The following is a 57,671-nucleotide window of genomic DNA, read 5'->3' on the forward strand; positions in this document are numbered from 1 at the left end:
GGGGCTAACCGTCAAATCATGGTGAAGGAGCTAGGTAATTGGGAAGAGTGGCGTGATCGCGCTGAACAAATCCGTAACCATGTTCTTGAAAACTTAGATGCTTATCTCTATCAATTATCCGAAAAAGTGACTGAAAACGGAGGCCATGTTTATTTTGCTAAAACAGCAGAAGATGCCTCTCGTTATATTTGTGAAGTTGCCAAAAAGAAAAATGCGAAGAAGATTGTAAAATCTAAATCGATGGTCACCGAAGAAATTGGGATGAATAAAGCCTTACAAAATGAAGGCATTGAAATCATCGAAACTGACCTTGGTGAATATATTCTTCAATTAGATAATGATCCACCGTCTCATATCGTGGTTCCAGCGATCCACAAAGATCGTTATCAAATTCGCAAAGTCTTAAATGAAAAACTCAATTATGAAGGCAGTGAAACGCCAGAAGATATGACGCTTTTCATTAGACAACGTATAAGACAAGATTTCCTTTCTGCTGATATTGGTATCACTGGCTGTAACTTTGCCGTGGCTGAAACAGGTACTGTCTGTTTAGTCACCAATGAAGGTAATGCAAGAATGACCACAACACTACCTAAAACCCATATAGCGGTTATGGGTATGGAACGTGTGGCTCCTACCTTTGAAGAAGTTGATCCGTTGATAACCATGTTATGTCGTAGTGCCGTTGGCTCACGTTTAACCAGTTATAACACTTGGGTGACAGGTCCACGTGAAGCAGGCAATGTTGATGGCCCTGAAGAGTTCCATTTAGTAATTGTCGATAATGGTCGTTCTGAAATTTTAGGCTCACAATTTAAAGATATTTTACGTTGTATTCGTTGTGGTGCTTGCCTAAATACATGCCCTGCTTATCGTAATATTGGTGGTCATGCTTATGGATCAATTTATCCTGGTCCAATTGGTGCGGTAATTTCACCATTATTAGGGGGTTATAAAGATTTCCACGATCTCCCTTATGCATGTTCGCTATGTAACGCTTGTAATGTAGTTTGCCCAGTCAAAATTCCTTTAGCACAACTGATTTTAAAACATCGCCGTGTGATGGCAGAAACAGGCCTTACACCAAAAGCAGAACGTCGAGTGACAGGTATGTTTAACTACCTCAATTCACACCCTGCCCTTTGGAAAGTGGGTATGAATGTCGGTGCAAAAATGGCGGGATTAATGATCAAAAATGGTTCTACACCAATCAAAATTAGTGTTCTTAATGATTGGATGGAATCACGTGATCTCCCTAAACCAGATGGTTATAGCTTCCGTAGTTGGTTTAAACGCCATAAAGCAGAAGGAAAAAAATAATATGTTAAACGAACAAAATCGTAATGAATTTCTGCAAACTATTGCTGAAAAATTAGGACGTCCTATTGCGCATAAGCCACAGCCGCAGCCTACACCAGTGAATGATTTGGCGAAAACACGCTTAACTAATTTAACTCAAGATGAACTGTGCAAAGAGTTTACGGACTTTGCACAGACTCAAATGGTGAAATGTGTTGTTAGCAAACCGAATGAAGTTATTAATAGCCTAATTGAGCTATGTGAAAGTTATGATTGTAAAGGCTCGGTGGTAATAAGTGGTGATGAGCGTTTAGATGCACTTGGCATCACAAAAGCGGTTAGCGAAAAATACGAAACTTATATTTGGGATCCTACACTTGAGCGTGAAAATATTGTTCATGCTGAACGCTCTCAAATCGGAATTGTTTTTGCTGAAGCGGGATTAACGGAATCTGGTGGAATTGTTTTATTTTCGTCTCCAGAGAAAGGACGTGCCGTGAGTTTATTACCTGAAACCTCAATTGTGATCCTACGTAAAAGCGATATTTTGCCTCGTGTGGCTCAAATTGCTGAGCGTTTACATAAGATGGCTCAAGAAGGTGTGAGAATGCCGTCTTGTATCAATTTAATTGGTGGTGCAAGTTCCACTGCTGACATTGAATTGATTAAAGTATGGGGGGTTCATGGCCCTGTTCATGCAGCTTATCTTATTATTGAAGATTGCTAATTCAAGATAAAATAACGTTAAAACGATAACAAAATAGCTAACAGTCAGAGTCGATCATCGACGCCTAAATCAAACCCAAAAGATAAGTTAATGGCTTTTGGGTTTTTCTCTATTATTTACCAATTAATTATTTAATAAAACTTTTGCTCTCCATTGATTTAATTTTATTTCACATGCGAGTAAAACATCTCCTGCCCCAGAACCGCCCATTAATAATGCGGATTGTCGTTGACATTCAGCGCTTCTAAATTGAATAAAATGCTGCTGAGAACTGGCTAATGCATCAATGGCACTTTTCGCTGCAACAGAATCAGTATCTTCAAGATCACTCTTACTTTTGTCATAAATGACATTCATTTGCTGTTCTGTCAGTTTTAACTCATCCAATAAACAAGCTTGCACAGCGGTTCTTGGCTCGTTTGCGGTCACTTCATAACATTTCGCTAAAGGATCGTATTTACCTTGTGCTGAAGAAAAAAAGCTCACTGTAAGTAAACTACAAGAGATCAGAAATAAACTTATCTTCACGCGAATTCCTTATAGATATTTATAATAAAATTTATGTTTAACATAATGTATAAAATAACTAATATCATATCTATTAGTGCGAATAACTTCATTTTAGGACATATCGCATCTTACTTGATAAATTTAAATTTCAATCGATTAATAATAAGAAAATATTATTTAACACAATATCAATAGATTGAAATTCAGCCAATAATTTTAAAAATAGCCATTTACTACTTTAACTTTGCATTGAATTGATAAAATAACAAACTTTCTTATATCGAAAAAAGTCTGCCATTTTAGTTTTCACTATTTTTTTCTTAGCATAGCAATAGAAAACCCTCTTTTTTTGCAGTAATCTCATACTATTCTTATTGGCAATTTTTACCTAAAAACGACCAGTGGTACCACTAATATGTTCTACAAATTTACCCCTATTATTCTTCTTATAATTTCCAACGTTTTTATGACATTTGCTTGGTATGGACATCTAAAATATGGCAATAAACCCCTTATTGTTGTCATTATTTTAAGCTGGTTGATTGCATTTGTTGAATACTGCTTTGCTGTACCCGCAAATCGCATTGGTCATAATTATTACAGTGCAGCAGAATTAAAAACCATACAAGAAGTGATCACATTAACTATTTTCGCTATTTTTTCTGTCACTTACTTGGGAGAAAATTTTACATTAAATCATTTTATTGGTTTTCTTTTAATTGGTGCAGGTGCTTTATTTATTTTTAAAGGCCCTTTTTAGAAAAACCGATTAGTAGATATCATTAGCTCATTTTTACAGCATGTTATCTACGCTTATTTTGTTATCGCCTTATCAAAACTGATAAGGCTTTTTTTATTCGAAATCTCATTTTCTGATTACTTTTAATACTATTTATAGTGTGGTTTTTACGGAGGATTAAATAACATCATCACTTACCATTAAGTTATATAGTCTACTCAGATTTTTTTTCCAAAATAATAGTCTGTTTTGTAATAAAAATATTCTATATATAGAAACATTTCTCTTGAAAAATATTTTTCATTCGGCGCATAATGATTGCTCTAAGAGAAGCATCGTTTCTCTGTCTTTTTTTGCCTCTCTTAAACTACCGCACCCTTAAAACGTGCGTTTTGTCACTTTAACGTCAGATAAAATGGTATCTGGTATGAGCAAACATTCTAACGATTTTATTTATATGCAGGATAATCCCTGTATGCATTGTGGTGCTTGTTGCGCCTATTTTAGAGTTTCGTTCTATTGGGCTGAAATGGTAAGTGGTGGCGGTGTGGTTCCAGATGAATTAACAGAACCATTAACGCCTTTTCTCTCTTGCATGAAAGGAACAAATTCTAAAAAACCACGCTGTGACAAACTGATTGGTGAAGTTGGAGAGTGTGTAAGCTGTTCTATCTACGAACAACGTCCTTCTCCTTGTCGTGAGTTTCAACAATCTTGGGTAAATGGCATTCCTAATGAAGCTTGTGATCGTGCGAGAGCGGCTTATGGTTTACCGCCATTAACTCATATCACCTTACCTCACAGCGCGTAAGACATCAGAGGGGTTAAGCCCCTCCTGATTATTTAGTAATACCCAACACGCTTTTTTATAAAAAATAAAATAACAGTGCAAAAAATTGTTATTAAATAATACGTTAGTTTGACTTTATTTTTAAATAACCTAGTATATAAGGTAATGAGTTAATAACGTGTGTTTAGCGAGGTTTTTTATTTAAAAATAGCGATATATTTGGAGGGTATTATGATCAGTAGCTCTTTTTTTATCCTTTTCCTTTCTTTTATCTGTTCTACTGCTGTCGTTAGCATGTTACTCGGTGGCTTAGAGGAATGATTATGAATATTTCTGATGAAAATATTCTTCCCCAGAAATAATGCCCATACTTTACATAAAATCAGTATGGGCATTATTTTACTTGTCGTTTAAATTCTAGATTTATTTTTCCTGTTATTATTTTTATTCTATTTTTTATAAAAAACCAGATACCCAAACTTTCCTCGTTTATCTATTTAGTAAGTAAAATGCCCCGTTATTTTCCATGAAAATAAGACATCCTCTGCGACTTGTCCAAACCCAATATTATGCATAACTAGATAGCGTTGGTTATCCCCGCTTTTCTTATTTACTACAATTCCAATATGAGGCCGCCCATTATCTAAACGCCAGCTAACAATATCGCCTGGCACATAATCTTCGGCATTTTTTGTAATCGGTTTTACTTTTCCTTTTCGTGTGAAAAAGACCTCTAAATTGGGAACTCTACGGTGATCAATATTCGTATCGGGTTTATTCAATCCCCACATTCGTTTACTTGGGTAAGCAGAAAAATTTGCTTTAATATCTTCATGTAATAATTTTTGTAAATCGATATCAATCCCACGATAACTACGAATAATCACATCACTACAGACTCCTTTATAAGCAGGCACGTCCCCCATTGGGTAGTCTATTTTACGATAATCAGAGTCGTAAAATACGGCTCTTGGTAAGTTAGCCGCATACTCCACCAGCTTTTTATTTTGTTCTGAAGTTAGCGCTTGTGCACTTGAAAAGGGAGTAATGAGTAAGAGTAAAACAGTAATTCCCATTATTTTCACTGTATGTTCTCCATGAAAAAGTTAAATCCATTATTTAAGAAAGAAATAACATTATCTGTTTATACTGATAAAGCACAGCATAAAAATATCAGGGAAGTCTTAATTCGTTTTTAGAGCCGTTTTTAGAGTAGAGATAAAAAAACCGAGCCACCTTTAGGGTAAGCTCGGCTGATAAATAAGGGAAAAAAATAAGAAAGAGAAAAAGTAAGAGAATACAGTTTAGTTCAACACAATATGACTTTTACGGCGTAAACTTGCAAACAGCATGTAAACTGCCGTCACTAATAACACCACAAAGAAGAAATTCATAATGCCGTTATTGGCTTGCGCCATAAACATTCCCGCCCCTAAAGGCCCAATAGCGGAGCCAATGCTATAACTTAATAGCATCACTTGTGTAATAGCGACAATGTAACTCGCGTTCACATGATCGCATGCCAATGTAATAGCGATAGGATAAAGTGCAAAAGAAGACATTCCCAATAGCGCTAGTGCAATAATAAGCACCATATAATCGCTAGAAAGATAAGTCAGTCCCATGGCAAAAACGCCCACTAAACACATCATCGCTAATAACAGTGTCTTGCTGATCATCACAGACAATTTGCTAATAATAGGCTGGATCACCATTCCGCCTAAAATAATTGCTGCCATCAACACACCTATTTGGTCTGTTGTAAATTGCCCTTGATTTAAAGCCAATGGCATCATGCCATAAATACTACCCATCACAACGCCAGATACCATACAGCCCACTAAAGCGGCTTTATTTAATCGGCTCATCTGCTTGAGTGATAAACTTTTATGAGAGTGCCCTTGTGGTTGCCCTTGTTTAAAAAGTAGAGGCGGTAATACGGCAATGAGTAATAAAACTAATATCGCCATAAACGGGATAGCGCCTTGCGTACCAATTGCACCAATCGCCAATTGTCCTAATGTTGTGCCGCCATAAAGCGAGGTCATATAAAAACCTAAGCGTTTAGCTCGCTCTTTAGGATTATCGCCAATTAATAACCATGACTCGACAACAACAAATATACCTGCAACCGCCATACCACCAATAAAACGGAAAACCATCCATGCTGATAAATAAGGCATTAAAGGCAACACACCGACAGTCACTGCCAACAATAATAAAAATACAACGAAAGAAAGACTGTGCCCTATTCTTGCAATAATAGGTTCTATCATGACTGAACCTATTAATAATCCAATAAAATAAATACTTGCTAACCAACTGGCATAGAGCGTATCCATTCCAAAACTGCTCATAGACAGTGGAATTAAACTCATTAAATAGCCTGACGCGATAGCAAATACCGTTAACCCAGCCACAGGTACTAATGTACTGTCGCCTTTGCGTACCAAAGTAGTGTTCTGTTTCACTACCCTCGTCTCCACAGTCAAAACGGTTGATGATGCGCTGTTTTCTCGATGCCTGATAGAGGCGGTTCTTTTATCTAGGAAAGATAAAAGAAACAAAGGTGAAAACAGTGGATGGCGTTCCTAAATTCAGGAGACGCGAATATAGCGTTTAAATGATGATAAATAAAATTATAAAATCTAATGTCAGAAAACAATTTTATTTATATCAATCATGATTATCGTCTTTTTCCACCAAAAAGAAATAGCGCTAATCTAATATTTATTTTTATTAAATGATAAGTATTTTTTATTAAGAAGACTATGAGTAAATACGTGCTAAATAAAATAAAAATAATAAACATTCATTACTATCCTATCGTTACTCGATAGGATAGCTAAAAATGAAGAGATACTTTTGTTTATTCCACACTTTTCTCTAAAGCAATTTTAATGGCATCAGGAATTGAACCACCGTGACCTTTGCCCTCAAACAGATAAAACTCACACTGTTTTCCCGCTTCCGATAAATATTGACATAACTGACGTTGCGTTAACCAGCTACTACGCTTTTGATAATTTTTCTGTTGTTCTTCACTTAATTGGCTTAAATCTGGTTTTTCTTCTTTTTCCCCCAAGGTTATTGCAATAGAAATATCATTAGGAATAGCTTGCCATTGCTCTTGTTTCACCCATTCGCCTTTTCCCCACCATAATGATGGGCTTGCTGCGATATAACGTTGAAATGTTTCTGGATGATTGAATAAAACATAGAGGGTAAACACGCCACCAAAGGAGTGACCAAACAAAGATTGCTGAGTGATCGAAACGTGTTCTTTAGCGAGTTGCTCTAACGCATAAGGCCTTACTTGCGTTAAGAAGAACTGATAAAAATTTTCTGCATTTCCACCTCGGCTAAATGCTTCTCCTTTTACACTCGGCGTGTAGTCATGCGTTCTCTCTGTAATAAAATAAGCTCTATCCCCCACATACCCCACACTGATAATCGCAGGCAACGGTTTGTTTTTCTGCTTTATGGCTTCGTTTATCATCAACGGAAACTGGGCATTTCCATCAACACTATAAATTAGCGTTGTCTTAGTGGTGTTTTTAGGAATAGCAAGAAAGAGGCGATATTGTTTTCCTTCATATGCCACTTCTTTATTTGTAATTTGATAATAAGAGTGAGCCTGAGACTCAATTTCAGGAACTTCTTGGTTAGGTCTAGCTTGAGCCACCGCAGATAACATAAGCATTCCACATAACATTAGTATTCGCATAAATCAGATACTCTGTCGGTAATTTAAAAAGTGAGCCATTAAGATGAAAATAATAGAGAGGCATAAAAAAATAAACCCCATACTTAACGGGGTTTATTTAAATTTAGGCTCGATTAGAAGCTATATTTAATATTTGCCCAATAACGACGACCTTCATCGACAACCCAGTTGCCACCTTTATCATTTACAGCAGGACCTGTTTCATCTGTAATATTTAATACTGCAAAATTAAACATCGTGTTTTTATTAAAGTTGTAGGTCATTCCTAAATCAAAGGTTGTGTACCCACTACGATAACGTGCCCCAGTGTAACCATTACGTTGTGCCGCCCAAACTTGCTTACCAGTATAAGCGGTATTGGCATAAAAACTGGTTGCTTCGTCAAACTGCCAATCAACTCGTGCATTGGCGCTGTGTTTTGGTGTTAAATCTAATGGATAGCCTTTTAAGGATTCACCTGATGCTAATTTTTCATCATCACTTTTACGTTCTGAATCGATATAAGTGTAGTTTGCATTGACATGCCAACTTTCTGTAATTGGGAAACCAACCGCGGTTTCAATCCCTTTAATATTCGCTTTACCGACATTATCGTATTGATACAGTTTTAAACCCGTAATTGGGTCTATTTCGCCTGTATCGTAGTTAGTTAGCTTATCTTTAAAATCAGTATTAAAGAACGTCACACTTGCAGTAACACCATCTCCATTATCATAGCCAATACCAATTTCTTGGCTAACAGACGTTTCAGGTTTTAAATCACGATTACCGTACATAATCGCGCGACCTTTCTCTGTTGAAGTGCCATATTCTGGGCTAATTTCACGTAAGCTTGGTGCTTTAAAGGCTTTAGCTACACCACCTTTTAAGGTGAATTCATCCGTTAAATGATAAACGGCGTACGCTCTTGGGCTCCAGTGATTACCGTAATATTCGTGATCATCAAGACGCACACCGCCAGTTAATGCGAGGTTGTCTGTTACGCTATATTCATCTTCAAGGAATAACGCTTTTTGATCTGCGGTAATGGTGGATTGTTTAATACCAGAGCCAGTGGATGATTCATCTTTTAAACGTGAATATTGATATTGACCACCAAAAGTCATCACGTTATCAGGCAAGAATGCAGTAAATTTCGCATCAAAAACAGTATTGGTAATTTCAGGGCGGCGATCTTCATAATACTTCTCGCGCTCTTTTGTCACCTTATCAATCATTTCTGTTTTGGTGATGCGTTTAGTCTGTTCTTGATAAACACTTAATTCTGAATGCAGAATATCAAACTGATTTTTATAGGTTAATGCCCAGTGATTACGGTCATTATTGGTTTCCAGCATTTTATTTTCATCCGCTTTTCCACCACGGATAGTAAATTCACTCATGGATTTACCTGGTGTCGTTGTACGTTGTAACGTATTGCGACCCGCTTCTAATAAAATGGTTTGATTATCAGTCGGTGTGAAAGCCAATTTTGCCGTAATATTTTTATTGTCATTACGACCTTGGCCATAAGTGATTTTATCTTCAGCACGTAAATAGCTACTGCCATAAAGCTGTAAGCCTAATTTATCTTCAATTAAAGGTCCTGAAAGATAAAAATCACCATTAATGGAATCGCCTGCATCACGGTTATGTTGCAATGTACCGCCAAGTGCAACAGAGCCATGCCACTCTTTTGTTACTGGTTTCGTGATGATATTGATAACACCACCCATTGCATCTGAACCATACAGAGATGACATTGGTCCACGAATAACTTCTATACGTTCAATCGCCTCTGCTGGTGGAATAAAACCACCTTCATAACCACCACTCCCATTAGGACGTGACTCACGGCTATTTTGGCGACGACCATCAACAAGAATAAGGGTGTAGTCACCCGGTAAACCACGCATGGTGATTTCTTGTTTATTAGCATTACCATTAATGCTAACACCTTCAACACCTTTTACGGCGTCGGCTAAATCATGAACGGGTTTTTTAGCGAGTTGTTCTTTGCTGATCACGGTGATACTTGCTGGTGCATCTGTAATTTGTTGAGCAAACCCTGATGCTGATACTACAAGTTTTTCTTCTTTGTTTTCTTGTGCATACAGCGGATAAGAGGCAGATAAAATACAGGCTGTTAAAACACCCATTTTAAAGTTCATAGCAGTTCCCTGAATTAATAACGGTTATGGTAATGAGAATGATTAATATTATCTTAATCAAATATTCATGAGAATGATTTTCTTTTCATATTTAGTGTTTTTTTTTAATCTGCATCAAAGCAAATTAGTGCTATTCCGATTAAGTACAGAAATAGCGGATCTTGAGCACAAAAAAAGCAGATGGCATAACCATCTGCTTTGTATCGTTTTGTAGGGTATTTTTAGATTTAGAAAATTAACAAATTACACTCTTGCTATTACCAGAATACGGCGTAAAGCACACACAAAATGACCATAATGGCGTAAGAAGCAATATTGAATCCGCTTTGTGTTTTAAAGGTTTTATCTGTTAATGCAATCGCCCCTACACTGTCATCAGTTTTAGTCGAGGTTAAACTCACTAAACCAATCACAACAGTAGTAAACATAAAGGTGTACATCATTTGATCAAGGAATGGCATACCTAATGGCATTAATTTTAGAAATAATGCAAACGGTATAGATAAAACCACACCAATGATTGCGCCTTTTGCATTCGTTTTTTTCCAGAACAAACCTAACAGGAATACCGCTAAAATTCCTGGGCTGACTAAGCCTGTATATTCTTGAATATATTGGAATGCCTGATCGATACCACCTAATAATGGTGCAATAAAGCAAGCAATAATTAAAGCAACAACTGCACTAATACGACCCACGTTCACTAAACGGGTTTCAGAAGCTTTTGGCCCAATATACTCTTTATAGATATCCATCGTGAAAATAGTCGCGATAGAGTTAAGCATAGATGCCAAAGATGAAACTATTGCAGCGGCAAGTGCAGCAAAAACAACACCTTTTGCACCTACTGGTAAGAACTGAGTTAACCAAGGATAAGCTTTATCTGCTTGTGATAACGTTGGAATATGCTGTTGTGCCATTGTACCTAAACCTGCCATTAATTCAGGGTTAGTCGTAATAACAAATGCAGCAATACCCGGCACAACCACAAGAACAGGCACTATCAGTTTTAAGAATGCAGCAAACACTAACCCTTTTTGTGCTTCATTAATGGATTTAGCTGCTAAAGCACGCTGAATAATGTATTGGTTAAAGCCCCAATAATAAAGGTTAGCCACCCATAAGCCACCAATCAGCACCGCGATACCCGGCAAGTTCATAAACTGCGGATTATCTTTTTCTAAGATCATTTTAAAGTGATCAGGTGCGGCTTGTGTCATTTTGCTCAAACCTTCCATAATCCCGCCATCTCCACCGATATAGCTGACTGCTAATACAGTGGTAAATAAGCCACCAAGGATAAGGAAAAATACTTGTACCACGTCTGTCCACGCAACAGCAGAGAGTCCGCCATAGAGTGAATAGACAACAGCAAATAATGCTAAACCAATAATGGCATACATCATTGGTACACCAAGGATGGTTTCTAATGCCAATGAACCTAAATATAGTACCGATGTTAAGTTAACAAAGATAAATAATGCCAGCCAGAATACGGCAAGAATGGTTTTTAAGTTACGGCTTTTAAAACGATTCTCGACAAATTCTGGAATGGTATAAATACCTTTTTCGATAAAAACAGGTAAAAAGTATTTAGCAACAATAATTAATGTCAGTGCAGCCATCCATTCATAAGAAGCGATAGCAAGACCAATGGAAAAACCAGAACCAGACATACCAATGAATTGTTCTGCTGAAATATTAGCAGCAATAAGCGAAGAACCAATTGCCCACCAAGGAAGGGTTTTACCTGCTAAGAAATAGTCCTTTGTTCCTTTTTTCTCACCATCCTTTGAACGAGAAACCCATAATCCTAGACTAATAATGATGACGACATAGAGGGCAAAAATTGCATAGTCTATTGTGCTTAACCCAACACCTTCTGTATGCATAATATTTTCCTTTCAGACCCATAGAGAGAATAGGATTTTAATGTAAACGTTTTCACAATCTTTTTCCGTTACTCTGTTCACAAATTTATCGCTTATGTTACGTAAATGGATCATAAAACAGGAAAACGAACAATTAGCATAACGAGCAAAGCAAAATTTAAGCTTAAAATACGATGATAGTTTTATTTTATAAATTTCAGATATTAAAATAATCGTTGAAAAAACCCTACAAATGATAACGATTACACAAATTAATTAAGTATGACCTCTTAATGTAAAAACCATTAAGAGGATCGATTAAATTAAAAAGCAAATGAGGTAATTAAGAGAGGTGACTAAGATTAAAAACGGAATTACGTTGAACTAATGTTGGCGAAAAAATACGTTGTTTTTGTTCAAGCACTTCACCTTTAGAAAGCCTGATAGCGAGTGTTGCGGCTTGTTCTGCCATCATTTGTACGGGATAACGCACCGTGGTTAAACGAGGGTGAATATAGCGTGCAATTAATACGTCATCAAAGCCAATAACTGAGATTTTTTCAGGCACAGGGATTTCATTTTCATCAAGAACAGATAAAGCCCCAGCGGCCATAAAATCGTTGTAAGTCACTACGGCTGTAAAATCGATAGATTTCGTTAGTAGATGCATCATTGCTTTTTCACCGCCTTCACCTTCAGGCTCACCATACTCAATATAGCTTTCTGGCAATGAGATATTATTAGCTTCTAAAGCAGCTTTATAACCAGCAAGACGCTGAGTTGTATCTTCAATATGATGGGTAGATGAAATATATGCGATTTTAGTATGACCTTGGCGAATAAGATGCTCTGTTGCCATCCATGCCCCTTTATAATTATCTAAAGCGACACAACGTTCGGCAATTTCAGGAATAAAACGGTTAATCAATACCATGCTTTTAACTTCTTGAGCATAAGCCAGCAACTCTTCATCAGAGAGTGCTTTTGAATGGATCACCAGACCATCACAGCGACTATTAATCAATAACTCGATAGATTGTCGCTCATCTTGAGCATCATGATAACCATTACAGACCAAGATGTGTTTCCCTGATTGTCTTGCAACGTTATCAACCGCTTTAACGAGTGTACCAAAAAAGGGATCAGAAACGTCATGCACTAAAACACCCAAAGTTTGCGTACTTTGGCTAACCAAAGCCCTTGCTGCTGCATTAGGTCGATAGCCTAGCTTTTGCATCGCAGCATTAACGGTTTCAATAGATGTCTGACTTGCTTTCGGCGAGTTATTAATGACTCTAGATACAGTCGCGACAGAAACACCCGCTTCTTTCGCTACATCTTTGATAGTCGCCATATCCACCCCTTATGGATCACCTTTATTCATGGTTAAGAAATAACGAACCGTTAATCTACAAACAAAGAAAAAAGAGAGTAATAGAATTTAAGTGGCTTGATTATCAGCGAAGAAGGGAAATTTAAAAAGTAAAAAGATCAAATAAATAGTGAAAAGGAAAGCGTTTACACTTTCCTTTTGTTGTTACGAATAAAACTTATAGATTGTTTGGCTATTCCACGCGGTATTTGCAGGTAAAATACCTTGGTTTTCATGCCATTCTGGATGATTAGGGCCATCTGGGAAATATTGTGTTTCTAATGCCAACCCTGAGTAATTGCCGTAATGACGACTCTTTCCTCTTGTTCCTACCAGAAAGTTACCTGTATAGAACTGCACAGAAGGCATGGTTGTAAAAACATCCATTTTAAGTTCGCCTTCAGGAGCAATCACCGTCGCAACAGGGGTTTTATCATCAATCGCTTTCTTATCTAAAATAAACGCATGATCGTAACCATTTGCGGCTTTTTGGCACTCATCTGCCATAAAATCAAGGCCAACACGCTTTAATTTACGAAAATCAAACCCTGTCCCTATGACGCTTGCAAACTCACCTGTAGGAATATTGCCTTTACCATTTTTTAAATAATGAGTCGCACAGATTTTTAAATCATGCTCAAGTGCAGTGCGCGCAGTATGTTCACCCGCAAGATTGAAATAAGCATGATTAGTTAAACTTAATGGTGTCGTTTTATCACTCATCGCCTGATAATCGATACACACTTCATTATTATCTGTCAGTGTATAGGTCACGCTTACTTTTACAGTACCGGGAAAACCTTGGTCACCATCATTTGAAATTAGTGAAAAAGTGACAGATTGAGAAGATTGCGCGGTGATCCCCCAGCGAAGATGGCTAAAGTTTTGCTTACCACCATGTAAGGTATTTTTACCTTCATTCGCGCTAATTTTATATTCTTGCCCCTCTAATACAAACTTTGCCCCGGCAATGCGATTAGCAAAACGCCCAACCGTTGCACCTAAATATGCGGTTTGTTGTTTATGGGCATTCATATCCGCCGAGCCTAATAACACATCTCGACGATATCCATTAACTGGTACAATACAGGTTAACCAAGTCGCACCAATATCCATTAAAGAGATAGACATACCAAAACGATTTTTAAGCACTACTATTTGCGCAGGTTTTCCATCTGATGCGGGTTGTGCTGTCATTTGTTCAGGTTCAAGAAAACGAAGCTCATTAGTCGCCATTATTTTGCCTCCGAATAGCCCGCTCCTTGGCTTGCAGAGCAGACATAGATAGTTTCTTTTAATCCCGTTTTAGCTTCGTATTGCGCCTTAACAGAGTCAATGACTTTATCAACTAAATCTGGTGTCACTAATGCTACGACACAACCGCCAAATCCACCACCAGTCATTCTTACACCACCACGATCACCAATCACCGATTTAACAATTTCAACCAATGAATCAACCTCCTTGACTGTAATTTCAAAATCATCACGCATTGAGTGATGTGATTGCATCATCAGTTGACTTAATGTTGTTAAATCCCCTTCACGCAAGGCGTCAGCCGCTTCTAATGTACGGCTATTTTCAGTAATAACATGGCGTGCCCGACGATAAACCACGTCGCTCATTAATGCTTTTTTTGCAAGTAGATCCTCTAATGTGGCATCTCTTAATGCAGTCACATTTAAAATCTGAGCGGCTTCTTCACACTGTTGGCGACGAGTATTGTACTCACTATCAACTAACCCACGCTTTTTATTAGTATTGATAATCATCACAACCATATTTTCGGGCATTGTCACTGCCGACGTTTCTAATGAACGACAATCAATTAATAGTGCATGATTCTCTTCACCACAAGCCGAAATAAGCTGATCCATAATGCCGCAGTTACAACCAACAAATTGGTTTTCTGCTTTTTGACCATTTAATGCAATCTCTTTTTGGCTAATAGGTAATTGATAAAGTGTTTTAAGCGTTTGACCAATGGCGACTTCTAACGCAGCAGAAGAACTTAACCCTGCGCCTTGAGGGACATTTCCGGATATCGCAATATCCATACCATGAAAAGAATAGTTATCTTGTTGTAGAAAATGAATAACACCCCGAACGTAGTTAGCCCACATTTTATTAGGTAAAAACTCAATGGTATTATCGAGGCTAAATTCATCAACTTCATTTTGGTAATCAACAGCAATGACACGAATAATATTATCTTCTCGTTTTGCTGCGGCAACGACCATTTGATAGTTAATTGCACAAGGTAAAACAAACCCATCATTATAATCAGTGTGTTCGCCAATAAGATTTACCCTACCAGGCGCTTGAATAAAATGTGTAGGTGCGTAACCAAAAATAGATGAAAATGAACGAGTCACATTATTAATAAGTGCCTGCATAATAAATCCTTAGCTTAAAATTAAGTAATATATTCTAAATCATTTGAGTTGCAGGTAGGCGGCAAGCAAAGATATCCCGATGAGCATACTCATATATATGATTCGGGTAGCTGAGCGTAGCCAACACCTCTGCAACTTGAAGGATGAGGAGTATAAAAAACCCACCACATCATTATGTAAATAATAAGATGCTTGATTTAATTTATTTCGTGCGCAAAAAGCAGATTAATTAAAATACCTTGCTATATTGCATGGTCATTAACGTTGCTCTTTATAATGAATGTCACTTACTTGACGTAAATTATTCGCGGCTTGTTCTGGCGTTAGATCTCTTTGCGATTCTGCCAGCATTTCATATCCCACCATAAATTTACGCACAGTGGCTGAACGTAATAATGGCGGATAATAAAGCGCATGTAATTGCCAATGATCGATATTTCTATCATCTTTAAAAGAAGGCGCAAAATGCCATCCCATTGAATAAGGGAAAGAACAGTGGAATAAATTATCATAACGACTTGTTAATTTTTTCATTGCAATAGCAAGATCATCTCGCTGAGCACTATTTAATTCACTCATTCTTCGAATATGCGCTTTAGGTAATAACATCGTTTCATAAGGCCAAGAAGCCCAATAAGGTACTACCGCCAGCCAATGCTCAGTTTCAACTACGGTACGACTTGCATCTTTACATTCAGCATCGACATAATCGATTAATAGATTGCGCCCGTATTTTTCAAAATAAGCTTTTAATTGCGCATCTTTTCGCGCTAATTCATTAGGTAAAAAATCACTCGCCCAAATTTGCCCATGAGGATGAGGTTGAGAACATCCCATCGTTTCGCCTTTATTCTCAAATACTTGAACCCAAAGATATTCTTTGCTGAGTTCTTCTATTTGATTATCCCAAGTATCAACGATTTTACGTAAGCTACTGACGGATAATTCAGGAATAGTTTTTCCATGATCAGGTGAGAAACAGACAACTCGACTAATTCCTCTTACTGCTTGAGTTTGAAATAAAGGATTTGATGAAGGCTCAATATGATATTCGTCTTGCAACAACGCAGAATGGTCATTATTAAAGACATATGTTCCTGTGTAATCTGGATTTTTATCGCCAGAGACACGGGTGTTATTTGGACACAAATAACAGTGAGGATCATAAGAGGGAAGTGTCGCAATCTGAGGCTTTTCATCTTTGCCATTCCAAGGTCGTTTCGCTCTATGTGGTGAAACTAAAATCCACTGGCCAGTTAACGGATTATAACGACGATGAGGATGTTCAACAGGATCAAAAATCAGTTTCGACATAGCCTTCTCTCTTATTTATTCAAGATTATCTGAATACTTTACGTCTTATTTCAGATAACCATTTGGGTTTTGTAACTGCCAACGCCAAGCATCCGCAGCCATATCATCAATTGAACGAATGGCTTTCCAGTGTAAATCTTTCTCTGCTTTTGCAGGGCTTGACCAACATTCTGCAATATCACCAGGACGACGAGCTTGTAATTGATAAGGAATAGGTTTACCGCTAGCTTTACGAAATGCTTCAATCATTTCAATCACGCTAGTACCGTTACCTGTTCCCAAATTATAAATATGTAAGCCCGCTTTTTTACCTAATGCATTTAATGCTGCGATATGACCATCTGCCAGATCCATAACATGGATATAATCACGAACACCGGTACCGTCTTTTGTTGGGTAATCATCGCCAAAAACAGCCACTTGTTCACGACGACCAATTGCCACTTGAGCAATATAAGGGGTTAAGTTATTTGGAATACCTTTAGGATCTTCCCCCATCGTACCTGATGGATGCGCCCCTACTGGGTTAAAATAACGCAACAAACTAATAGACCAACTTTCATCAGCAATAAATAAGTCAGATAAAATGCGCTCAACCATATATTTACTGGTGCCATAAGGGTTAGTCGTGCCCCCTACTGGCGAATCTTCAGTGATAGGAACCGCTTGCGGATCACCATAAACAGTTGCAGATGAGCTAAAAATAATGCTTTTTACGCCCGCATCACGCATACAACGTACGAGCACCAATGTGCCATTAACATTGTTGTCATAATATTCAATTGGCTTCTGGACGGATTCACCAACCGCTTTTAATCCCGCGAAATGAATAACAGACTGAATAGAATGCTTAGCAAAAATTGATGCTAATAGCTGCTCATCACGAATATCACCGTTATAAAACAGAGGGCGTTTACCTGTTAGGGCTTCAACACGATTAAGTACTTCTTCATTCGCATTGCTAAGATTATCGTAAATAATCGGTGTCATGCCTGCTTCAATCATTTGTACGCAAGTATGACTACCGATATATCCCATACCACCTGTCACTAATATTTCCACATTCACCTCTTTTGATTCAAAGGAAAAGCGCAAGACGGTTTCTGTTCACTGACACAGAGTTTAGCAAGATCAACAAAATCATTTCGTGATCAAACCGACATTTAGTGTAAACGTTTACACTCTTTTTGTGCGCTTTAAATTTTTATACAACATCCTAATTTAGAATTGTATTACAGTAATTCAATAGAATAAGTAACACTATATCTCGCCTTAACACTAAAAATAACACACATTAAAAGTAAACGATTACATCTCATTTAATGCGCTAATTATATGATAAAACTGACATTCAATGGGTTTTATCATACCTTATTAACTTCCTCGCTAATATGTTTAAGCGTAGTAAGAACACTCTCAATAATTCTACGAAAAGTGAGCCTACACTACATCTACTTGAGTAAATGCTATAAACATCTTATTAAATAGATATTCTAATGATTAAATAGATATTCTAATGATTAAATAGATATTCTAATGATTAAATAGATATTCTAATGATTAAATAGATATTCTAATGATTAAATAGATACTCTAAATAATTCAAGGCACAGCTAGGCGACAAGTAAATGAGTCGCTAGGAGCATACATTAGTATGTGACTAGTGCGAATGAACGCAGTCAACAACGCTGTGGTTTGAAGTATGACGAGTATTGAAGTATGTGACTAATGCGAGTGAACCAAGTCAACAACGCTGTGGTTTGAAGTATGACGAGTATATAAGGAAAATATAATGAAACCGATTGTCGTGCTATATCAAGATCTTCCTGAAAAACTGTACAAAAAATTAGCTAATTTTGCTGATATCAAACAATTTAAAACGCTCTCTTTAGACTCTAATGATTTTCGTTCAGCACTTGCCAATGCCTCTGGATTACTAGGTGCTGGTGGCAACATCGATGAAAATTTTATTAACCAAGCACCTCATTTAAAAGCCGTTTCAACGGTTTCTGTTGGCTATGACAATGTTGACGTTAATGCACTCACTAAACGTAATATTAAACTAATGCATACTCCAACCGTATTAACAGACACCGTCGCAGATACCATGATGGGATTAGTACTTGCCGTAGCAAGACGCATTCCTGAACTTGCTGATAATATTAAACAAGGCTTATGGATTAAAGGTATCACACCTGATTGGTATGGTACTGATGTTCATCATAAAACCATGGGTATTATTGGAATGGGGCGAATAGGAAAAGCTTTAGCACAGCGCGCACACTTTGGTTTTAATATGAATATTCTTTATCACTCACGTACAGAATATACAGAAGTAAATGATAAATTTACTGCAAAGCATTGCACTTTAGAGACCTTATTACAGCAATCTGATTTCGTCTGTATCACGTTACCATTAACACCAGAAACGCATCATTTAATGGGACAGAAACAATTTTCGATGATGAAACCTGACGCTTATTTAATTAATGCAGGGCGCGGAGCTGTGGTGGACGAATTGGCACTAATCCATGCATTAGAACAAAAAGAGATCGCAGGTGCTGGACTTGATGTTTTTGAAAAAGAACCTCTATCTTCATCTTCACCTTTATTAACGATGAAGAATGTCGTTGCTGTTCCACATATAGGCTCTGCAACAAAAGAGACTCGCTATGCGATGGCTGAATGTGCAGTAGATAATCTGATTGCGGCGCTAAGTGATCACGTAAAAGAAAACTGCGTCAATTTCTAAAATAGTAAATAGCGTTTTTTTAGATACAAAAAAAGGTAATGAAAATCTATCATTACCTTTTTTATTAGATGTGCAAATCAGTTTAAGCAGGATCAACGTGAGCCATCACACTCAAGATCTGTTTATTTTGCAAAACCTTATTACGTGCATTAACAACAATCTCGTGACTTTCATTAACGGTGAGATCACCTTTAATTTCAAGATGTACATCTACGAGTAAATAATCACCTGAACGACGCGTCTTTAAATCATGAACGCCTTGCACGCCTGGTGTTGAAACCAGCATCTGTTTAATCTCTTCCAGCGTCTCTTTATCAGCCCCTCTGTCCATTAAATCCTGTAGAGCTTGATAAGTAAAACGCCATCCCATACGACCGACAAATAATCCGACAATTAATGCTGCTAATGGGTCAAAAAATTTAAATCCAGCCAAACTTCCGATAATACCAATTGCAACAACTAATGAAGAAGCTGCATCAGAACGCGCATGCCAAGCATTTGCGACTAACATATTTGAGTCCACTTTTTTTGCAACAGCAAGCATATAGCGAAATAATCCTTCTTTAGCAGCTAATGCAAGTAAAGCCACATATAAAGCAACACTATGAACTTCAGGAATAGTAGAGGGATCTAAAATTTTATGAATGGCTGAAAACACCATTCCTAAACCAACAATTAATAAAATCGTCCCAAGAATAAGTGATGCCGCATTTTCATAACGAAAATGCCCATAAGGATGATCAGCATCAGGTTGTTTCTGACTACCTTTATTGGCAATTAAAACAACAAAGTCAGCAATAAGATCAGAGAGTGAGTGAATGCCATCGGCAATTAAACCTTGAGAGTGTGAAAAAAAGCCCACTGTAATTTGCCAAATGGATAAAATGATATTGACAAAAACACTCACTAACGTGCTTTTCTTAGCTGCCTTAAATTTTTCAGACTGCTTATTATCAGCCCGATCCAACTCAATATCATCAATGTGATTATGTGTCATAATAATAATCTTATTTGGTTTTAAATAGCCTACTCTATTGCCATAAATAAATAGAGTTCCATAGGTTATTTCAGGTTCCATAACTCATTGGTGAGGATAAAGGACGACTCTGAATAACAATCCAGTTTAGGGACTAAGATTGCTGTCCAGACATCATATTGAGATGTCATTGTCTATTAATATGCCATATTTAAATCTTTCTGTCTCTTATTTTTATCAATAAAATCTTATAGATACAGAACAATAATATAATTGATAATCATTCTTTTATGCATTTTCTATTTTTAATGAGAAAAAGAGAAATTTATTTTTAACATGACATTATTAATTGCTTCCCTGTCAACGAGTTAAGGTATATAACTTATTTTCATTATATTGTTAATATTATTTCAGCCTGTTTTTAATTTTTAATGCTTAATAATGTAAAGTAGTAAATAATCATTCTCACTCTTATTTAAAACACAGATCACAGCTATTTTTTACTATTAGGCGATAATGGTAAATATTTTAAACTAACGCTAAGTGAGGTTTGTAATGTATAAGAAAATCCTAGTTCCCATTGATATTTTAGAAGATGAACTTTCTCAGGAACTAATCGCTCACATTGAACAAATAGCAAAGGTGGGTAAACCTGAGATCCACTTCCTCACCGTTATTCCTAATGCTGAACTTTTCTTTGGTATCGAGTTTGCTGCTATTCCTGAAAAATTCAAAGACTCGTCAGAACGTACTCGTCTTGCTTTTGTTGCACTACAAGACATGATTAAAGATGCAAAAATTCCTGATGAGCAAATTATATGTAATGTTGGTGTTGGTAACGCAAAAGATGAAATTTTAGAATATGCCCGCCACATTGATGCTGATTTAATTGCGATTGCGTCACATAGACCTAATGTTTCCTCTTATTTATTAGGCTCAACAGCATCATCAATTGTACGCCATGCCAAAATGTCAGTTTTAGTTATACGCTAATATTTAGCTTAAATAACAACAAAGCCCTTTGTCTCAACAACAAAGGGCTTTTTAGCAAATGATGGTTTATTTTAAATCAGGTTGACTGTTATTTTTTAACTGAATCTTGAGTAGTCTCAGCCGCTGACCAAATACGATATTTCACATCAACATCTTTTGGTGCATAAACAACGATAGGTAATTTGCTGTTATAGCGGATAAAGGCATCTGATCCTATATTTGCCTGTACAAAGGCATCTTTTTTCGTATTGTCAGCACATCCCATCATTGTTGACATTGGACCATTTAAATCGCCAACAACATAATAGCTATAACCCCAACCTTCTAAATTCTTTTCATCTAAATCCGCACCAAACCACTGATGGTTGCAATCTACTTTAAGTTCTTTACCAATAATTAATTCAACTTGGTAATTGCTTTCATTATCTTTTTTCTCTAATTCGATAACATGACGAACTTGATTTTCTTGAGCCTTAGGATAAGGTGCAACTTTATCTAAACTGTCAGTAGCTTGTGCACACGCAGATAAAGACATTGCTGCTACTAAAGATAATATTACTTTGTTCATCACTCTCTCCATTTTTACAGCGAACACTTCGCCGTTAACAAAATTAGTCAGATGTTTTTATTGCTCATTATCTGAATACTAATATTTTTAGTGATTGAATGCTAACATCTTAGTAAATAGTACTATGAGTGGATAATTCTGAATGTTTTAAAAAGAAAAATCACGTTTTTTCATGAAATGTAAATTTGTGATACATCACCGTGCAGATAAGCTATCTATGATTATACTGAAATAGAGACCCAATTTCTTTTCATAGGAGGTTATATGTTCTCAGATCAACAAGCCCTTGTTTCTCAATTAAGAAATAGTGATCCCCGCTTTGAAGCTCTCTACGATAAACATCATCGACTCGATCAAGAAATTGCTAAATTAGAAGGCCCTAACGGAGCTGGCTATAACGATGAAGTTGCCAAACTAAAAAAAGAAAAGCTTCATCTTAAAGATGAAATGCAAAAAATACTTCAACGAAGTGAAAAATAAGGCTCTTTTTAAGCGATGATAATCTGTCATCGCTTTTTATGATTAAAAACAAAGATACTACCCCATAAAGATGCATAATTAATGTATCTTTTATTTTTTAGGGGCTCAATATGTCATCAATACATGGTCATGAAGTTTTGCAAATGATCCTTTCTTCAGAGACTGCATTTACTAAAACATCGCTAATTGATGCTATCCATAAACAATTCGGCAATGACTCACGTTTTCATACTTGTTCAGCTGAAAATATGACAGCGACTGAATTAGTTGATTTCTTAGAAAGGAAAGGTAAATTTATTCCAGCAGAAGGTGGATTTACAACGAGTGAAAATAAGATTTGTCATCATTGATAGATATACAGTTTTAAAGCTCGATTGCCAGTGATTTCCTTTTCTATGTCATTGGCTTTTTATATAAACAAATAAAAAGCCAATTCGTTCTGACAATCGTAATTACTTTATTTACTACATTTTATTCATCGTCTGTTTGCAACCAGCCATCATCTTCCCAAACACTTTGAATAAGTTCCATTATGTGTTCATGCTTAGTTTCATCTTTTATGCCTGTAACTTGAATCGAATTCATGCTACTAAAGGCGATACGAAACTGCATATCTGGATATTCTGGAATGATCTTTTTTCTCAGTTCGTGTTCTAAGAGCGGAAATAATGAGTCGGTTATCTTAGATTGTTTATTAAATAAAATTTCCACACGCATTGGTTTCACCATTTAAAGGTAAATAAACTGTATATAAATACAGTAGTATATTCTAAGAAAAAAGAAAAGTCTTTTTAGTAAAATTTTTATTATTACGCATTAAATAATATTTTAGCGTCTCTATCTGCTTAATGATAAGATGCATAATAAATGCAACATACAACTAAGAGAGAAAGGTATGTCAGGAAAAAGAATAAATCGTGAAAAAAAAACCATTCAAAAAATGGTTCACCTTTATGCTCATTCACATCCTGAAGCTGACTCAGATTATTATCAACAATTAATCAATTATTCCTATAACCGATTAGATAAATGTCGTTATGGTGAAGATAAACCCGCTTGTAAACAATGCCCTATCCATTGTTACCAACCAGCAAAACGAGAAACGATGAAACAAATCATGCGTTGGGCTGGTCCACGAATGTTAATTTATCATCCAATCTTAGCAATACGCCATCTTATTGACGATAAAAAACCTGTTCCTCCACTTCCTGAAAAAAAACGCACTATTCGTTCGACTGAAAAGTAAAGTCGGATTTCTTCAAGCGGTATAAAACATGCTCAGCGAGAGGATGGGTTTTATCTAATGCTGGATGAAAGAAATTATCAGACTGATGCATACCTAGTTTTTGCATTACACCTTGAGATGGAAGGTTTGAAACTGCGGTAAAAGCAACAACTTCCTCTAACTCCAAAGTCTCAAAAGCAAATTTAAATACAGCTAAAGCCGCTTCATAAGTATAACCTTTTCGCCAAAACTTTTTCGCAATACGCCAACCAATCTCTATGCAGGGATTAAATGGCAAAGGCGCGGCTGGAATATTTAATCCAACAAAACCAATAAACTCTTGAGTCTCTTTTAATTCAACTGCCCACATTCCCCATCCATTTTGTTGAACAAATTTTTCACGGATAACCTCAACCATATTATCACTTTCTAATTGAGATAAAGTGCAAGGAAAATAGCGCATCACTTCAGGTGAAGAGTTGATTTCAGAAAAAAATGGCGCTTTATCACTCTCACGCCATTCTCTTAGGTGTAGTCTGGGAGTATCTAAATTCATCGTTATTCTCTGTTTATATAAAATTAAGACAATAGCGATAAAATAGGATAAACAACGAACAATGAAAAGAAAAATGGTACTTTATTTTTTGTTTTCTTTTAGTTGGTTTTCTACTGGAGCAACAACTTTATCTTTATTTGCATTAGCGCTTTCTTTTATTGAAACAACGCGTTGTTGAGCAACTGATTTTGCTTGATGTTCAACTTGCTCTGATTGCCCAGTAAATATACCGCCACGCTTAATAGACATACTGCCACAACGGCTCGTACCACGTAATTCACCATGCTCTAAGATATCTAGGTTATTAGCAGCACAAATTCCTTTTACAAAACCGTCAATAATAATATCTGGTGCTGTTAATTCGCCTTCAACTTGCCCCGCATGCATAACACGAATAACGCCATCTTTGACATTAATATTACCAGCTACTTTCCCCCAAATTTGGATATCGCCTTCAACATTAATATCGCCTTGGAATACCGTTCCTTTTGCAATAATCGTGTATAGTTTTTGCTCTGGCATCGGTTTTTTCTCTTCTGTTATTACTGGTGCAACAGGCTCTGCTGCTTTTGGTGTTTCAGTTTTACGACTAAACATAGCGGCTTTTTTTAACCTCAACGTCATATAATAAATAATAATGCTAAAAATTAGGATTAGAATAATCAAAAATTCGCCTGCCATCTGATAACGCCAAAAAGCAATTAAGGCAAGAGTCCAAATTATCCATATCCCGCTGAATATAATATTTCGCAGTGTTCGCTTATTCTCCATAATTAGCTATATCCTTACCTCCCTGACAATAAATACACTTATGCATTCACCATTCTAATAAACAGATGGCAAGCATAATGCCAGCAATAAGCCTATTATTACCTTTTAGTTTTTTGATTTGTTCCTTAGGCTAAAAAATATTTAATTAAACACAAAGATTATCTATTTTAATCACCAAACTTTAATGTAAATAAATTATGAGTAGCAAACACTTATCTAGACAAATATTTCGCATTAAAAATTAACATTTTATACTTATATTCTTTTTTATAAAAATATTGTTCAAAAATATTTATTTTAAAACCGCAGAACAATCTAATTTTTCAAAAATAAAAATATGAGACATCAGTCACAGTAAAAATAGAAATGAAAAATCACCAAGAAAAAATTAGATTTAAATGTGAGATTTGTGTTTATTTTTTGTTAAAACTAATCTTTATTTATCTATTTTTATAACTTATGTTAATATAACAGGGAAAACTAGTTTTCTTTTTTAGTTTTAACTTTCATTTTATGAACTTTATCTTTTCAAATAAAACACAACAATAAAATAACAAAACAACCACAATAAAAAAACAATGATTATACCTATCTTTTAAATGCATCTATTATTTATTTACACTGTAAAGAAAACCAAGTAAGAATAACTCAATGTTATATATAAACTTTAACACTTTAAAAAATAAGTGTAAATTATTGATTACACAAATGCACTTACCATTCTTTATGGTCTCAAATAAAAATTTTTTCTTATTTAATTTTCTTTTGCAATTTATACCAAACCCCATTAAATTAACAAAATGACTTATCTTAAATTAGCAAAACAAAATGCAGTGTCTAATATCTAAAAAAAAAACATCATCAAATTAAAGAAAATAGTCTCCTTTTTATTTTTAATAGCACTCAATAATAAAGAAGTGTTTTTATAAATGTACTTATATTTATCATTATAAAAATACAGTGATACTCATATAATAATTTTTGGGCGAATTATGAATACAATGCAATGTGACAAAAATAATCAAAACAATTGTGCGATTCAAAAAAAATCTTTTTTCTATCCACAATATCAAATACTAGAAAATGAACAAAAAGCTCTCTTCCTTATTCGGAAAAATGCACTTATTTTGCAAAACTGTACGGATACAATCACAGCAAACCAAGATCAAGTTCTTTTTTTACAACAGGGCAATTACACATTAAAAACACAAGGCGCCGATCCTGTAGAGATTATTGCGATACCCCTTTCAGATGATTTCTTAAGAGATTTCATGTCAAAATACAACGATATTTTGTGTAATATAGAAAGGGATGAAGAATTTTCTAGTGCCTTTATTTGTTTTCAAAACTCTCCTCTTATTCACTTTTGTAGCAATGGTTTTGAATATCTCACCGCCCAATCCTGCCCTGAAGCGTTCACACGGTTACGAATTGAAGAGCTTTTAATTCTGTTACTGTCAACGGAACAAGGTTCAGATTTAATGGCATTATTGCGTCAACTCAGTCATCGCCAAGTTGATCGCTTGAAAATATTTATGGAAAAAAACCATTTAAAAAGTTGGAAGCTAAAACAATTTGCCCGTGAATTTGGTATGGGGTTAACAACATTTAAAGAGCTTTTTAACCACGTCTATGGCACATCACCAAGAACATGGATCTGCGAAAGAAGAATTATTTACGCACATCAACTATTGCTGACTACTGAAATGAGTATTGTTGATATTTCAATGGAGTCAGGCTTTTCAAGCCAATCTTACTTTACACAAAGTTACCATCGTCGTTTTAATATGACACCAAGTAAAGCGAGAAACATCAGATTAAAATTATAAAAAATCCGACCGAATATCATAATATCTAAAAGTCATTCATAGTTAGAATACTTGAAATTTATTCTTATGAGTGAGTTCTATATCGTGATCAAAGAAAATAAACATACCCCACAAGCCCATTATTATGACTATTTAGCTTTACTAAAAAAAATGATGGCAACCAGTGATAAAAAAACTGTAGATGATTTGTTTGATCTACAGTTTTCTTTGCAGTCTAATAAAAACGGCGACACTGAATGTGATGTTAATGCACATCAGATAAAAATATTATCTCGAGTATTATGTCGTGAAAGCTTAGACAATTTATTGCAATCCACTTGGTTTTTACGAAAAAAATACTGTTTTGTTGATATCACTAAAGAAGAAATTCGTGATGTTGTTGGCTTAGCAAGTTCATTTCATACGCAACAAGCAAATTCTACGTTAACCCCAATGGATTGGGATAAATCATTGAGAGCTACTGTCAATATCAATGAACATATGCGCTTAATTCAAGCTGTTATAAAGCCTCTATTTATTTGGTGGGTTCAGCATCTTGCCCCTCAACTATTCACACTTTATAAAACTAAAAGAGAGCTAGAGTCTCAAATTAAGCAGTGTGAAAATATTAAGTCATTCGAAAGAAAACAGCTATCAAATACAAGTGATTCTTTTTTATCTTTAGATGACATTAATATCAAACTAAATTCAGATAAAGTCCGACTCATTGTGATTAATGATCTACTACAAAAAGATATTAAGTTACTTTTAGAGAATTGGAAAAATGAACCAGTATTTAATTTTGAAATAAATAACACACTAGATTACATCCAAGGTGTAACACCACGTTCAGAATTGATAAAACCGCTATGGAAGATTTTAAACAGTATTCCAAAAAATCCTGAAAATTGTCAAAATTTAAAAATTTGGTTATTAGAAAGAGATCTTTGCTTAAAGAACGATGAATTTTTATGGCGATAATAAAATTTCAGCTCTTCTCTAAATAAAAAGAGAAGAGCTGATGTTAACTTTTAATTATTCTATTTAATATCTAAGATCTCAATTGTAACGATAGACATGGACTCTGGAGGCACTTGCCCTGGAACACCATTTTTCCCATAACCACCACCTGGTTTTATATAAATTTTAGCTTTACCATTGATACCTGCTTTGGCAATAAAGGTATTCAATGGTAGTGGTAATTGGCGATAAGGTAAAATAAGAGGCTTAGCTTTATCATAATTAAGCGTCACAGTACCATCCGTTAGCTCTTCATGCATAGTAAATACAACTGTTTTGCCCGCAATTGATGTAACGGGTTTACCCTGTTTTAAAATTTTAAAATAGGTATTGTCGTCATATTGTACGTAATTCTGTTTTTGGATCTCAGATAAAATGGATTTATTACGCTGGGCATTATCTTTTCCAATAATCGAATAAGCATAAGCAAGTTGTCCTGCAATCATTTGCCCTTCGCCCGCCATTTTCTCAAGCTGCTCTTTTAGCGTTTTATTTTCTTTTAAAATATTACTAGTATCTGTATTAACTTTCGCTAATTCAGCATCTTTTGCTTTAATTTGCTCATTTAATTTAGCAATAGATTCTGTTTGCTGTTGCTTTAATGTACTAATTTGCTGTGTACTTTCTGTATTTTGTTTTTCTAATTGTACTTTCGCTTCAGCTAATTGAGCGCTCAATTTATCTGTCGTATTTTGCTTTTCAGAGAGTTGTTTTTCTAGCAATGCTAACGTTTTCTCACTTTCTGTTTTGCTCGTGGTGACTTGAGCTAATGCGATATTATTCTCTTTAAATTGTGTATCTAATGTTTGATATTTATTCGATAGCTCACTTTGCGCTTTCTCTAACTTAGCTATCAGATTATTTTTATCAGTAATTAAACTATCAACGGCTTTTTCACCCGCAGATAAGCTCTTTTTCAGATCAGCTAATTCAGTTATTTTATTATCTAACTGTAATTTTAATTCTGGAATTGCTTTTAGTTTTTCATCTGCCTGCTCTTTTTGTTGCTGGACAGCTAAAAGCGTTTTATTAAGTTGAGTTTGTTCCTGATTATTTTTTTCAACCTGTGTTTGTAATTGTGCTATTTCTTTACGTTGTTCCTCAACAAGTTTGCTATTAGCATCTTGTTGCTTTTCTGCTTCTGCCACTTTTAATGCAAGTTCTTTAGATAAATCTTCACGTTCTGACGTGATCTTCAATAATGTGCTTTGTAATTTATCTATCTCTTTTTTCGCAGAGTCATCTTTTAGCAAAAGTTGAGCCTGTGCAAATTGAGTCTGCACATCTTCTTTCTCTTTCTTTATTGTTGCTAATTGATTTTGTACATCTGTGAGTTGTTTCGTTAATTTATCTTGCTCAGTCGTTATTGTTGATAACGAATTTTCTAATGTTGCTATCTCTTTATTTTTTGCTGCTTCTAAATTAGCTAATTCTTGTTCTTTTTGCTCATTGTTACTATTTAGCAATTGCTGAGATTCGACATACTGAGCTTGTATAGCTTCTTTTTCTTGTTCAATTTTAGCGAGTAGTGTCTGCTTTTCATTTAATTGGCTAATTAACTTCTCTTGCTCTAATTTTATGCTTTCAAGTGAACTTTGTAATTTATCAATCTCTTTTTTGGCGCTATCATCTTTTAACAGAGCCTGAGCCTGTTGATACTGAGATTCTAATTGCTCTTTGTCTTGCTCAAGCTGAGTATATTTCGCCTCTAAGCTTTTAAGTATCCCTGCTTGTTTTTCAAAATCTTGTTGCTGTTTTGCTAATTCTGTATTTTTTACTGTTGTAGCCTGTAATACGTTCTCTTTTTCAGCTAATTGCTTAACTAATAAGTCACGCTCTTTTTTTATTGTTTCCAAATCACTTTGTAGCTTGGAAACAGCTTGTTTTAACGTGTCATCAGTAAGTAAGTTATTCGCCGTAGCTAATTTTTCTTCTGTTTCAGCCAGCGTCAATTCGAGTTGTTTAATTTGGTTATTGGCATTTTGAAGTTTTTCCAAATGCTCTTTTGTTATAGCTGCCTGTTCAGTGTATTTTTGATACAACGTTTGGTATTTATTTCTCGTATCAGCTAAACGATTTAATAGCTCTTTATTAAAAAGAGGTTGTTTATGATCGAGTACAGAGCGATTGAACTGATATGCAAAGTGAAAAGGGATGGCCGTAACAGAATAAAATGTTCCTGGAATAATATCTAACAAGAAGTTGTCATTACGTTGAGGCCTTGTATAACTCTCTTTTGAATAAAGAGCTAACGGGTTATAAACCGTTACATTATTTCGGTAGCTATAACGATTAAGATCCTCTGGTGTAAATTGTGGTTTAATCGGAACAAATGAAAGCAACGGCGTTAAATAACGAGTGTAATCACTCTTTAATTTTGAATAACTGGCGGGTAACACAGGGCAATTTTCTGCCAGCGTGATATCAGGAGTCTTAACAGGTTCGACTGCCTGATTATCTATTTTAGCTGGCGTAGAAGGTTTAACTCGTTGCTCTGGTTTTGTTTGTTGAGTCGCTGTTGTGGTGCGGTTTACTCCACGATTAGCCTGACCAGCTCTCGTTGACGATGAAATTGTAGCAGATGTTTTAGGCTCAATTTTAATTGGCTCTTGCGTTTCAAAATAACGGTCAAAATCTTCAATAACAGAATTAAACTCATTATTGGCAAACGATAGTGTTGGAAACAGCATAAAAGCGAGACAAACACTCTGCTTTAATTTCATAGTAATTATTCACCTAATTTTTTTAATGTCGAATTAACTGACATAATCGACAAATAGCGAACTTTTGCACATAAAACTTCTGTTTTTGATTCAATACTCATTTTCAATAAATCTAAGCTATCTTTACTTGCTGTACCTTGAACACTACGGTACATCGCATTGATTTCGCTAATTTCTTTAAATGAACTCATCATGGATTGATAGTCAGATGGAGAAAAAGTTTTCAAAGAATCAAGTTGTTTGATGCAAGCACTTTGTGGTGCTAGCCCCAATTTTCTTGCATCTACGCCACTATCAGCAGGCTCTGCTGCAGGTGCCATAGAAAGCGGTTGTGCAACAGCCACTGGTTGAGTAGTTGCTACAGGCTGTGTGGTTTGTGTTGGCGCTGGCGTTTCAATTGGACGAGTGTGATCAGTCCACGCACACCCAGATAGGGCGAGGACGCTGGTTGCCATAAATACAGCGAGGACATTCTTTTTATTTTGTAATAAGGACATCATTTTTCCTTAATTCCGATCAGACTTAAATAAGAGCATATGAGTTGTCGCATTTTAAGCCATTTTATTATAATTTTCTATTACCTACTGCATACTAAATAAATAGGCTAACACCCTTGGTTGCAATGAGTGTTCCTATCATTTCATTTATTTTTTCTTAAAACACTACTTACATCACACTAAATACATCAAATATTGAATATCGGATTTATTTAGTAAAAATGTTGTCATATAAACTGATCGTTTTTTATATTGATGGAATAATACCAGATAATAATAAAAATAATAATACTAATTTTATCATTTATTTACGTAATTTACGTGTAAAAAATACCCTTATATTTTGTTGCTGTTTTTTAATACCGAGATAAAATCAAAAAATGAATATCTAATATCGGTATTGATATTCATTTTATCCTTCCAAATAGGAGAACTAAGATGAGTCATTTTAAAATTGGTATCGTTGTCGGTAGTTTAAGAAAAGATTCGTTTAATAGACAAACAGCACATGCTTTAATTAAGTTATTTCCTCAAGAATTTACCTGTCAGTTTATCGATATTAGTGCTCTTCCTCTCTATAACCAAGATGATGACAGTCATACCCCTTCTTCTGTTATCGATTTCAAACAACAAATAAAAGCGTGCCAAGGCATCATCTTTGTCACACCAGAATATAACCGCTCAATACCTGGTGTACTTAAAAATGCGATTGACCAAGCTTCTCGCCCTTATGGAACGAATGCTTGGAATGAAATTCCAGCCGGTATTATTGGTGTTTCAATTGGTAATATTAGTACGGCAATAGCTCAACAGCATTTACGTAATTCATTAGCCTTCTTAAATATGCCGACGCTAAATCAACCTGAATGTTATCTAAAATGGTATGACGGAATGGTTGAGAATGGGCAGTTTTCAGAGAAAACAGCAACTTTTATGCAAAACTGGGTTGATGCCTACGTGGCTTTTGTGAAGCAAAATAATCAATAATCAAATAGACTAAAAAGAGCTTTATGTGAAAAACATAAGCTCTTTTTTTGAACATCAAAGTTAATTTAATTTATTTGGTTATAATATCTCTACTGACAAATAAAAGTTTTAACATTTTATAGATAAAAAGTGATAATAATCTTGCTCACTTCAACATTTAATAACAAAAGACAAAAATAGATTATCTTTAAGAGATATACTTTATTATTACAATTAAAAACTGTTTGTTATATAACCAAAAATAAAGTGATTTAAATAGAATCGGGCTTGAGATCAAATTTAATCATTTATCTTATTCGTTCTAAAGTCAGAAAATATCAATAGACTTCAATCTACTACCACATATAAAACTTAAAATTTGATAATTATTTTTAATAATTTATATTAGGTAAGAACGTTAGCCATAATGTGCGATACATATCTAAATAATATGCTTCTATAATTGTGATAAACAAAAAAATTATCTATATTATTCATCCATTAAATACTGGCAGGTAAGTCATGGATAAAAATTTAAAAGAAATTGAATGTGAAATCGCTGCTCTAAAAATTGTTATCAAATCTTTACTTTCCACGCTAAATGATAAACAACGAAGAGATATGTTGGGCAATATATCTATAGTGCTTGAGGATACATCTAACAAATACCCTCAGCTTAATGAAGTTATTAACTTAACTGAGCAATATGTGAAAAAGCTTATTCAAACCTAATGAAAACGATATTTTCTATTGCTATTAAATTTATCCCCTAATTCTTATAGGGTACTAATAGTATCCTATTGATTATTTTGTATAGGATATACTGTGATTTTTCTTTCATTCACACAGCGCTAAGTTAAATTTACTGAGTGTCTATTTCCTACATCTCAAATATCCTCACAGTTACTGTTCTAACGAAAAATGCGATAAAGTTGTATATTCTTTTATCAATTTAATTTTTTCTTGGATTTAAATAAACAATTAATTAATATAAAAATAATTTATCACACAGCAATAAATTGTCGTTCTTTTGAGGATCTTATGGAAAAAAAAGTTGTCAATATAGAGTATGAAATTGCAGCAGTAAAAGTAGTTCTAAAAGCCTTGTTATTGACTTTGACAGATAAACAAAAAGAAATAGTGATCCACGATATAAATAAGACCATCAATGATGCTTATATCGATCATCCTCAATACCAAAATATTATAAGCAAGACCGAACAGTATATAAAAAAAATACTCTAAACATTAAAGCTACATTCTTCATCGCCCTCTCTATTATTATTTATATTAGAGAGGATTTATATCTATATCTTTAAAAATCAAATCGATTTAAACTTTAACATAATCACTGATTGATTATGAAAGTTGAAATAAAAAGTACTTTTTAATTGATTGAGTATAAACGAAATAATATTATTATTTATGGCTCACTTAATTTGAATAATGATTTTCTGTTCCTTATGAAAAAAATTATAAACCATTACTGTTTCAATACTCGATCAATGATTAAGTTAAACTTATTTCTAATTTTAAATAAAAGCACGAATAATAAGAATTTAAACTTTAGATTTATTATGTTTATGCGTCTAAAGAGTAAAAACTTACCACCTTAGACACACTTTATGAATATTCTCTATATCAACGATGAGCAAGATTGAATTTTTGTACCGATAACTGTAATTCTTCGGTTTGTCTTTCTAATGAAATAGCTGCCGCTGAAACTTGTTCAACTAAAGAAGCATTCTGTTGTGTTACACCATCCATTTGAGTAATAGCTACACTCACTTGACCAATACCTTTACTTTGCTCTTCAGATGCAATAGTGATTTCTTTCATTATTGACGTTACCTGCTTAACTCCCATCAAAATGTCTTCCATCGTGTTTTCCATATCACTCACTAATTTTGCACCTTTTTTTACACGCGCAGTGGAATCAGCAATAAGGACTTCAATCTCTTTAGCTGCTTTGGCACTATCTCCTGCTAAATTACGCACTTCATTAGCGACAACCATAAATCCTCGACCATGAGCCCCTGCTCTTGCCGCTTCCACTGACGCATTTAAGGCGAGTATATTTGTTTGAAACGCAATGTTGTTAATGACATTGATGATATCTGCAATCTTACTTGAACTATTAGATATCCCGTCCATTGTTGTCACAACAGATTCAGCTAATTCATTGCCTTTTTCAACAGTCACTGATGCAACTTCAGCCAACTCTCTCGCTTGATAAGCGTGTTCCATATTCTGGTTAACGGCAGCTGTTATCTCTTCCATACTTGCTGCTGTTTGCTCTAATGCTGTTGCTTGCTCTTCTGTACGAGAAGCTAAATCGTTATTCCCTTTGGCTATTTCAGATGCGCCACGATAAATACTATCACTTCCCATTCGGATCGTACTTACCGCTTCATGCAAACTATTTTGCATATCATTTAATAACGGTATTAATCGCCCAGCACAGTTATTACCAAAAGGTTCTAGTGACTGACTCAGATCACCTTCTGTAATTTTCACAAAATGTTGGCGAATATTTTCGAGTGGTTTTTGTAACATAGCGACTAAATAACGATCAGTGAGGAGCAGAATAATTCCCCCTAAAATGACACTAATAATAATAACAATTTGTGTCACCTCAATAAGGTTATCCACTTCTTCAATCGTACTATCAATTTTTATATTTGCGGCATTATTAAAGTTTTCACTTACATTACCTAATTCGCGACTCAACGCAGGTGTTACATTTTTTGCATGATGTACATATTGCTCGATAGTGCCATTGAGCGCTAATTCCATCTGCTTTTTTACGCCTTGTTCAAAAAGTGCTTGCCATACGTCCATTAGTTCTTTTGATACTTTTTCATCCATCGGCCCTGGAGAAACAGATTTCATATACGTGATCTGTTTTTCCATATTTTCCATCGCCAATTGTACTTGTGTAAAATCGACGTCTTTGCCTTCTGCTTTTTCCTCAACGAGACGATTTAATCGAGAAGTGAATCGAAAATACTGATCATTTCCCTGACTGAGCGCAGCCATTTGTTTTATTATTTGATTATCAGATTGATTACCTTTGGATATTTGCTCTAGCGCCCATGCGCTATAAAGACTGACACCGCCAAATAGCACACATAAAGTCCCCAGTATGACTAACATCATCAGACGAATAGTAATGTTACGAAGTTTCCGCATCGAATTTCTCAACTAACAAGATAAAGTAAGCCCAATAGGGCGTAATGTACTTTTATCGACACTTTTTCAATTTATTTTAATTTTTTACTAAAGTTTTTTATAAATTGGTTTTTTATTTTCTATACATAAAAAGAGTTAGATGGAGGAAGCAAAAATGTTACTTATCTATCATTTTTTATAATTTGACATGAGAATAACAAATTCATTTAAAATCAACAAACTATAAAATTAGTGACTTGAAAAATAAATAAGAAGTATTAAAGAGATAAAAGGATAATTGAAGGGGAAAATAAGGTTTGGAATATTCTTAAATTAGCTAAAAGTAGAGCAAGGATAGAATGACGCAATTAACTTTCAATCAACGTAAACAAATCAATAAACATAATTGGGTGATCTGCACTCTTATTTTCTTCAGTATCAAGCAATTCCATTCCCTTTTTAGAATAAAATTCCATAGCACTTTTTTTAGCATCTGTTATCAAAAACCTACATCCAACCATAGGACGAATATCATCCAGTGACATTAACAATGCATATTCAAAAAGCATTGAACCAATTCCTGAAGTCCGATTATTAGAATCAACAGCTAAACGTGCGATTTTAACAGCTGGTAAAAATTCATATGAACTAGCACGAACACAATCACCTAAATCATATTCTTTAAGGTTAACCTGACTACAAGTTAATGTAATGTAGCCTAGTATTTTAAAAGGAAAAGTGTCGATAGGCTTATTTTTGTCTTCTCGCATATTGTCATCAGCTACAATATATGTTTGAGCGATACAACCATCTTGGAATAATAAGGCATCTTTTTGAATGAAAGATTTTAGCGGTTGATATTCTTTTGAACCACCACTAAAATTTTTATGTTTATGATATTGATTTAAAGGAAGGATGATTAGGTTAGGTTATAATAATTCCATTTTAGTTCAACAACCTACCCTAAATTTAAACTATGCATTTTTTACTGTTTTTTGGCGATTCTGACGTGCATTTTCTAAAGAACGTTTAGCATTAGCATTAGGCTTAGAGTTCTTTATTTGCTTAAGCATTTGTTCTGCATCTTTTCCCGTCAGGATGGTGCGACCGAACGTACTACTTGTAATAGCCATTTTAACCTCCTGCGTTAAGATTAGTATATTAGATATGTAAAATATCAACTTAATGTTGTATACAGATTACGCAATCAAATTTATGGAGCCAAGAAAATTCACGATGAAAAATTGGAGCGGGCGAAGGGAATCGAACCCTCGTATAGAGCTTGGGAAGCTCTCGTTCTACCATTGAACTACGCCCGCATTAGATTTTTTTGATTATACGCCTCCTTGATTGAACGACAATCCCCTTTTTATTTAAATGATTATTTAATCATCGAAAAAAAGATAACCATTTGTTTTAAAAAACAATAAAGCCACCTTTCGGTGGCTTTATAACTATATTGATATTCGTTAATGCTATTCGTTAATTAACCATTTATTTAAAATAACAGTTATTTAAAATAACAATTATTTATTAGGGCGCATTGCTGGGAATAAAATAACATCACGAATAGTATGACTGTTAGTAAATAACATCACCATACGGTCAATACCAATACCTAAACCTGCAGTTGGCGGTAAGCCGTGTTCTAATGCCGTGATATAGTCATGGTCGAAGAACATTGCTTCTGCATCACCCGCTTCTTTTTGGCGAACTTGATCTTCAAAACGCTCTGCTTGGTCTTGTGCATCATTGAGTTCTGAGAAACCATTACCAATTTCACGACCACCAATAAAGAATTCGAAGCGGTCAGTAATAAATGGATTATCATCGTTACGACGAGCCAGTGGAGAAACTTCTGCTGGGTATTCAATAATGAATGTTGGTTGAATTAAGTGGCTTTCTGCAACTTCTTCAAAAATTTCACACTGAACACGGCCTAAGCCCCAGCTTTTCTCAATCTTAATACCAATAGATTGAGCAATAGCAACCGCTTTATCCATATCATCAAGATCAGCCATTACGGTTTCTGGGCGATATTTGCAGATAGCTTCTTTCATGGTTAATTTGGCAAAAGGTTTACCAAAGTCAAACTCTTGATCACCATATTTCACTAATGAAGAACCAAGTACATTTTCAGTTAATGTACGGAATAATTCTTCAGTTAATTCAATCAAGTCGCGGTAATCTGCATACGCCATATAGAGTTCCATCATTGTGAACTCTGGGTTATGACGTGGTGATACACCTTCGTTACGGAAGTTACGGTTGATTTCGAATACACGATCAAAACCACCCACAACTAAACGTTTTAAATATAATTCAGGTGCAATACGTAGATACATATCGATATCTAACGCATTATGATGGGTAATGAACGGACGCGCACTTGCTCCACCAGGAATGGTTTGCATCATTGGCGTTTCAACTTCCATAAAGCCTTTGTTCACCATAAATTGACGGATACCCGCCATGACTTGTGAACGAATTTGGAAAGTTTTACGCGATTCTTCATTAGAAATCAGATCTAAATAACGCTGACGATAACGCATTTCTTGGTCAGCTAAACCGTGGAATTTATCTGGTAATGGGCGTAGTGCTTTCGTTAATAAACGCACTTCTGTACAGTGAACACTTAATTCACCCGTTTTCGTTTTGAAAACACGACCGCGAGCACCTAAGATATCGCCGAGATCCCATTTTTTAAATTGCTCGTTATAGATACCTTCTGGTAAATCATCACGAGAAACATAAAGCTGAATACGACCACCCATGTCTTGCAATGTAGCGAAAGATGCCTTGCCCATAATACGGCGAGTCATCATACGACCTGCAATAGAAACTTCCACATTTGCTGCTTCTAACTCTTCTGCACTCATTGCATCATACTTTTGATGTAATTCGTCAGACAGCGCATCTCTGCGGAAATCATTTGGGAATGCGTTACCATTATCACGTAAAGCGGATAATTTTTCGCGGCGTGTTTGCAGTTCGTTATTTAAATCAGGTGCCTGCTCCGCACCTTGTTGCTGTTGCGACATGTTTTTCCTCACAGGCCCGCTTTTAAGCTAGCTTCAATAAATTTATCAAGATCACCGTCTAATACTGCTTGTGTATTACGCGTTTCCACACCAGTACGTAAATCTTTAATACGTGAATCATCAAGAACATAAGAACGAATTTGACTACCCCAGCCAATATCGGACTTGTTATCTTCCATTACTTGCTTATCTGCATTTTTCTTCTGCATTTCCAGCTCGTATAACTTCGCTTTCATCTGCTTCATTGCCTGATCTTTGTTCTTATGCTGAGAGCGATCGTTTTGGCATTGAGTAACAAGACCTGTTGGAACGTGGGTAATACGAACCGCAGATTCTGTTTTGTTAACGTGCTGTCCACCCGCACCCGAAGCGCGATAAACGTCAATACGTAAATCAGCTGGATTGATTTCAATATCAATATTGTCATCAACTTCAGGGTAAATAAAGGCAGAACTAAATGAGGTATGGCGACGGCCGCCTGAGTCAAATGGGCTTTTACGAACTAGGCGATGAACACCTGTTTCTGTACGTAACCAACCATAAGCGTACTCACCAATAATTTTGATAGTCGCTGATTTTAATCCTGCAACATCACCGTCAGATTCTTCAATAATTTCTGTTTTAAAGCCTCTTGATTCAGCCCAACGTAAGTACATGCGCATCAGCATACTTGCCCAATCTTGCGCTTCTGTACCACCAGAGCCCGCTTGTAAATCAAGGTAGCAATCCGCACTGTCATATTCACCAGAGAACATGCGACGGAATTCTAATTGCTCAAGCTTTTTATTTAAACCATCTAACTCAGCAATAGCCTCGTTAAATGTTTCTTCGTCATCAGCTTCAACCGCTAATTCAAGTAAACCAGAAACATCTTCTAGTCCTTGCTCTAACTGATCGATTGTTTCTACGATAGCCTCAAGAGATGAACGCTCTTTGCCTAATGCTTGTGCCCTTTCTGGCTCGTTCCATACATCAGGTTGTTCTAATTCAGCGTTAACTTCTTCTAAACGCTCTTTCTTGGCATCATAGTCAAAGATACCCCCTGAGAACATTCGTTCTTTCAGAGACTTCTTCAATTTGGTGTTTTACGGGGTTGATTTCAAACATATTTTTTCGTCTTTATGTTGTTTTCAAAAACAATTGGAATAAATTTTGAACCGCATATTGTAACGGATATATCAGCGGGTTTATAGCATTTATATACAACTGTCTATCAGATAGTTGTTACCATAACAACGTGACTCTCTATATCACGGTAAATTGTTTAATTTATTCGCATTAACAAGGCCAAATATGCTCAACAAGCAATTGAGCATTACGTTGCCCTCTAAATTCATTCACATCTAATCGATACGCTAGCTCAACCATTTTAATGCTGTTATCAGGCCACATATTAATATCAACATTAAAGGCAATAGCATCAATCATAAGATGGCTATTTACGGGCTGAAGCATCATTTTTAAATGCTTACTACCCACAATACGTTGCTGTAATAACGTGAATTTACCGTCAAATAAAGGCTCTGGAAAAGCTTGTCCCCACGGACCTGCTTCTCTTAGCATTTCCGCAATTGGTAGTGATAGCTGGTTTTCTGTTAGCTCACCATCAGATAAAATAACGCCTTGCAATTGCTCGTCAGAAACCAACTCTGCCATTAAAGACGAAAAATGACGCTGAAATAAAGGGAATTTATCTTCTTCAAGTGAAAGCCCGGCTGCCATTGCATGCCCACCGAATTTCACCATCAACCCCGGATTTAATGTATTTAATCGCTCTAAGGCATCTCGCAAATGTACGCCACTAATTGAACGACCAGAGCCTTTTAACAGACCATCACCACTAGGTGCGAACGCAATAACAGGACGATGCAATTTCTCTTTAATACGAGAGGCTAAAATACCCACAACGCCTTGATGCCATTCGGGATGATATATCGCTAAACCATTAGGTAAATCATGTTGAGTGCCCATAAACTGGCGAAAAATGGTTGAGGCTTCTTCTTGCATTCCCGCTTCAATTTCACGCCGAGTTTGATTTAATCCATCAAGTTCATTGGCAATTTCACGAGCAGTACCAATATTGTCAGTTAAGAGTAAAGCAACCCCCACCGACATATCATCTAGACGCCCTGCTGCATTTAAGCGAGGCCCTAAAGAAAAACCTAAGTCACTACTAACCAATTGAGATAGTTCTTTACGAGACACTTCTGTTAACGCTTTAATACCCACACAACAACGTCCAGCTCTAATTCGGCGTAATCCTTCATAAACAAAAATACGGTTATTTTCATCAAGAGGAACAACGTCTGCCACTGTGCCTAGTGCAACTAAATCGAGAAAATCCGCCATATTTGGGCGAGTTAAGTTTTGTTGCTCGAACCAGCCTTGTTTTTCTAATTCAGCTCTTAATGCCGTCATTAAATAAAAAGTAACGCCAACACCTGCTAATGATTTAGATAAAAAAGAACAATCTGTCAGATTAGGATTAATAATCGCATCAGCGGCAGGTAAGGTTTGTCCCGGTAGATGGTGATCGGTAACGAGGACACGAATACCATATTCATGAGCCGCATCTACACCTTCAAAAGAGGAAATTCCATTATCTACAGTGATAATGAGATCAACCCCTTTTTTAGCAACGTCATGAACAACTTGAGGGCTTAAACCATAACCATCATCAAAGCGATTAGGGATATGATAGCTAACCTGCTTAAATCCCATTTGGCGTAATGCTTTAATCGCAAGTGCGGTACTTGTTGCACCATCAGCATCAAAATCGCCAACAATAACAATACGAGATTGTTGCTGTAATGCATCAATCAGTAATGAAATTGCCGTTTCTATTCCTGTTAATGCTTGATAATGAAGTAAGCCTTTTAACGATCGTTCTAGTTGAACTTCAGAGGTTATTCCACGATTAGCATAAATTTGTCGTAATAAGGGATCTAAGTTATCTGGTAATTGAGTTGCCTGTGCAATTCGACGACGCAATGTCGGTTCAATAGTGACCATAAAACGTAATTACTTCTCTTTTTTATCTAATAATTCAACAAGGTTTTGTGCAGAAATATATCCACCATAAATACTAGCATTAGGTAATACAATAGCAGGTGTGCCTTGGATCCCCATCATAGTGCCTAATTTAAAATGTTCATTGATATTGATTTTTTTGCAATCATCAATCGCAATAATTTTGTCACCTTTAAATGCACTGTCTAATGATTTATTAGGGAAGCCACTACACCACACAGCATTCATTTCTTTGCTCACAATATTGTTGCTAATGCCATTACGAGGAAACGCTAAATAGCGTACTGTCACTCCTTGTTTATTCAATTCGGGTACTTCTTGATGAAGTTTTTGGCAATAGGGGCAACTAATATCAGTAAAAATAGTGATCACATGGCGTTCATTTTGTGCTTTATAGACAATCATTTCATTTTTAAGTGAATCTACTTTTTTCATAATAATTTGATTGGCAATACTGACTGGCTCACCATTACTGATATTATAAATAGGACCCGCTGTTAGATACTTACCATCATCCGTAATATAAAAAATACCTTTGTCTGATAACACCGCATTTAACCCAACAATCGGTGTAGGTTGGATACTTTCTGCTTTAATTTGCATTTTAGCCAGTTGCGCTTCAATTGAGGCATTGTCAGCAAGCACAGGCATTGACACCATGCTTAATAATATTGGCAACCAGAATAATTTCTTTTTCATTTGAATTCCTATTTAACGCCTGCTCTTTAGCGGCTATCCCCTTGGATGATGTTGCTGATGAAGCGCTTTCAAGCGTTCTGTTGCAACATGGGTATAAATCTGTGTTGTAGAGAGGTCACTGTGCCCCAATAACATCTGTACAACACGCAAGTCTGCTCCATGATTTAAGAGATGTGTCGCAAATGCATGACGCAACACATGAGGTGATAGTTTTTCCGTATCGATCCCTGCTATCACTGCATAATGTTTTATCCGATGCCAAAATGTTTGGCGTGTCATTTTTTGCCCTCTTAAGCTAGGAAAAACAATATCGTCTGTTTTTCCTTGCATTAAAGTGGGTCTTCCATATTGCAGATATTGCTCCAGCCAGTAAATAGCTTCTTCACCTAAAGGAACTAATCGTTCTTTATCGCCCTTACCAATAACACGTAGCACGCCTTGTCGTAAGCTGATATCAGAGAGGGATAATCCCACTAATTCAGAAACACGAAGCCCACATGCATAAAGGACTTCAAGCATTGCTTTATCGCGCAATTCAAGTGGCTCATCAATACAAGGGGCATTGAGTAAATCATCAACTTGTCGCTCACTTAAATCTTTTGGTAAACGCTTAGGAAGCTTAGGTGTTGACAGTAATGAGCTTGGGTCATCTAAACGTAATTTTTCACGATACAGATACTGGAATAATCGACGCATTGTGCTGAGTAGACGCGCGGCACTACTGGCTTTATAGCCTTCATCTAAACGCGTTGCGAGAAAGGATTGCAAATCCAAAGTAGTGACTGATAACCAGTCTAATTCGTGATGTGCAAGCCATTGCCCTAATGCTTGTAAGTCTAAGCGATAAGAGCTGAGCGTATTTGCAGATAAGCCTTGCTCTAACCAAATATTGTCGAGAAATTGTTCAATGATAATATCAGTATCTTCATTGATATGAGTTGCCTTTTTTGTCGATAATTTGGTTTGTGACACAGTCTTACTCTCCCTCTCTTTAGCTTATCGCCTTTACATTATGCCTTATAAAAAAATTTTTCTGGTACAATAGTGACCTTTATTGGCAAAAATATCCTAAAAACCTTTATGAAAATTGGTCTATTTTACGGTTCCAGCACTTGTTACACCGAAATGGCAGCAGAAAAAATTCGTGATATTCTCGGTGAAGAGTTCGTTGATCTTCATAATGTTCAAGAGTGTGATATCACGCTTATGGAACAATATGACATCCTTATTTTAGGTATTCCAACTTGGGATTTTGGTGAGATCCAAGAAGATTGGCTCAATATTTGGGATACATTGCCGACATTAAATTTAAAAAATAAGCTTATTGCAATGTATGGAATGGGTGATCAGGTTGATTACAGCGAATGGTTCCTTGATGCGCTGGGTATGCTCTACCATCATTTATTACCAAGTGGTGTTAAGTTTATTGGGTTCTGGCCTGTTGATGGGTATGAATTTGTCAGCCCAAAACCTTTATCTGATGATGGTAAACATTTTGTTGGTCTTGCATTAGATGACGTAAACCAATTTGAAGAAACTGATGAACGTTTATCACAATGGTGTATGCAAATTCTACGTGAAGTAGAAGAAAATTTATAAATTTAATATCCAGATATTAAATATCTGGATATTGCATCAATAACTGAGAAAAGTTACGCCACTCATTTTCAGTCATACTATCAAAAGCAACCCATAACGTGATTTGCTTTTTATTTAGAATAGAGGTTAACGTTATTCGAGCACCAAAACGGCTGATCCAAGGGCGTTTTGTTATTTGCCATTCATGCAGTTTCCATTGAATTCGGTTGCCATTCAGTAAAATAAAATCCCCTTTGATACGACTAATATTCTTTTGTGTGAAATACCAACCACCTATCAAGAAAAGTAACAATGGAACCCAAACATAAATAAAATCAGGAGGCCATGGATACAACAGTAAACCGATCTCAAAGGCAACATAAGCAACTGTTGAGAAGAGTTGAGTAAACCATGATACTGTGAGGTGCGACTTCCATAAAATCACGAGTTATATTAACTCCTGCTATAATTCTATACGAATATAAATAAGTTAAAGATAATAAAGACCAATCTATTTATAATGTAACTTCTTCCTTAACCTTGCAAATAGTTTATCTTATATTTTAGCTTAATTATTTATTGTTACTTTTTCGATTTAATATGTATTAAAAAAATATAACTTAATAATAAGTACGAAATTTCTATTCTTTCTTAATCGCTGTTTTAATAAAGTCAGCATACCTGATTTATTAAGTATAAAGCGAAAAACATCAAAAAAAGACGATTTAAGCGATCATTTTTAGAGGTAGTGCGCAAATTTAACGCAACTACATTTTTTATTTCAGTAAATTTTAGAGTATCCTTAATATTATTAAATTTTTACATAAAAAATGAAAACGCCTTTATTTGATGAGAAAATAAAGGCGTCATTTTTAATCAATCTTAATTACTATTTAATCCTATCGTTGATTTGATAATCTATTTTATTAATATTTATCAACGATCTCCGCCATTCTAGCTTTATTGCGATCTTGGATTAATTTCACCATATAATAGAGCGCATCATCATCAGGGCGCCCATGATTCATTAACCAGTTAAATAAATCAGGATCTGCACACTCTAGTAAACGAACAAAAAGTGCTTTATCGTTATCAGATAGCGTATCGTACTCATTCTCGAAAAAAGGCATGATAGAAATATCCAGTTCACGCATTCCACGACGACATGCCCAGTTAATTCGTGCTTTATTCTCTATATCGATAGTCATACTCTGCTCTTTACATTGTTCAAATCAAGAAATACCACTATTTCTTCCTAGCATTGATAATAGTCTTATCGCAAAATTTTTAACATCAAAATGATCACAGTTTGCAGGTTTAGTCTCATAGACAACCTATTGAACATGCTTTCATTTGTTATTTATCAAGTTCATTTTCCGTGCGTTAAAAATAATAATGACTTGCATTGTCTTGCCACTCTTTTACCATAACTGATGTATCTGATTAATTTAATAGCTGGTGACATCATGACTCAAAATTCTACTCAGGCTAAACGCCCTCATGCAGCAATCAATTTACCATTAACACTGGTTTCTTTAGATGAATGGTCACTGATAACAGCAACAGGTGCTGACAGTGAAAAATATCTACAAGGTCAACTAACAACGGATATTGCAGCACTTCCAACAACAACACATACATTGTCTGCACACTGTGAAGCAAAAGGTAAAATGTGGAGTACACTTCGCTTATTCCACCAGCAAGAGGGTTTTGCTTATATTTTGCGTAAAAATGTCGCACAAAAACAACTTGCTGAATTAAAAAAATATGCTGTATTTTCAAAAGTAACCTTAGCTGAAAATACAGATAGCGTTTTATTAGGATTAGCAGGGCAAGGTGCTGCTCTTGCATTAGCAGATTACTTTCCAAATATTCCTCGTAAAGCAAACGAAGTGGTTAATCACGATAATACTTATATTCTGCAATTACCTTTACCTACTGAACGCTTTTTAATCGTAACAGACGAAGAAACAGCAAAAAATCTTGCAACAACATTAAAAGCAGAAACCAGTAATAGTGAGCAATGGTTAGCCTTAGATATTGAGGCTGGATATCCTATTATTGATACTCCAAATATTGAGCAATTCTTACCTCAAGCAACAAATCTGCAAGCATTACCGCTGAGTATCTGCTTTAAAAAAGGCTGTTATACTGGGCAAGAGATGGTATCTCGTGCGAAATTCAGAGGCGCAAATAAACGTGCTATGTATTTGTTATCAGGTGGTGGTACTGAATTGCCAGAGATTGGTGGTAGCGTTGAATGGCAATTAGGCGAAGATAAATGGCGTAAAACAGGAACGGTATTAAGCGCTGTACGTATGGCTGATAATACTATTTTGGCTGAAGTTGTTATGAATAACGATATGGAGCCAGATAGTGTATTTCGAGTTCAAGACGATAACATCAGTCGTTTATCCATTAAACCACTGCCTTATTCTTTAGAAGAAGAGTAATTCTTATTTATCATAACCAATACGGACTTTTATGACACAATTACCAAAAGGGGCATTTGGCCCCTTCTCTGATACTATTAACTTTATTATGGAGTTAGATAAACTAAAACGTGTTTATCGTAAAAATAATGTATTAGACAATAGTCGTTCCGAAAATACCGCAGAACATAGTTGGCACTTTGCCGTTGCAGCAATGAGTTTTCAGCCTTACGCGGGTGACATTGATATGGGACGAGCTATTCAATTAGCCCTTGTTCACGATATCGTCGAAATAGATGCTGGCGATGTGATGGTTTATGACGTTGCCGCTCGCGAAGCGATTAAAGAGCACGAGCAAAAAGCCGCAAAACGTATTTTCTCTTTATTGCCTTCCCCACAAAGTGAATATTTCCTCAATTTATGGCTGGAATATGATGCGGCTGAAACACCTGAATCTCAGTTTGCTAATATTCTTGATCGCACCATGCCGATGCTGATGAATTTACATAATAAAGGTCAAAGCTGGGTCGAAAATAATATCCGCTTAGAGCAAGTATTAGCACGTAATCTGTTTATTGAAAAACAGTGGCCTGAATTTTGGCAATATCTCTACCCTCAATTATTAGAGGCACAGAAAAAAGGCTGGCTGAAGTAATCTATTCAATGCTGAATTTGTTAAATAAAAAATACCGATGGCTAACTTAACCATCGGTATTTAAATTTAAGAATATAGCTAGATTAAAGCTTATTCATAGTCACTAATTGGCGCACATGAACAATGTAAATGGCGGTCGCCATATACATCATCCAGACGTTTAACCGCTGGCCAATACTTGCTTTGTTTCGTTGCTTCACTTGGGAACACCGCACATTCACGACTATAACTATGTGACCACTCTTGCACTAATTCATATTGTGTGTGAGGTGCATTAACTAATGGATTGTCATCAATTGGCCATACGCCTTTATCTACTTGTGCAATTTCAGCACGAATAGAAAGCAAAGCTTCAATAAAGCGATCAATTTCAACTTTACTTTCAGACTCTGTTGGCTCAATCATTAATGTGCCCGCAACTGGGAATGACATAGTTGGAGCGTGGAATCCATAGTCAATTAAACGCTTAGCCACATCCATTTCACTGATACCGTAATTCACTTTTAATGGGCGAATATCGATAATACATTCATGTGCGACATAACCATCAGCGCCAGCATAAAGAATGTCATAATCATTTTTCAAACGTTGTGCGATATAGTTCGCATTTAAGATTGCCACTTGGCTTGCTTGTTTAAGCCCTTGTGCGCCCATCATACGAATATACATCCAACTAATCGGTAGTATTGAAGCGCTACCAAATTGAGCCGCAGAAACAGCACCTTGTGTAGTGACATTTTCCATTTCAACAACAGAATGACCTGGTACAAATGGCGCTAAGTGTGATTTCACGCCAATAGGCCCCATTCCTGGACCACCACCACCATGAGGAATACAGAAGGTTTTATGTAAGTTTAAGTGAGAAACATCAGAACCAATAAAGCCCGGTGTTGTGATCCCCACTTGCGCATTCATATTGGCACCATCAAGATAAACTTGTCCGCCATATTGATGAATGATTTCACAAACTTCACGAATACCTTCTTCATAAACACCATGCGTTGATGGGTATGTCACCATCACACAAGAGAGTTCAGCTTGATGTTTTTCTGCTTTGGCTTTTAAGTCTGCAATATCGATATTGCCGTTATCATCACAACCGACCACCACCACTGTCATGCCTGCCATATGAGCAGAAGCTGGGTTAGTACCGTGTGCTGAACTTGGGATCAAGCAGATATGTCGCGCACCTTCACCACGGCTTTGGTGATAACGACGAATCGCTAATAAGCCCGCATATTCACCTTGCGCACCCGAGTTTGGTTGCATACACATCGCATCATAACCCGTTAATGCAGCAAGCCAATTGGACAGTTGTCCAATCATCACTTGATAGCCTTTCGCTTGATAGGCTGGGCAGAATGGATGTAGCTCTGTAAATTCAGGCCATGTAATAGGGATCATTTCAGCAGCAGCATTAAGTTTCATCGTACATGATCCTAATGGGATCATCGCTTGATTCAATGCTAAGTCTTTATTTTCTAAACGATGCATATAGCGCATCATTTCTGTTTCACTGTGATACTGATGAAAGTTTTCATGTGTCAGCACAGTGTCTTTACGTTGCATAGAAGCAGGAATTGATACTGATGAGGAGGCAACTTGTTTATCAAGTGCATCAATATCACCAGTGAATGCTTTACCACTGATAATTTCAACAAGCTTTAATACATCTTCACGCGTTGTAATTTCGCTTAGTGTTACACCTACAGCACCCACAATATCGGTACGTAAGTTAATTTCGGCATCTTTAGCACGTTGTAATACAGCGGCTTTATCTGCGGTATCAATCGTTAATGTATCAAACCAAGTTTTATGGCGTAATACCATACCGTTTTGTTGTAAACCCGCAGCTAAAATATCCGTTAAACGATGAATACGTTGAGCGATGGTTTTTAACCCCTCTGGCCCATGATAAACCGCATACATAGCCGCGATATTGGCAAGTAAAACTTGGGATGTACAAATATTCGAGTTCGCTTTTTCACGACGAATATGCTGTTCACGCGTTTGCATCGCCATACGTAATGCACGATTACCCGCAGCATCGCGAGAGACACCAATAATACGACCCGGCATCGCACGTTTATATTCATCACGGCAAGCAAAGAATGCCGCATGTGGGCCACCGTAACCCATAGGGACACCAAAACGTTGCGCTGAACCTAATACGATATCAGCACCTTGATGACCTGGCGCAGTGAGAACCACCAGCGCCATTAAATCAGCGGCAACACTGGTAATTATTTTGCGCTCTTTTAGTGCGGCTAATAACTTGCTGTGATCATGAACTTCGCCCGTTGTGCCGACTTGTTGTAATAGCACACCAAAGACACCTTCAAGCTCTAATACTTTTTCAGCTTTATCAACAACAACCTCAAAACCAAAAGTATCTGCACGCGTTCTGACAACATCTAAGGTTTGAGGGTGAATATCATCAGCGACAAAGAAACGATCCGCATTTTTCAATTTGCTTACACGTTTTGCCATTGCCATTGCTTCAGCTGCGGCCGTTGCTTCATCTAGCAACGATGCGGAAGCGAGATCCATTCCCGTGTAATCAATTGTAACCTGTTGGAAATTCAATAGTGATTCTAGACGACCTTGAGAAACTTCTGGCTGATAAGGTGTATAAGCGGTATACCAACCTGGATTTTCTAATAAATTACGCAAAATCACAGGAGGCAATACAGAAGGTGCGTAACCCATTCCAATGTAAGAAGTAAAACGTTTATTTTGGCTGGCGATCGCTTTTAATTCAGCCAAGGCTTCTTGCTCTGTTGCCCCTGCACCCACATTCGGTGGTGTTTCTAATTGAATATTATCTGGAACAATTTTTTGAGTTAATTCATTTAATGAGGAGACGCCAACAGCACTGAGCATCTCTTTAATCTGTTCTGGTGATGAGCCAATATGGCGACGAATAAATTCATCGCGATACTCTAACTGATTTAAAGTCTGTGTCATTGCAAGTAATTTCCTGAATTCACTATGAATGGATAGGTAAATAGCTCAAGGCTTAAAGCGCGTTGATATAGCATTACGATAACAAGCTAACAAATAAAAACGCCCCGACATTGATTTGACGGGGCGCTTCGTTTTACTCTTCGCTATCTACCAGCTCTTGATAACCGGTGGCATCAAGTAAGTTATCTAATTCGCTTTCATTATTTGCTTTAATGCGAAATAACCAACCTTCTCCGTAAGGCGCACTGTTCACCAGTTCTGGAGAACCATCTAACTCTTCATTTACTGCGATAATTTCACCCGATAATGGTGCGTAAATATCTGATGCTGCTTTTACTGATTCCGCTACCGCACAATCATCACCAGCTGCGACTTCTCTACCCACTTCTGGTAGATCAACAAACACCATGTCACCTAATAATTCCTGTGCATGTTCAGTAATACCGATAGTGTATTCACCATTGCCTTCTGAACGGATCCACTCATGAGATTGTGCGTATTTTAATTCACTAGGTATTTGACTCATTGACCTTACTCTCCATTTAAAATAATTGTACGTGTTATACCAATGCTTTACCTGAACGAACAAAACCAGGTTTTACCACTTCTACTGGCATCTCACGATTACGCATTAATACAATTGCGCTATCTTTTATACCTGCTGGAACTCTTGCTAATGCAATACTAAAGCCTAATGTAGGCGAAAAAGTACCACTTGTAATAATACCTTCTCTTAACTCGCCTAAATCATCAGTAAAGTGTACGGCAGTGCCAGCACGTAACACACCTTTCTCTCGCATTACAAGACCAACAAGTTTATCTGTGCCTGTTGCGCGTAATTTTTCTAATGCTTCTCTACCAATAAATTGACGATCTTCTGGTGCCCATGCAATCGTCCATCCCATATTTGCTTCAAGTGGATTAATCGTTTCATCCATCTCTTGGCTATAGAGGTTCATTCCCGCTTCTAGGCGTAATGTGTCTCTTGCACCTAATCCTGCGGGTTTAACTCCCACAGCTAATAATTTTTTCCAAAAATCGACTGCTTGCTCTTTTGGCATTGCGATTTCATAGCCAGCTTCACCGGTATAGCCCGTTGTCGCAATAAACAAGTCTCCAAGCTCTACACCATAGAAAGGCTTCATAGCAGAAACGACTTGGCGTTGCGCTTCGCTTAATAAGCTTTGTACTTTCTCTTGTGCATGAGGACCTTGAACAGCGATTAATGCTAAGTCGTCACGAACAGTGATATCAACCACATAATCTGAAGCATGTTGTTCAATCCACGCGAGATCTTTTTCACGAGTGGCAGAATTCACAACGAGACGATAGAAAGAGTCATCAAAGTAATAGACGATAAGATCATCAATTACACCACCTGATGCATTTAGCATACCGGTATAAAGCGCCTTACCTTTTTCGGTGAGTTTAGCGATATCATTCGCTAATAAATAACGTAGAAAATCTTTAACTTGTGAGCCATGTAAGTCAACAATGGTCATATGAGAAACATCAAACATACCTGCATCACGACGTACAATATGATGTTCATCTATTTGGGAGCCATAATGCAAAGGCATCATCCAACCATGAAAATCGACCATACGAGCACCGCAGGCTACGTGCTCATCATACAACGGAGTCTGTTTTGCCATTCTTCCCTCTTTCTACTTTTACTTTAGATTATTCAGAGAACGTAATTTGTTAAATATAAAATTAAACTTGATTTGAAATCATAGTGTTAATCTCAAACTTAAGTTTATTTTTAAACATAGATTTAACAAATACGAGCAATTAACGTACAACGCAAACGATACCATCCCCTTGAACTTAGCATTGTGAGAAAAAATAAACCATAAGTTAAAATAGGGTATTGTGTCTCTTAATCATAATGTAGACATATGGGTATGCAGAACTAATGATTGCAATTATGCGTATCAGCGCTCATTTTTAGCGAGGAATTACTGAAAAAAGGGAATTAGTGCAAAGAATAGACTGAAAAAATAGATTTTTTTAGTTCTATTTCTTCAGTCAGATATAAATAAAAGTAATGTGAAATAAGAGAGAAATTAGATTTTTTCAACTGAAGTGAAATTTTTATTACTTAACCACTCAGGTAAATCAGAAAGTCCCATTGCTTGCTCAAGTAACTTAGGTTTTACCCCCGGTAAACTATCCGCTAACGAAAGACCGATATCTCGAACCAGTTTTTTAACGGGGTTATTGCCAGCAAAAAGTTCACGAAATCCTTGCATACTTGCCAACATCACCGCGGCTGCATGTTTGCGGCGACGTTCAAATCGTCTCAAATAGAGATATTCACCAAAATCTTTACCTTCAGCTTTTAAACGGCGAATTTCACCAATTAACTCTGCAACATCCATAAAACCAAGGTTAACACCTTGTCCAGCTAAAGGGTGGATAGTATGAGCAGCATCGCCTAATAACGCTAAGCGAGGAGCGGCAAATTGGCGAGCATAACGACCTGTTAATGGTATGGTCATGCGATCACTTATTAATTCACATTGACCTAAACGCATATCAAAGGTCACACCCAATGTGCGCTCAAATAAGCTTTTTTCTGCGCTTTTATAACGTTCAGCAAGGTTGCTTGGTAAAGACCAAACAATAGAACAAGTATGAGGATCAGAAAGAGGCAGAAATGCCAAAATACCTTCGCCATGAAAAACTTGGCGCGCAACATTTTCATGAGGTTGTTCGGTACGAATAGTGGCAACTAATGCGTGATGTTCATAGTCCCAAAACGTCAGTGGAATATCAGCATGTTTACGTAGCCATGAATTAGCACCATCAGCGCCCACAACAAGTCTTGCGGTTAACATTTCACCATCATTAAGGGTAATGAAAGCATCGTTTTCCCCCCATACCACACGCTCAATTTGCGTTGATGAATAGAAGGTAATATCACTATGGCTTTCACATTTTTGCCAAAGCACTTCACGAATAAGGTTATTTTCGATAATAGAGCCTAAGTGGCTGAATCCTTCTTTTTGTGCTGAAAACTCAATACGGCCAAAGCTATCTTGATCCCAAACTTCCATACCTTGATAAGGTGCTGTTCGTAATGCTTGCAAATTTTCCCAAACACCTAATTTTTTCAGCAGCATTTCACTGGCTGTATTAATAGCAGATACGCGTAATGAAAAATCATCTTGTGGGTGAAAAAGCGTCGTTACTGGGTGATTTTCTATTATCGCTATACGTAATCCACACCCGTGTAATCCGCTGGCTAATGCAAGCCCAACCATTCCACCACCAGCAATAACAACATCAAATGATTTCATAATAAAAGTATCCTAAAAAGCGACTATATTTAATTCGAATAAAAATTGACCATCAAAGATCAACACGCTCTAGTCTGTCCAGCCAAGTGTTTGATGCGCCAATTTATCTCTCATCATTGGGAGTAATTCCATCGTCATTAGCCCTAAGTTGCGAGAAACAATCAGTGGCACACAACGATTTGCAAACACTTTCACCAACCCATCAGTAATAGAGATTGTTTTTTCTCTATCTTGTTGGCGAAGTTGTTGATATTGAGAGAGTACTCGATAACTACCAATATCAGTATTGGCATTAATCGCTTGGGTGATCGTATTGGCAAGTGCCATAACATCACGTAAACCAAGGTTAAAACCTTGTCCTGCAATAGGATGAAGTGTTTGCGAGGCATTTCCAACTAACGCTAAACGATGACCAATAATTTGATTGGCTTTTTGTAGCGCTAAAGGGTAGCAATTTCGCTTACCAATATGCTCTATCTTTCCTAAACGCCAGCCAAAGTCACGCTGTAAATGCGCGATAGTTGTTTCATCATCCCACTGTGAAACTTCATCCAATTTTTCAATAGGATGACACCATACTAATGAGCTACGCCCTTCACTCATTGGTAACATGGCTAATGGACCAAACTCCGTAAAACGCTCAAAAGCTTTGCCTTGAGGATCAATTTCTGTTTTGACATTAGCGATCACAGCCACTTGATGATAAGGCTCTCGTTGCCATTGAATATGGCACTGGTGACCAATAGGTGAATGAGTACCATCAGCAGCAATCAGTAAATCACCCGATAATTGCGTACCATCATCAAGTGTTACCTCAACAGAATCGATATTACGTTGAACTTGTTCAACTTTAGCGGGGCAATAAAGCGTGATATTAGATTGTTTTTTTAACTTAGCAAAAAGCTGACTCCCAGCATCATGCAATTCAATAACATAACCCAGTGCTAAGATATCATAGTCTTGTGCATGAATATTAACAAAACCACAATGACCTTTATCAGAGACATGAACATGATTAATGGGAGTGACAAAAGGTTTTAATGTTGACCAAAGCCCGATTTGCTCTAACCGTTTCGCTGTTCCATGTGCTAATGCGATCGCTCTTGCATCAAACCCAGGGTGCCCATTGTCAGGCTCTCTTGCTTCAATTAACGAAATTGAAATCTTACCTTTATTTAATGCAGAGAGTGCAAGTGCTAATGTCGCACCTGCCATTCCACCACCCACAATAATCACATTCATGCTGATTTTAGCCTTAAATTTTTCCTGCCATCAGAGCTTCAATTTCATCAGGATCTTTAACGACAGATGCCGTTAAATTCTCATTGCCTGTTTCCGTGATAACAATGTCATCTTCAATGCGAATACCAATGCCACGATACTCTTGTGGCACATCTGCATCTGGCGCAATGTAAAGTCCCGGTTCAATGGTCAGTACCATGCCAGGTTCTAAAATGCGGTCACGCTCCGTGCCATAATGTCCAACATCATGAACATCAAGACCTAGCCAATGGCTTAAGCTATGCATAAAGAAACGCTGATAGGCTTTTGTCTCAATAAGATGCTCGATTTCACCGTGCATAATGCCCAGTTTAACCAGTCCTTCGACCATGATATACACGACATGCTCAGTGACTTCTTTGATACTTGTACCAGGTTTGTACAATTCCAAAGAAACATTGATGGATTTTAAGACTATGTCATAAATTTCACGTTGTTGACGGCTAAATTTACCATTAACAGGGAAAGTACGGGTGATATCACCGGCATAACCTTCATATTCACAGCCTGCATCAATAAGAACTAAATCCCCATCACGCATTTTGGTTTCGTTTTCGGTGTAGTGCAAAATACAACCATTTTCACCACTGCCGACAATACTATTATACGAAGGGAAACGCGCACCATGAGAGGTAAACTCATGTTCAATCTCACCTTGAAGTTGATATTCATACATACCCGGCTGACATTTTTGCATCGCACGCGTATGTGCTAATGCGGTAATTTTTCCAGCTTTACGCAGTAATTCAAGTTCAAAATCAGATTTAAATAGGCGTTGCTCATGAACAATTGGACGCCAATCAATGATAGTTTGTGGTGCTTTTAAGTTACGGCGAGAACCTTTTCTTAAGGTTTCTAATGCACCAAAGACTATCTCATCAGCAAACGCATATTCACCTTGAGCATGATAAACAACATCTAACCCGTTTAATAATTGGTACAGTTGCTCACCAACATCTTCATAAGGTAGCGCCTTATCAACACCTAATTTTTCAGGTGCAGCTTCTTGTCCAAGGCGACGACCAAACCAAATTTCAGCGGTTAAATCTCTAACGCGATTAAAAAGCACACTGTGATTATGTGTTTCATCACTTTTAATCAGCACAAGAATAACTTCAGGCTCGCTGAAACCAGTTAGATAAAGGAAATCACTATGTTGGCGATAAGGATACTCACTATCGGCATTACGTTGCGCTGGTGGTGCGGCAAAAAAGATAGCTGCACTCGCAGGCTTCATTTGAGCTAATAATGCCTGACGACGGGATAAAAATTCTTGCTTATTCATACCCACTCCTGTCTTTCATTTATCTTTATGGTTATCTAATTAATGATGAAATTAATGTAGTACACGTTGCTCATTTTGTTTGTCATTTCCTTTGTCTTTTGGAGCGACAAAAGTGATATAACAAAGTTGAACGGATACTTTTACATATTCACTGACTTCTTCAAGTGCATCTTCAAGTTCTTCTTGGTTTTCGTCTTCTTCATAACCTAGCGCACCAATATTACGCAAATCAGTAATCACTTCGGTCAATTCTTTATGATCAGACAACTTAGGTTGAGCAACACCCAGACCTAAAAGAAAATGATTAACCCATCCCGCAAGGGCATCGGCTCTTAGAAAAACAGATTCAGATTCGTCAGGCACTAACATAGAGAAGTTGAACACACTGTCATCGAGCTGTTCATAGGTGATGTGATAAAGCTCTTCAAGTGGCTCTGATAACGTTTTAGGAAAAGCTAAACCCTCATTAGTCAAATCGTGTAATAAGGTTTTCCAACTGTTATCGCGCACTGCACCGCAAATAAATCCTGTAATCAAACCATGCATTTCAGCCGCGGTTAAAGGTACTGTATGTTGCTGTAATAATGCATCAATAGTTTGATAATTCGGTAATGTGTTCTGTTTTGACATAAGAATAAACGTCGCATTTAGGGGAATAGTTCAAGATATGCTACCATCAATAGAAGTCGCTGTACCAGTTAAGCCATGTTAATCATTGGAATTTTTGCAGTAATAGCGTTTAATACAGCGTTATAACCGTATACACTACTAAACACGTAGCACAGATTTTATGTCAGGAAGGAATCATGTCCGCACAACCCGTTGATCTTCAAATTTTTGGGCGCTCATTACGTGTCAATTGCCCACCAGAACAAAGAGATGCTTTACTGGCTTCTGCTGCTGAACTGGAACAACGATTACAAGATCTCAAAGAACGCAGTGGTGTTTCCAACACAGAGCACTTAATTTTTATCGTGGCATTAAATATGAGTCATGAGTTGGCAGAAGAAAAGTTAAAAACCAGAGACTATGCCTACAACATGGAAGAGAAGATAAAAATGCTACAACAATCCATTGAACAAGCTTTACACGATCAAGGCAAGCATCATGATCGCACTTTTTCAACTGCGAAGTAGATTTGTTCAGAAAGCACGCGTACACCACGAAATTCACAGATAATAGGTTGCTTTCTACAATTAAAATAATACAATAGTTCATAGATAAGGTGCTTAACGCACCCACCAAATTTCTCTGAGATGTTTGCCAGCGGGCCAGTCCCCTGAGCCGATATTCGAAACACATAGAACGTGGTGATCTGTTGCTTGTGAGCATACCCGATTCGTTCAGGCAGCCTAATGGCAGCAACACTATGTTCACCTTGGACCATGGGTTCAAGGGTTACAGCTTGCGGCGGCATCTTGGAGACCTCCATTTAAGTTCTAAACACTGAGTATTTTATAAATGCTTAATGTTTAGAACTTTTTTTATACCCTTTTCCCTTACCCAATCTTGGCTTTTCTCTTTTTTACCTCTAAAGTGTAATAAATTGATGTTAATGATACTTCATCATTAACACTAACGACTTACTGATGGGTTGATGAATGATAGAAGCCTCACTTTTTCAGCAAAGAGATGAAATACGCAAGTCTATCCGCCAAAAGAGACGTTTACTCACTCAAGAGCAACAGCAGGACGCTGCGCTAAAACTATGCGAACAAGTTCTTACTCACCCTAAAATCAAACAAGCGCAGACGATTGCACTGTTTCTTTCTTTTGATGGTGAAATTGATACATCACCTTTGATCTCCCAGCTATGGGCATTAAATAAACAAGTTTGCTTACCTGTATTGCATCCCTTTCATCGCCATCACCTCCTTTTTTTACGCTACACACCTTCTACTACATTAGTAAAAAATCGCTTTAATATTTCAGAGCCGCCTTTAAATGTGAATGCGGTGATCCCTCTTTCTAATATCGATATTATTTTTACCCCACTT

The 57,671-nt window shown here is 36.5% G+C and carries 54 protein-coding genes, 1 tRNA gene and 1 other RNA gene (2 of these 56 running past the window's edge); 20 read left to right on the top strand and 36 right to left on the bottom strand.

The genetic code is table 11. The annotated features are described in order from the left end of the window. Positions 1 to 1,320, top strand: partial view of a LutB/LldF family L-lactate oxidation iron-sulfur protein gene (locus tag JEP71_RS04710; RefSeq protein WP_198620775.1) — the 3' portion only. The gene continues 102 nt to the left of window position 1, outside the view; 1,320 of the gene's 1,422 nt are visible here — the last part of the coding sequence; its start codon lies off the left edge, out of view; its stop codon occupies positions 1,318 to 1,320. A gap of 1 nt (position 1,321) precedes the next feature. Continuing rightward, positions 1,322 to 2,026 (top strand): LutC/YkgG family protein, encoded by a 705-nt coding sequence (locus JEP71_RS04715; RefSeq protein WP_198625838.1) that lies wholly within the window; start codon positions 1,322 to 1,324, stop codon positions 2,024 to 2,026. 123 nt (positions 2,027 to 2,149) lie between these two features. On the opposite strand, the gene umoC is transcribed toward JEP71_RS04715, so the two are convergent. After that, a complete protein-coding gene (gene umoC, locus JEP71_RS04720) occupies positions 2,150 to 2,554 on the bottom strand; it encodes a lysozyme inhibitor LprI family protein (protein ID WP_100159051.1) in 405 nt (134 codons plus the stop codon). Positions 2,555 to 2,951: 397 nt separating this feature from the next. Between umoC and JEP71_RS04725 the strand changes: the two genes are divergently transcribed. Beyond that, the gene (locus JEP71_RS04725; protein ID WP_075670926.1) at positions 2,952 to 3,296 is read left to right on the top strand and encodes a DMT family protein; all 345 of its coding nucleotides are present in this window, start codon (positions 2,952 to 2,954) and stop codon (positions 3,294 to 3,296) included. 406 nt (positions 3,297 to 3,702) lie between these two features. After that, a complete protein-coding gene (locus JEP71_RS04730) occupies positions 3,703 to 4,086 on the top strand; it encodes a YkgJ family cysteine cluster protein (protein WP_109371014.1) in 384 nt (127 codons plus the stop codon). 476 nt (positions 4,087 to 4,562) lie between these two features. Here JEP71_RS04730 and JEP71_RS04735 read toward each other — a convergent pair whose 3' ends face one another. The 10 genes from JEP71_RS04735 to galE form a co-directional block, all read right to left on the bottom strand. After that, positions 4,563 to 5,141 carry a DUF1287 domain-containing protein gene (locus JEP71_RS04735; RefSeq protein ID WP_232797532.1) on the bottom strand — a complete coding sequence of 193 codons (579 nt, stop codon included), beginning with the start codon at positions 5,139 to 5,141 and terminating at the stop codon, positions 4,563 to 4,565. A gap of 228 nt (positions 5,142 to 5,369) precedes the next feature. Beyond that, positions 5,370 to 6,536 carry an MFS transporter gene (locus JEP71_RS04740; protein ID WP_109371020.1) on the bottom strand — a complete coding sequence of 389 codons (1,167 nt, stop codon included), beginning with the start codon at positions 6,534 to 6,536 and terminating at the stop codon, positions 5,370 to 5,372. A gap of 398 nt (positions 6,537 to 6,934) precedes the next feature. Then, a complete protein-coding gene (locus tag JEP71_RS04745; RefSeq protein WP_232797514.1) occupies positions 6,935 to 7,792 on the bottom strand; it encodes an alpha/beta hydrolase in 858 nt (285 codons plus the stop codon). Positions 7,793 to 7,905: 113 nt separating this feature from the next. Next, positions 7,906 to 9,942 carry an IreA family TonB-dependent siderophore receptor gene (locus JEP71_RS04750; protein WP_198620778.1) on the bottom strand — a complete coding sequence of 679 codons (2,037 nt, stop codon included), beginning with the start codon at positions 9,940 to 9,942 and terminating at the stop codon, positions 7,906 to 7,908. Positions 9,943 to 10,199: 257 nt separating this feature from the next. Then, a complete protein-coding gene (locus tag JEP71_RS04755) occupies positions 10,200 to 11,834 on the bottom strand; it encodes a sodium/sugar symporter (protein ID WP_198625840.1) in 1,635 nt (544 codons plus the stop codon). A gap of 322 nt (positions 11,835 to 12,156) precedes the next feature. Further along, positions 12,157 to 13,167 (bottom strand): substrate-binding domain-containing protein, encoded by a 1,011-nt coding sequence (locus JEP71_RS04760; RefSeq protein ID WP_109371028.1) that lies wholly within the window; start codon positions 13,165 to 13,167, stop codon positions 12,157 to 12,159. Between the two features lie 183 nt (positions 13,168 to 13,350). Further along, complete coding sequence (gene galM / locus JEP71_RS04765; protein WP_198620781.1) at positions 13,351 to 14,421, bottom strand: galactose-1-epimerase; 1,071 nt, start codon at positions 14,419 to 14,421, stop codon at positions 13,351 to 13,353. Continuing rightward, positions 14,421 to 15,581: a galactokinase gene (galK, locus tag JEP71_RS04770; RefSeq protein WP_198620782.1), complete on the bottom strand. Its 1,161-nt coding sequence runs from the start codon at positions 15,579 to 15,581 to the stop codon at positions 14,421 to 14,423. The genes galM and galK overlap by 1 nt, the downstream gene beginning before the upstream one ends. A gap of 258 nt (positions 15,582 to 15,839) precedes the next feature. Continuing rightward, complete coding sequence (locus JEP71_RS04775) at positions 15,840 to 16,895, bottom strand: UDP-glucose--hexose-1-phosphate uridylyltransferase (RefSeq protein WP_198620783.1); 1,056 nt, start codon at positions 16,893 to 16,895, stop codon at positions 15,840 to 15,842. Positions 16,896 to 16,940: 45 nt separating this feature from the next. After that, positions 16,941 to 17,957 (bottom strand): UDP-glucose 4-epimerase GalE, encoded by a 1,017-nt coding sequence (gene galE, locus JEP71_RS04780; protein ID WP_198620784.1) that lies wholly within the window; start codon positions 17,955 to 17,957, stop codon positions 16,941 to 16,943. A gap of 730 nt (positions 17,958 to 18,687) precedes the next feature. Here galE and ghrB point away from each other — a divergent pair. After that, the gene (ghrB, locus tag JEP71_RS04785) at positions 18,688 to 19,647 is read left to right on the top strand and encodes a glyoxylate/hydroxypyruvate reductase GhrB (protein WP_198625841.1); all 960 of its coding nucleotides are present in this window, start codon (positions 18,688 to 18,690) and stop codon (positions 19,645 to 19,647) included. 82 nt (positions 19,648 to 19,729) lie between these two features. Here ghrB and JEP71_RS04790 read toward each other — a convergent pair whose 3' ends face one another. Then, positions 19,730 to 20,644: a cation diffusion facilitator family transporter gene (locus JEP71_RS04790; protein WP_109371479.1), complete on the bottom strand. Its 915-nt coding sequence runs from the start codon at positions 20,642 to 20,644 to the stop codon at positions 19,730 to 19,732. Between the two features lie 534 nt (positions 20,645 to 21,178). Here JEP71_RS04790 and JEP71_RS04795 point away from each other — a divergent pair. Further along, a complete protein-coding gene (locus tag JEP71_RS04795; RefSeq protein WP_151435692.1) occupies positions 21,179 to 21,616 on the top strand; it encodes a universal stress protein in 438 nt (145 codons plus the stop codon). 88 nt (positions 21,617 to 21,704) lie between these two features. Here JEP71_RS04795 and eco read toward each other — a convergent pair whose 3' ends face one another. After that, positions 21,705 to 22,196 (bottom strand): serine protease inhibitor ecotin, encoded by a 492-nt coding sequence (eco, locus tag JEP71_RS04800; RefSeq protein ID WP_255311068.1) that lies wholly within the window; start codon positions 22,194 to 22,196, stop codon positions 21,705 to 21,707. Between the two features lie 252 nt (positions 22,197 to 22,448). Here eco and JEP71_RS04805 point away from each other — a divergent pair, with 252 nt between their 5' ends. Both JEP71_RS04805 and JEP71_RS04810 read left to right on the top strand, forming a co-directional pair. Next, entirely contained in the window at positions 22,449 to 22,664 is a 216-nt protein-coding gene (locus JEP71_RS04805; RefSeq protein ID WP_023581560.1) for a DUF465 domain-containing protein, read from the top strand. A 110-nt stretch (positions 22,665 to 22,774) separates the two neighbouring features. Further along, on the top strand, positions 22,775 to 23,014 hold the full coding sequence (locus tag JEP71_RS04810) for a YecH family metal-binding protein (protein ID WP_023581559.1): 240 nt from the start codon (positions 22,775 to 22,777) through the stop codon (positions 23,012 to 23,014). A gap of 121 nt (positions 23,015 to 23,135) precedes the next feature. On the opposite strand, the gene JEP71_RS04815 is transcribed toward JEP71_RS04810, so the two are convergent. Further along, positions 23,136 to 23,381 carry a DinI-like family protein gene (locus JEP71_RS04815; RefSeq protein WP_036934877.1) on the bottom strand — a complete coding sequence of 82 codons (246 nt, stop codon included), beginning with the start codon at positions 23,379 to 23,381 and terminating at the stop codon, positions 23,136 to 23,138. A 178-nt stretch (positions 23,382 to 23,559) separates the two neighbouring features. On the opposite strand from JEP71_RS04815, the gene JEP71_RS04820 reads away from it, so the two are divergent. After that, a complete protein-coding gene (locus tag JEP71_RS04820; RefSeq protein WP_098942243.1) occupies positions 23,560 to 23,910 on the top strand; it encodes a nitrous oxide-stimulated promoter family protein in 351 nt (116 codons plus the stop codon). Here JEP71_RS04820 and JEP71_RS04825 read toward each other — a convergent pair. Together JEP71_RS04825 and JEP71_RS04830 are read right to left on the bottom strand one after the other, a co-directional pair. After that, entirely contained in the window at positions 23,888 to 24,445 is a 558-nt protein-coding gene (locus JEP71_RS04825; RefSeq protein ID WP_109371044.1) for a GNAT family N-acetyltransferase, read from the bottom strand. The genes JEP71_RS04820 and JEP71_RS04825 overlap by 23 nt on opposite strands. A gap of 81 nt (positions 24,446 to 24,526) precedes the next feature. Next, positions 24,527 to 25,042 carry a bactofilin family protein gene (locus JEP71_RS04830; protein WP_232797515.1) on the bottom strand — a complete coding sequence of 172 codons (516 nt, stop codon included), beginning with the start codon at positions 25,040 to 25,042 and terminating at the stop codon, positions 24,527 to 24,529. 1,166 nt (positions 25,043 to 26,208) lie between these two features. Here JEP71_RS04830 and JEP71_RS04835 point away from each other — a divergent pair. Together JEP71_RS04835 and JEP71_RS04840 are read left to right on the top strand one after the other, a co-directional pair. Then, on the top strand, positions 26,209 to 27,045 hold the full coding sequence (locus JEP71_RS04835) for a helix-turn-helix transcriptional regulator (RefSeq protein ID WP_198620787.1): 837 nt from the start codon (positions 26,209 to 26,211) through the stop codon (positions 27,043 to 27,045). An 84-nt stretch (positions 27,046 to 27,129) separates the two neighbouring features. Next, the gene (locus JEP71_RS04840) at positions 27,130 to 28,005 is read left to right on the top strand and encodes a T3SS regulon anti-activator ExsD domain-containing protein (RefSeq protein WP_311747757.1); all 876 of its coding nucleotides are present in this window, start codon (positions 27,130 to 27,132) and stop codon (positions 28,003 to 28,005) included. Positions 28,006 to 28,064: 59 nt separating this feature from the next. Here JEP71_RS04840 and JEP71_RS04845 read toward each other — a convergent pair whose 3' ends face one another. After that, entirely contained in the window at positions 28,065 to 30,767 is a 2,703-nt protein-coding gene (locus JEP71_RS04845; protein ID WP_198625842.1) for a sugar transporter, read from the bottom strand. Between the two features lie 5 nt (positions 30,768 to 30,772). Then, on the bottom strand, positions 30,773 to 31,264 hold the full coding sequence (locus JEP71_RS04850; protein WP_232797516.1) for a hypothetical protein: 492 nt from the start codon (positions 31,262 to 31,264) through the stop codon (positions 30,773 to 30,775). Between the two features lie 438 nt (positions 31,265 to 31,702). Here JEP71_RS04850 and JEP71_RS04855 point away from each other — a divergent pair, with 438 nt between their 5' ends. The 3 genes from JEP71_RS04855 (at position 31,703) to JEP71_RS04865 (ending at position 33,475) form a co-directional block, all read left to right on the top strand. Beyond that, positions 31,703 to 32,251, top strand: a complete 549-nt coding sequence (locus JEP71_RS04855) for an NADPH-dependent FMN reductase (RefSeq protein ID WP_198620791.1) — start codon at positions 31,703 to 31,705, stop codon at positions 32,249 to 32,251. Between the two features lie 501 nt (positions 32,252 to 32,752). Next, positions 32,753 to 32,962, top strand: coding sequence for a sigma-S stabilization anti-adapter protein IraP (locus tag JEP71_RS04860; RefSeq protein ID WP_109371058.1), 210 nt, complete (start codon positions 32,753 to 32,755; stop codon positions 32,960 to 32,962). Positions 32,963 to 33,271: 309 nt separating this feature from the next. Continuing rightward, positions 33,272 to 33,475 (top strand): hypothetical protein, encoded by a 204-nt coding sequence (locus tag JEP71_RS04865; protein WP_198620792.1) that lies wholly within the window; start codon positions 33,272 to 33,274, stop codon positions 33,473 to 33,475. A gap of 396 nt (positions 33,476 to 33,871) precedes the next feature. Here JEP71_RS04865 and JEP71_RS04870 read toward each other — a convergent pair whose 3' ends face one another. From JEP71_RS04870 to xerD, 9 genes are all read right to left on the bottom strand, one after another. Beyond that, positions 33,872 to 35,422: a methyl-accepting chemotaxis protein gene (locus tag JEP71_RS04870; protein ID WP_198620793.1), complete on the bottom strand. Its 1,551-nt coding sequence runs from the start codon at positions 35,420 to 35,422 to the stop codon at positions 33,872 to 33,874. 347 nt (positions 35,423 to 35,769) lie between these two features. Continuing rightward, positions 35,770 to 36,171 (bottom strand): GNAT family N-acetyltransferase, encoded by a 402-nt coding sequence (locus JEP71_RS04875; RefSeq protein WP_232797517.1) that lies wholly within the window; start codon positions 36,169 to 36,171, stop codon positions 35,770 to 35,772. Between the two features lie 204 nt (positions 36,172 to 36,375). Beyond that, the gene (locus tag JEP71_RS04880) at positions 36,376 to 36,534 is read right to left on the bottom strand and encodes a hypothetical protein (protein ID WP_196554920.1); all 159 of its coding nucleotides are present in this window, start codon (positions 36,532 to 36,534) and stop codon (positions 36,376 to 36,378) included. 112 nt (positions 36,535 to 36,646) lie between these two features. After that, positions 36,647 to 36,720: transfer RNA gene (locus JEP71_RS04885), tRNA-Gly, on the bottom strand. Between the two features lie 207 nt (positions 36,721 to 36,927). Then, positions 36,928 to 38,442: a lysine--tRNA ligase gene (lysS, locus tag JEP71_RS04890; RefSeq protein WP_198620795.1), complete on the bottom strand. Its 1,515-nt coding sequence runs from the start codon at positions 38,440 to 38,442 to the stop codon at positions 36,928 to 36,930. 8 nt (positions 38,443 to 38,450) lie between these two features. Further along, positions 38,451 to 39,549 (bottom strand): peptide chain release factor 2 gene (prfB, locus tag JEP71_RS04895; RefSeq protein ID WP_109371064.1). Its coding sequence is split into 2 segments (ribosomal slippage): positions 38,451 to 39,473 and positions 39,475 to 39,549, totalling 1,098 coding nucleotides; the frame shifts between segments, so codons are not numbered across the junction. Between the two features lie 171 nt (positions 39,550 to 39,720). Continuing rightward, positions 39,721 to 41,454: a single-stranded-DNA-specific exonuclease RecJ gene (gene recJ, locus JEP71_RS04900; protein ID WP_198620797.1), complete on the bottom strand. Its 1,734-nt coding sequence runs from the start codon at positions 41,452 to 41,454 to the stop codon at positions 39,721 to 39,723. 9 nt (positions 41,455 to 41,463) lie between these two features. Further along, entirely contained in the window at positions 41,464 to 42,171 is a 708-nt protein-coding gene (dsbC, locus tag JEP71_RS04905; RefSeq protein WP_196533415.1) for a bifunctional protein-disulfide isomerase/oxidoreductase DsbC, read from the bottom strand. Positions 42,172 to 42,204: 33 nt separating this feature from the next. Further along, positions 42,205 to 43,143 carry a site-specific tyrosine recombinase XerD gene (gene xerD, locus JEP71_RS04910; protein ID WP_198625843.1) on the bottom strand — a complete coding sequence of 313 codons (939 nt, stop codon included), beginning with the start codon at positions 43,141 to 43,143 and terminating at the stop codon, positions 42,205 to 42,207. Between the two features lie 108 nt (positions 43,144 to 43,251). Between xerD and fldB the strand changes: the two genes are divergently transcribed. Further along, positions 43,252 to 43,770, top strand: coding sequence for a flavodoxin FldB (fldB, locus tag JEP71_RS04915; protein ID WP_088495999.1), 519 nt, complete (start codon positions 43,252 to 43,254; stop codon positions 43,768 to 43,770). A gap of 16 nt (positions 43,771 to 43,786) precedes the next feature. Here fldB and JEP71_RS04920 read toward each other — a convergent pair whose 3' ends face one another. Both JEP71_RS04920 and sdhE read right to left on the bottom strand, forming a co-directional pair. Continuing rightward, complete coding sequence (locus JEP71_RS04920) at positions 43,787 to 44,194, bottom strand: protein YgfX (RefSeq protein ID WP_198620799.1); 408 nt, start codon at positions 44,192 to 44,194, stop codon at positions 43,787 to 43,789. 481 nt (positions 44,195 to 44,675) lie between these two features. Beyond that, positions 44,676 to 44,951, bottom strand: coding sequence for an FAD assembly factor SdhE (sdhE, locus tag JEP71_RS04925; protein ID WP_036913402.1), 276 nt, complete (start codon positions 44,949 to 44,951; stop codon positions 44,676 to 44,678). A 264-nt stretch (positions 44,952 to 45,215) separates the two neighbouring features. On the opposite strand from sdhE, the gene ygfZ reads away from it, so the two are divergent. After that, positions 45,216 to 46,202: a tRNA-modifying protein YgfZ gene (gene ygfZ, locus JEP71_RS04930; protein ID WP_198620800.1), complete on the top strand. Its 987-nt coding sequence runs from the start codon at positions 45,216 to 45,218 to the stop codon at positions 46,200 to 46,202. Between the two features lie 31 nt (positions 46,203 to 46,233). Next, positions 46,234 to 46,836, top strand: a complete 603-nt coding sequence (locus JEP71_RS04935; RefSeq protein WP_198620801.1) for an HD domain-containing protein — start codon at positions 46,234 to 46,236, stop codon at positions 46,834 to 46,836. A gap of 90 nt (positions 46,837 to 46,926) precedes the next feature. On the opposite strand, the gene gcvP is transcribed toward JEP71_RS04935, so the two are convergent. The 7 genes from gcvP to JEP71_RS04970 form a co-directional block, all read right to left on the bottom strand. Beyond that, a complete protein-coding gene (gcvP, locus tag JEP71_RS04940) occupies positions 46,927 to 49,803 on the bottom strand; it encodes an aminomethyl-transferring glycine dehydrogenase (RefSeq protein WP_198625844.1) in 2,877 nt (958 codons plus the stop codon). Positions 49,804 to 49,936: 133 nt separating this feature from the next. After that, on the bottom strand, positions 49,937 to 50,329 hold the full coding sequence (gcvH, locus tag JEP71_RS04945) for a glycine cleavage system protein GcvH (protein ID WP_198625845.1): 393 nt from the start codon (positions 50,327 to 50,329) through the stop codon (positions 49,937 to 49,939). A 34-nt stretch (positions 50,330 to 50,363) separates the two neighbouring features. Beyond that, positions 50,364 to 51,458 (bottom strand): glycine cleavage system aminomethyltransferase GcvT, encoded by a 1,095-nt coding sequence (gene gcvT / locus JEP71_RS04950; RefSeq protein ID WP_196570298.1) that lies wholly within the window; start codon positions 51,456 to 51,458, stop codon positions 50,364 to 50,366. A 414-nt stretch (positions 51,459 to 51,872) separates the two neighbouring features. Beyond that, positions 51,873 to 53,108 (bottom strand): FAD-dependent 2-octaprenylphenol hydroxylase, encoded by a 1,236-nt coding sequence (ubiI, locus tag JEP71_RS04955; RefSeq protein WP_109371080.1) that lies wholly within the window; start codon positions 53,106 to 53,108, stop codon positions 51,873 to 51,875. Between the two features lie 69 nt (positions 53,109 to 53,177). After that, on the bottom strand, positions 53,178 to 54,350 hold the full coding sequence (gene ubiH / locus JEP71_RS04960) for a 2-octaprenyl-6-methoxyphenyl hydroxylase (RefSeq protein WP_198625846.1): 1,173 nt from the start codon (positions 54,348 to 54,350) through the stop codon (positions 53,178 to 53,180). Between the two features lie 13 nt (positions 54,351 to 54,363). After that, complete coding sequence (pepP, locus tag JEP71_RS04965) at positions 54,364 to 55,674, bottom strand: Xaa-Pro aminopeptidase (protein ID WP_198625847.1); 1,311 nt, start codon at positions 55,672 to 55,674, stop codon at positions 54,364 to 54,366. 51 nt (positions 55,675 to 55,725) lie between these two features. Beyond that, complete coding sequence (locus tag JEP71_RS04970; RefSeq protein ID WP_109371086.1) at positions 55,726 to 56,304, bottom strand: YecA/YgfB family protein; 579 nt, start codon at positions 56,302 to 56,304, stop codon at positions 55,726 to 55,728. A 176-nt stretch (positions 56,305 to 56,480) separates the two neighbouring features. On the opposite strand from JEP71_RS04970, the gene zapA reads away from it, so the two are divergent. The 3 genes from zapA to JEP71_RS04985 all read left to right on the top strand — a co-directional run. Then, on the top strand, positions 56,481 to 56,810 hold the full coding sequence (zapA, locus tag JEP71_RS04975; RefSeq protein WP_023581530.1) for a cell division protein ZapA: 330 nt from the start codon (positions 56,481 to 56,483) through the stop codon (positions 56,808 to 56,810). Positions 56,811 to 56,919: 109 nt separating this feature from the next. After that, a non-coding RNA gene (gene ssrS / locus JEP71_RS04980) (6S RNA) lies at positions 56,920 to 57,103 on the top strand. 172 nt (positions 57,104 to 57,275) lie between these two features. Further along, on the top strand, positions 57,276 to 57,671 hold the 5' portion of the coding sequence (locus JEP71_RS04985; RefSeq protein WP_198620805.1) for a 5-formyltetrahydrofolate cyclo-ligase. 198 nt of this gene lie beyond the right edge of the window; the window shows 396 of its 594 coding nt (coding positions 1–396); the start codon lies at positions 57,276 to 57,278; its stop codon lies beyond the right edge, outside the window.

Source organism: Proteus sp. PR00224 (assembly GCF_016238105.1).
Lineage (GTDB): Bacteria > Pseudomonadota > Gammaproteobacteria > Enterobacterales > Enterobacteriaceae > Proteus.

Excerpts from the sequence above, each read along its gene's own strand:
- JEP71_RS04715 (WP_198625838.1), top strand. The coding sequence starts at position 1,322 with ATGTTAAACGAACAAAATCGTAATGAATTTCTGCAAACTATTGCTGAA.
- JEP71_RS04725 (WP_075670926.1), top strand. The coding sequence starts at position 2,952 with ATGTTCTACAAATTTACCCCTATTATTCTTCTTATAATTTCCAACGTT.
- JEP71_RS04730 (WP_109371014.1), top strand. The coding sequence starts at position 3,703 with ATGAGCAAACATTCTAACGATTTTATTTATATGCAGGATAATCCCTGT.
- JEP71_RS04735 (WP_232797532.1), bottom strand. The coding sequence starts at position 5,141 with ATGGGAATTACTGTTTTACTCTTACTCATTACTCCCTTTTCAAGTGCA.
- JEP71_RS04745 (WP_232797514.1), bottom strand. The coding sequence starts at position 7,792 with ATGCGAATACTAATGTTATGTGGAATGCTTATGTTATCTGCGGTGGCT.
- JEP71_RS04750 (WP_198620778.1), bottom strand. The coding sequence starts at position 9,942 with ATGAACTTTAAAATGGGTGTTTTAACAGCCTGTATTTTATCTGCCTCT.
- JEP71_RS04755 (WP_198625840.1), bottom strand. The coding sequence starts at position 11,834 with ATGCATACAGAAGGTGTTGGGTTAAGCACAATAGACTATGCAATTTTT.
- JEP71_RS04760 (WP_109371028.1), bottom strand. The coding sequence starts at position 13,167 with ATGGCGACTATCAAAGATGTAGCGAAAGAAGCGGGTGTTTCTGTCGCG.
- galM (WP_198620781.1), bottom strand. The coding sequence starts at position 14,421 with ATGGCGACTAATGAGCTTCGTTTTCTTGAACCTGAACAAATGACAGCA.
- galK (WP_198620782.1), bottom strand. The coding sequence starts at position 15,581 with ATGCAGGCACTTATTAATAATGTGACTCGTTCATTTTCATCTATTTTT.
- JEP71_RS04775 (WP_198620783.1), bottom strand. The coding sequence starts at position 16,895 with ATGTCGAAACTGATTTTTGATCCTGTTGAACATCCTCATCGTCGTTAT.
- ghrB (WP_198625841.1), top strand. The coding sequence starts at position 18,688 with ATGAAACCGATTGTCGTGCTATATCAAGATCTTCCTGAAAAACTGTAC.
- JEP71_RS04790 (WP_109371479.1), bottom strand. The coding sequence starts at position 20,644 with ATGACACATAATCACATTGATGATATTGAGTTGGATCGGGCTGATAAT.
- JEP71_RS04795 (WP_151435692.1), top strand. The coding sequence starts at position 21,179 with ATGTATAAGAAAATCCTAGTTCCCATTGATATTTTAGAAGATGAACTT.
- eco (WP_255311068.1), bottom strand. The coding sequence starts at position 22,196 with ATGGAGAGAGTGATGAACAAAGTAATATTATCTTTAGTAGCAGCAATG.
- JEP71_RS04805 (WP_023581560.1), top strand. The coding sequence starts at position 22,449 with ATGTTCTCAGATCAACAAGCCCTTGTTTCTCAATTAAGAAATAGTGAT.
- JEP71_RS04810 (WP_023581559.1), top strand. The coding sequence starts at position 22,775 with ATGTCATCAATACATGGTCATGAAGTTTTGCAAATGATCCTTTCTTCA.
- JEP71_RS04815 (WP_036934877.1), bottom strand. The coding sequence starts at position 23,381 with ATGCGTGTGGAAATTTTATTTAATAAACAATCTAAGATAACCGACTCA.
- JEP71_RS04820 (WP_098942243.1), top strand. The coding sequence starts at position 23,560 with ATGTCAGGAAAAAGAATAAATCGTGAAAAAAAAACCATTCAAAAAATG.
- JEP71_RS04825 (WP_109371044.1), bottom strand. The coding sequence starts at position 24,445 with ATGAATTTAGATACTCCCAGACTACACCTAAGAGAATGGCGTGAGAGT.
- JEP71_RS04830 (WP_232797515.1), bottom strand. The coding sequence starts at position 25,042 with ATGTTTAGTCGTAAAACTGAAACACCAAAAGCAGCAGAGCCTGTTGCA.
- JEP71_RS04835 (WP_198620787.1), top strand. The coding sequence starts at position 26,209 with ATGAATACAATGCAATGTGACAAAAATAATCAAAACAATTGTGCGATT.
- JEP71_RS04845 (WP_198625842.1), bottom strand. The coding sequence starts at position 30,767 with ATGAAATTAAAGCAGAGTGTTTGTCTCGCTTTTATGCTGTTTCCAACA.
- JEP71_RS04850 (WP_232797516.1), bottom strand. The coding sequence starts at position 31,264 with ATGTCCTTATTACAAAATAAAAAGAATGTCCTCGCTGTATTTATGGCA.
- JEP71_RS04855 (WP_198620791.1), top strand. The coding sequence starts at position 31,703 with ATGAGTCATTTTAAAATTGGTATCGTTGTCGGTAGTTTAAGAAAAGAT.
- JEP71_RS04860 (WP_109371058.1), top strand. The coding sequence starts at position 32,753 with ATGGATAAAAATTTAAAAGAAATTGAATGTGAAATCGCTGCTCTAAAA.
- JEP71_RS04865 (WP_198620792.1), top strand. The coding sequence starts at position 33,272 with ATGGAAAAAAAAGTTGTCAATATAGAGTATGAAATTGCAGCAGTAAAA.
- JEP71_RS04870 (WP_198620793.1), bottom strand. The coding sequence starts at position 35,422 with ATGCGGAAACTTCGTAACATTACTATTCGTCTGATGATGTTAGTCATA.
- JEP71_RS04875 (WP_232797517.1), bottom strand. The coding sequence starts at position 36,171 with ATGCGAGAAGACAAAAATAAGCCTATCGACACTTTTCCTTTTAAAATA.
- JEP71_RS04880 (WP_196554920.1), bottom strand. The coding sequence starts at position 36,534 with ATGGCTATTACAAGTAGTACGTTCGGTCGCACCATCCTGACGGGAAAA.
- lysS (WP_198620795.1), bottom strand. The coding sequence starts at position 38,442 with ATGTCGCAACAGCAACAAGGTGCGGAGCAGGCACCTGATTTAAATAAC.
- recJ (WP_198620797.1), bottom strand. The coding sequence starts at position 41,454 with ATGGTCACTATTGAACCGACATTGCGTCGTCGAATTGCACAGGCAACT.
- dsbC (WP_196533415.1), bottom strand. The coding sequence starts at position 42,171 with ATGAAAAAGAAATTATTCTGGTTGCCAATATTATTAAGCATGGTGTCA.
- fldB (WP_088495999.1), top strand. The coding sequence starts at position 43,252 with ATGAAAATTGGTCTATTTTACGGTTCCAGCACTTGTTACACCGAAATG.
- ygfZ (WP_198620800.1), top strand. The coding sequence starts at position 45,216 with ATGACTCAAAATTCTACTCAGGCTAAACGCCCTCATGCAGCAATCAAT.
- JEP71_RS04935 (WP_198620801.1), top strand. The coding sequence starts at position 46,234 with ATGACACAATTACCAAAAGGGGCATTTGGCCCCTTCTCTGATACTATT.
- gcvP (WP_198625844.1), bottom strand. The coding sequence starts at position 49,803 with ATGACACAGACTTTAAATCAGTTAGAGTATCGCGATGAATTTATTCGT.
- gcvH (WP_198625845.1), bottom strand. The coding sequence starts at position 50,329 with ATGAGTCAAATACCTAGTGAATTAAAATACGCACAATCTCATGAGTGG.
- gcvT (WP_196570298.1), bottom strand. The coding sequence starts at position 51,458 with ATGGCAAAACAGACTCCGTTGTATGATGAGCACGTAGCCTGCGGTGCT.
- ubiI (WP_109371080.1), bottom strand. The coding sequence starts at position 53,108 with ATGAAATCATTTGATGTTGTTATTGCTGGTGGTGGAATGGTTGGGCTT.
- ubiH (WP_198625846.1), bottom strand. The coding sequence starts at position 54,350 with ATGAATGTGATTATTGTGGGTGGTGGAATGGCAGGTGCGACATTAGCA.
- pepP (WP_198625847.1), bottom strand. The coding sequence starts at position 55,674 with ATGAATAAGCAAGAATTTTTATCCCGTCGTCAGGCATTATTAGCTCAA.
- JEP71_RS04970 (WP_109371086.1), bottom strand. The coding sequence starts at position 56,304 with ATGTCAAAACAGAACACATTACCGAATTATCAAACTATTGATGCATTA.
- zapA (WP_023581530.1), top strand. The coding sequence starts at position 56,481 with ATGTCCGCACAACCCGTTGATCTTCAAATTTTTGGGCGCTCATTACGT.